The 57039-nt window shown below is 68.4% G+C and carries 54 protein-coding genes and 1 tRNA gene (2 of these 55 only partly in view); 24 read left to right on the top strand and 31 right to left on the bottom strand.

The features are described 5' to 3' along the window. A protein-coding gene (locus ACLJO0_RS18390; RefSeq protein WP_410579695.1) for a non-ribosomal peptide synthase/polyketide synthase crosses the window boundary here: on the bottom strand, positions 1 to 2742 show its 5' end (the start). 19488 nt of this gene lie to the left of the window's left edge; only the first 2742 of its 22230 coding nucleotides appear in the window; it begins with the start codon at positions 2740 to 2742; its stop codon lies off the left edge, out of view. 50 nt (positions 2743 to 2792) lie between these two features. Next, a complete protein-coding gene (locus ACLJO0_RS18395; protein WP_410579696.1) occupies positions 2793 to 4136 on the bottom strand; it encodes a lysine N(6)-hydroxylase/L-ornithine N(5)-oxygenase family protein in 1344 nt (447 codons plus the stop codon). 137 nt (positions 4137 to 4273) lie between these two features. Here ACLJO0_RS18395 and ACLJO0_RS18400 point away from each other — a divergent pair, with 137 nt between their 5' ends. The 5 genes from ACLJO0_RS18400 (at position 4274) to ACLJO0_RS18420 (ending at position 10803) form a co-directional block, all read left to right on the top strand. After that, a complete protein-coding gene (locus ACLJO0_RS18400) occupies positions 4274 to 5221 on the top strand; it encodes a methionyl-tRNA formyltransferase (protein ID WP_410579697.1) in 948 nt (315 codons plus the stop codon). A gap of 369 nt (positions 5222 to 5590) precedes the next feature. After that, complete coding sequence (locus tag ACLJO0_RS18405; protein WP_410579698.1) at positions 5591 to 7696, top strand: alpha-galactosidase; 2106 nt, start codon at positions 5591 to 5593, stop codon at positions 7694 to 7696. A gap of 125 nt (positions 7697 to 7821) precedes the next feature. After that, complete coding sequence (locus ACLJO0_RS18410; RefSeq protein WP_410579699.1) at positions 7822 to 9093, top strand: extracellular solute-binding protein; 1272 nt, start codon at positions 7822 to 7824, stop codon at positions 9091 to 9093. A gap of 7 nt (positions 9094 to 9100) precedes the next feature. Then, entirely contained in the window at positions 9101 to 9988 is an 888-nt protein-coding gene (locus ACLJO0_RS18415; RefSeq protein ID WP_410579700.1) for a carbohydrate ABC transporter permease, read from the top strand. Next, complete coding sequence (locus tag ACLJO0_RS18420; RefSeq protein ID WP_410579701.1) at positions 9985 to 10803, top strand: carbohydrate ABC transporter permease; 819 nt, start codon at positions 9985 to 9987, stop codon at positions 10801 to 10803. Before ACLJO0_RS18415 ends, ACLJO0_RS18420 begins: the two co-directional genes overlap by 4 nt. 28 nt (positions 10804 to 10831) lie before the next feature. On the opposite strand, the gene ACLJO0_RS18425 is transcribed toward ACLJO0_RS18420, so the two are convergent. Next, a complete protein-coding gene (locus ACLJO0_RS18425) occupies positions 10832 to 12469 on the bottom strand; it encodes an ABC-F family ATP-binding cassette domain-containing protein (RefSeq protein ID WP_410579702.1) in 1638 nt (545 codons plus the stop codon). Positions 12470 to 12615: 146 nt separating this feature from the next. Between ACLJO0_RS18425 and ACLJO0_RS18430 the strand changes: the two genes are divergently transcribed. Both ACLJO0_RS18430 and ACLJO0_RS18435 read left to right on the top strand, forming a co-directional pair. Continuing rightward, positions 12616 to 13506, top strand: a complete 891-nt coding sequence (locus ACLJO0_RS18430; protein WP_125794239.1) for a PaaX family transcriptional regulator C-terminal domain-containing protein — start codon at positions 12616 to 12618, stop codon at positions 13504 to 13506. 35 nt (positions 13507 to 13541) lie between these two features. Continuing rightward, positions 13542 to 14321, top strand: a complete 780-nt coding sequence (locus ACLJO0_RS18435) for an enoyl-CoA hydratase/isomerase family protein (protein WP_410579703.1) — start codon at positions 13542 to 13544, stop codon at positions 14319 to 14321. Between the two features lie 4 nt (positions 14322 to 14325). Here ACLJO0_RS18435 and ACLJO0_RS18440 read toward each other — a convergent pair whose 3' ends face one another. Both ACLJO0_RS18440 and ACLJO0_RS18445 read right to left on the bottom strand, forming a co-directional pair. After that, positions 14326 to 15234, bottom strand: coding sequence for a CU044_5270 family protein (locus ACLJO0_RS18440; RefSeq protein ID WP_410579704.1), 909 nt, complete (start codon positions 15232 to 15234; stop codon positions 14326 to 14328). Further along, positions 15227 to 15829: an RNA polymerase sigma factor gene (locus ACLJO0_RS18445; protein WP_410579705.1), complete on the bottom strand. Its 603-nt coding sequence runs from the start codon at positions 15827 to 15829 to the stop codon at positions 15227 to 15229. Before ACLJO0_RS18445 ends, ACLJO0_RS18440 begins: the two co-directional genes overlap by 8 nt. A gap of 221 nt (positions 15830 to 16050) precedes the next feature. Here ACLJO0_RS18445 and ACLJO0_RS18450 point away from each other — a divergent pair, with 221 nt between their 5' ends. The 5 genes from ACLJO0_RS18450 (at position 16051) to ACLJO0_RS18470 (ending at position 21155) form a co-directional block, all read left to right on the top strand. Next, entirely contained in the window at positions 16051 to 18267 is a 2217-nt protein-coding gene (locus ACLJO0_RS18450; RefSeq protein WP_410579887.1) for a glycosyl hydrolase family 18 protein, read from the top strand. Between the two features lie 177 nt (positions 18268 to 18444). Beyond that, a complete protein-coding gene (locus tag ACLJO0_RS18455; protein WP_410579706.1) occupies positions 18445 to 19614 on the top strand; it encodes an alginate lyase family protein in 1170 nt (389 codons plus the stop codon). 139 nt (positions 19615 to 19753) lie between these two features. Beyond that, positions 19754 to 19827: transfer RNA gene (locus tag ACLJO0_RS18460), tRNA-Pro, on the top strand. 235 nt (positions 19828 to 20062) lie between these two features. Beyond that, positions 20063 to 20503: a hypothetical protein gene (locus tag ACLJO0_RS18465; RefSeq protein WP_410579707.1), complete on the top strand. Its 441-nt coding sequence runs from the start codon at positions 20063 to 20065 to the stop codon at positions 20501 to 20503. Between the two features lie 100 nt (positions 20504 to 20603). Then, positions 20604 to 21155 carry a hypothetical protein gene (locus tag ACLJO0_RS18470; protein ID WP_410579708.1) on the top strand — a complete coding sequence of 184 codons (552 nt, stop codon included), beginning with the start codon at positions 20604 to 20606 and terminating at the stop codon, positions 21153 to 21155. A gap of 64 nt (positions 21156 to 21219) precedes the next feature. Here the strand turns inward: ACLJO0_RS18470 and ACLJO0_RS18475 are convergent, their stop codons facing one another. Further along, positions 21220 to 21645: a VOC family protein gene (locus tag ACLJO0_RS18475; RefSeq protein ID WP_410579709.1), complete on the bottom strand. Its 426-nt coding sequence runs from the start codon at positions 21643 to 21645 to the stop codon at positions 21220 to 21222. Positions 21646 to 22492: 847 nt separating this feature from the next. Between ACLJO0_RS18475 and ACLJO0_RS18480 the strand changes: the two genes are divergently transcribed. Then, entirely contained in the window at positions 22493 to 23317 is an 825-nt protein-coding gene (locus ACLJO0_RS18480; RefSeq protein WP_410579710.1) for a L,D-transpeptidase family protein, read from the top strand. A gap of 24 nt (positions 23318 to 23341) precedes the next feature. Continuing rightward, a complete protein-coding gene (locus ACLJO0_RS18485) occupies positions 23342 to 24031 on the top strand; it encodes a choice-of-anchor P family protein (RefSeq protein WP_410579711.1) in 690 nt (229 codons plus the stop codon). Here the strand turns inward: ACLJO0_RS18485 and ACLJO0_RS18490 are convergent. The 3 genes from ACLJO0_RS18490 to ACLJO0_RS18500 form a co-directional block, all read right to left on the bottom strand. Then, complete coding sequence (locus ACLJO0_RS18490; RefSeq protein ID WP_410579712.1) at positions 24021 to 24680, bottom strand: class I SAM-dependent DNA methyltransferase; 660 nt, start codon at positions 24678 to 24680, stop codon at positions 24021 to 24023. The genes ACLJO0_RS18485 and ACLJO0_RS18490 overlap by 11 nt on opposite strands. Before the next feature lie 842 nt (positions 24681 to 25522). Then, positions 25523 to 25951 (bottom strand): VOC family protein, encoded by a 429-nt coding sequence (locus ACLJO0_RS18495; protein WP_410579713.1) that lies wholly within the window; start codon positions 25949 to 25951, stop codon positions 25523 to 25525. A 5-nt stretch (positions 25952 to 25956) separates the two neighbouring features. Beyond that, positions 25957 to 26871 (bottom strand): sigma-70 family RNA polymerase sigma factor, encoded by a 915-nt coding sequence (locus ACLJO0_RS18500; RefSeq protein ID WP_410579714.1) that lies wholly within the window; start codon positions 26869 to 26871, stop codon positions 25957 to 25959. An 82-nt stretch (positions 26872 to 26953) separates the two neighbouring features. Between ACLJO0_RS18500 and ACLJO0_RS18505 the strand changes: the two genes are divergently transcribed. Genes ACLJO0_RS18505 through ACLJO0_RS18515 form a run of 3 tightly spaced genes read left to right on the top strand, consistent with a single transcriptional unit; the run spans position 26954 to position 28281 of the window. Then, on the top strand, positions 26954 to 27367 hold the full coding sequence (locus ACLJO0_RS18505; RefSeq protein ID WP_125794298.1) for a VOC family protein: 414 nt from the start codon (positions 26954 to 26956) through the stop codon (positions 27365 to 27367). 51 nt (positions 27368 to 27418) lie between these two features. Further along, positions 27419 to 27814 carry a VOC family protein gene (locus ACLJO0_RS18510; protein WP_410579715.1) on the top strand — a complete coding sequence of 132 codons (396 nt, stop codon included), beginning with the start codon at positions 27419 to 27421 and terminating at the stop codon, positions 27812 to 27814. A 26-nt stretch (positions 27815 to 27840) separates the two neighbouring features. After that, entirely contained in the window at positions 27841 to 28281 is a 441-nt protein-coding gene (locus tag ACLJO0_RS18515; protein ID WP_410579716.1) for a DoxX family protein, read from the top strand. 1003 nt (positions 28282 to 29284) lie between these two features. Here ACLJO0_RS18515 and ACLJO0_RS18520 read toward each other — a convergent pair. Next, complete coding sequence (locus ACLJO0_RS18520) at positions 29285 to 30109, bottom strand: SAM-dependent methyltransferase (RefSeq protein ID WP_410579888.1); 825 nt, start codon at positions 30107 to 30109, stop codon at positions 29285 to 29287. Between the two features lie 135 nt (positions 30110 to 30244). On the opposite strand from ACLJO0_RS18520, the gene ACLJO0_RS18525 reads away from it, so the two are divergent. Then, entirely contained in the window at positions 30245 to 32326 is a 2082-nt protein-coding gene (locus ACLJO0_RS18525; protein ID WP_410579717.1) for a tetratricopeptide repeat protein, read from the top strand. Positions 32327 to 32333: 7 nt separating this feature from the next. Here the strand turns inward: ACLJO0_RS18525 and ACLJO0_RS18530 are convergent, their stop codons facing one another. The 5 genes from ACLJO0_RS18530 to ACLJO0_RS18550 form a co-directional block, all read right to left on the bottom strand. After that, entirely contained in the window at positions 32334 to 33533 is a 1200-nt protein-coding gene (locus tag ACLJO0_RS18530; RefSeq protein WP_410579718.1) for a hypothetical protein, read from the bottom strand. Positions 33534 to 33552: 19 nt separating this feature from the next. Next, positions 33553 to 34926 (bottom strand): RNA polymerase sigma factor, encoded by a 1374-nt coding sequence (locus ACLJO0_RS18535; RefSeq protein WP_410579719.1) that lies wholly within the window; start codon positions 34924 to 34926, stop codon positions 33553 to 33555. A gap of 181 nt (positions 34927 to 35107) precedes the next feature. Beyond that, positions 35108 to 35884, bottom strand: coding sequence for a hypothetical protein (locus tag ACLJO0_RS18540; protein WP_410579720.1), 777 nt, complete (start codon positions 35882 to 35884; stop codon positions 35108 to 35110). A gap of 18 nt (positions 35885 to 35902) precedes the next feature. Further along, positions 35903 to 36739, bottom strand: coding sequence for a PhzF family phenazine biosynthesis protein (locus ACLJO0_RS18545; protein WP_410579721.1), 837 nt, complete (start codon positions 36737 to 36739; stop codon positions 35903 to 35905). Positions 36740 to 37473: 734 nt separating this feature from the next. After that, positions 37474 to 38286, bottom strand: coding sequence for a S1 family peptidase (locus ACLJO0_RS18550; RefSeq protein ID WP_410579722.1), 813 nt, complete (start codon positions 38284 to 38286; stop codon positions 37474 to 37476). Positions 38287 to 38547: 261 nt separating this feature from the next. Here ACLJO0_RS18550 and ACLJO0_RS18555 point away from each other — a divergent pair, with 261 nt between their 5' ends. Next, positions 38548 to 39363 (top strand): serine hydrolase, encoded by an 816-nt coding sequence (locus ACLJO0_RS18555; protein WP_410579723.1) that lies wholly within the window; start codon positions 38548 to 38550, stop codon positions 39361 to 39363. 206 nt (positions 39364 to 39569) lie between these two features. Beyond that, positions 39570 to 40127, top strand: coding sequence for a M23 family metallopeptidase (locus ACLJO0_RS18560; protein ID WP_410579724.1), 558 nt, complete (start codon positions 39570 to 39572; stop codon positions 40125 to 40127). Positions 40128 to 40149: 22 nt separating this feature from the next. On the opposite strand, the gene ACLJO0_RS18565 is transcribed toward ACLJO0_RS18560, so the two are convergent. The 8 genes from ACLJO0_RS18565 to ACLJO0_RS18600 form a co-directional block, all read right to left on the bottom strand. Beyond that, positions 40150 to 40527: a hypothetical protein gene (locus ACLJO0_RS18565; RefSeq protein WP_410579725.1), complete on the bottom strand. Its 378-nt coding sequence runs from the start codon at positions 40525 to 40527 to the stop codon at positions 40150 to 40152. Positions 40528 to 40569: 42 nt separating this feature from the next. After that, positions 40570 to 42075: an FAD-dependent oxidoreductase gene (locus tag ACLJO0_RS18570; protein WP_410579726.1), complete on the bottom strand. Its 1506-nt coding sequence runs from the start codon at positions 42073 to 42075 to the stop codon at positions 40570 to 40572. A gap of 1 nt (position 42076) precedes the next feature. Further along, positions 42077 to 42994, bottom strand: a complete 918-nt coding sequence (locus ACLJO0_RS18575; RefSeq protein WP_410579727.1) for an AurF N-oxygenase family protein — start codon at positions 42992 to 42994, stop codon at positions 42077 to 42079. Between the two features lie 21 nt (positions 42995 to 43015). After that, positions 43016 to 43189, bottom strand: a complete 174-nt coding sequence (locus ACLJO0_RS18580) for a hypothetical protein (protein WP_410579728.1) — start codon at positions 43187 to 43189, stop codon at positions 43016 to 43018. A 132-nt stretch (positions 43190 to 43321) separates the two neighbouring features. Next, complete coding sequence (locus ACLJO0_RS18585; RefSeq protein ID WP_410579729.1) at positions 43322 to 43819, bottom strand: DUF6292 family protein; 498 nt, start codon at positions 43817 to 43819, stop codon at positions 43322 to 43324. A gap of 112 nt (positions 43820 to 43931) precedes the next feature. After that, a complete protein-coding gene (locus ACLJO0_RS18590; RefSeq protein WP_410579730.1) occupies positions 43932 to 44303 on the bottom strand; it encodes a VOC family protein in 372 nt (123 codons plus the stop codon). Between the two features lie 14 nt (positions 44304 to 44317). Continuing rightward, complete coding sequence (locus tag ACLJO0_RS18595; RefSeq protein WP_410579731.1) at positions 44318 to 45067, bottom strand: hypothetical protein; 750 nt, start codon at positions 45065 to 45067, stop codon at positions 44318 to 44320. Positions 45068 to 45126: 59 nt separating this feature from the next. Continuing rightward, on the bottom strand, positions 45127 to 46305 hold the full coding sequence (locus ACLJO0_RS18600; protein ID WP_410579732.1) for an LLM class flavin-dependent oxidoreductase: 1179 nt from the start codon (positions 46303 to 46305) through the stop codon (positions 45127 to 45129). 429 nt (positions 46306 to 46734) lie between these two features. Here ACLJO0_RS18600 and ACLJO0_RS18605 point away from each other — a divergent pair, with 429 nt between their 5' ends. Further along, complete coding sequence (locus ACLJO0_RS18605) at positions 46735 to 47829, top strand: S1 family peptidase (protein ID WP_410579733.1); 1095 nt, start codon at positions 46735 to 46737, stop codon at positions 47827 to 47829. On the opposite strand, the gene ACLJO0_RS18610 is transcribed toward ACLJO0_RS18605, so the two are convergent. The 5 genes from ACLJO0_RS18610 to ACLJO0_RS18630 all read right to left on the bottom strand — a co-directional run bounded on the left by ACLJO0_RS18610 (position 47830) and on the right by ACLJO0_RS18630 (position 51059). Further along, positions 47830 to 48231, bottom strand: coding sequence for a hypothetical protein (locus tag ACLJO0_RS18610; protein ID WP_410579734.1), 402 nt, complete (start codon positions 48229 to 48231; stop codon positions 47830 to 47832). It lies immediately after the preceding gene. 147 nt (positions 48232 to 48378) lie between these two features. After that, entirely contained in the window at positions 48379 to 49506 is a 1128-nt protein-coding gene (locus ACLJO0_RS18615; protein WP_410579735.1) for a VanZ family protein, read from the bottom strand. Then, positions 49499 to 49792 carry a hypothetical protein gene (locus tag ACLJO0_RS18620; RefSeq protein WP_410579736.1) on the bottom strand — a complete coding sequence of 98 codons (294 nt, stop codon included), beginning with the start codon at positions 49790 to 49792 and terminating at the stop codon, positions 49499 to 49501. The genes ACLJO0_RS18615 and ACLJO0_RS18620 overlap by 8 nt, the downstream gene beginning before the upstream one ends. Before the next feature lie 95 nt (positions 49793 to 49887). Then, complete coding sequence (locus tag ACLJO0_RS18625) at positions 49888 to 50052, bottom strand: hypothetical protein (RefSeq protein ID WP_410579737.1); 165 nt, start codon at positions 50050 to 50052, stop codon at positions 49888 to 49890. A gap of 80 nt (positions 50053 to 50132) precedes the next feature. After that, a complete protein-coding gene (locus ACLJO0_RS18630; protein ID WP_125794319.1) occupies positions 50133 to 51059 on the bottom strand; it encodes a MurR/RpiR family transcriptional regulator in 927 nt (308 codons plus the stop codon). Positions 51060 to 51203: 144 nt separating this feature from the next. Here ACLJO0_RS18630 and ACLJO0_RS18635 point away from each other — a divergent pair, with 144 nt between their 5' ends. Genes ACLJO0_RS18635 through ACLJO0_RS18645 form a run of 3 tightly spaced genes read left to right on the top strand, consistent with a single transcriptional unit; the run spans position 51204 to position 54243 of the window. Beyond that, complete coding sequence (locus ACLJO0_RS18635; RefSeq protein ID WP_125794320.1) at positions 51204 to 52595, top strand: MFS transporter; 1392 nt, start codon at positions 51204 to 51206, stop codon at positions 52593 to 52595. Then, complete coding sequence (locus ACLJO0_RS18640; RefSeq protein ID WP_410579738.1) at positions 52592 to 53032, top strand: GAF domain-containing protein; 441 nt, start codon at positions 52592 to 52594, stop codon at positions 53030 to 53032. Before ACLJO0_RS18635 ends, ACLJO0_RS18640 begins: the two co-directional genes overlap by 4 nt. Beyond that, the gene (locus tag ACLJO0_RS18645; protein ID WP_410579739.1) at positions 53029 to 54243 is read left to right on the top strand and encodes an amidohydrolase family protein; all 1215 of its coding nucleotides are present in this window, start codon (positions 53029 to 53031) and stop codon (positions 54241 to 54243) included. The genes ACLJO0_RS18640 and ACLJO0_RS18645 overlap by 4 nt, the downstream gene beginning before the upstream one ends. A 74-nt stretch (positions 54244 to 54317) precedes the next feature. Here ACLJO0_RS18645 and ACLJO0_RS18650 read toward each other — a convergent pair whose 3' ends face one another. The 3 genes in view from ACLJO0_RS18650 to ACLJO0_RS18660 are tightly spaced (each overlapping or abutting the next) and all read right to left on the bottom strand, a layout consistent with a single transcriptional unit that may run on beyond the window. Continuing rightward, on the bottom strand, positions 54318 to 55319 hold the full coding sequence (locus tag ACLJO0_RS18650) for a proline racemase family protein (RefSeq protein WP_410579740.1): 1002 nt from the start codon (positions 55317 to 55319) through the stop codon (positions 54318 to 54320). Then, positions 55320 to 56231 carry a dihydrodipicolinate synthase family protein gene (locus ACLJO0_RS18655; protein WP_410579741.1) on the bottom strand — a complete coding sequence of 304 codons (912 nt, stop codon included), beginning with the start codon at positions 56229 to 56231 and terminating at the stop codon, positions 55320 to 55322. After that, on the bottom strand, positions 56228 to 57039 hold the 3' portion of the coding sequence (locus ACLJO0_RS18660; RefSeq protein WP_410579742.1) for an NAD(P)/FAD-dependent oxidoreductase. Its footprint extends 550 nt past the window's final position; the window shows 812 of its 1362 coding nt (coding positions 551–1362); the start codon falls outside the window, past its right edge — the gene reads right to left on this strand; it ends in the stop codon at positions 56228 to 56230. Before ACLJO0_RS18660 ends, ACLJO0_RS18655 begins: the two co-directional genes overlap by 4 nt.

Consider the following 57039-nt stretch of genomic DNA (forward strand, 5'->3'; position numbering starts at 1 on the left):
CACGAACGCCGACGGCACCATGTAGTGCGGCAGCGCCGATTCCGCGTGGCTCCGCAACTCCTTGAGCAGCGACGGCGACCCGTCGCCCTCCGGGACGACATACGCCACCAGGCGCCGGTCCCCCGGTTTCACCTCGCGCGGCACGACGGCGATCCGGTCGACCCCGGCGTATCCGGCGAGCGCGGACTCGATCTCCCCCGGTTCGATCCGGAACCCGCGGATCTTGACCTGGTGATCGGTACGGCCCAGGAAGTCCAGGTTCCCGTCCGCGCGCCAGCGAACACGGTCACCTGTGCGGTACATGCGCTCGCCGCCGCCGGCGGCGAAGGGATCCGCGACGAACCGTTCCGCCGTCAGCCCCGGACGTCCGGCGTATCCCCGCGCGAGACCGCGTCCGCCGACGTACAACTCCCCTTCGACGCCGACCGGGACCGGCCGCAGCGCGGTGTCGAGGACGTAGCAACGGGTGTTCGGATCCGGTTCGCCGATCGGGATGGGCCCGGTCCAGCCCGGCTCGGCCGCCCACAACGTCGAGTTCACCGTCGCCTCGGTCAGCCCGTACGCGGCGACGACGTTCAGGTCCTCCGCCCAGCGCGCGATCAGTTCCGGCGGGACGGTCTCGGTTCCGACGATCAGCACCGCGCCCTTCGGCAGTTCGCACTCCGGCGGCAGTGCCGCGACCAGCGACGGCGGCAGGATCATGTGCGTCGCCGCGTTGTCGGCGATGTAGCCGGTCAGTTCGACGCCCGCGACCCGGCGGTGCGACGGCACCACGATCAGCGTTCCGCCGACGCACAGGGACATGACCAGATCCCAGACCGTCACGTCGAATCCGGTCGAGGCGAACTGCACCACCCGGCTGTCCTCGCCGATGCCGATCCGTTCGGTCGCCGTGCTGATCAGGCTGCCGATCCCGTCGTGCGACAGGACCACGCCCTTCGGCTTCCCCGTCGAGCCCGAGGTGTAGATGACGTACGCGGCCTGGTTCAGCGAGATCCCGCTCACGTCCACAGTGGACGCGTCCAGTGCGGCGAGTTCGGCGGTGATCGCCGGATCGTCGAGAAGGACCCGCTCGACGTCCACACCGGACGGTAGCCGAGCGGATTCGTCCTTTGTGGACACGACGGTCTTCGCGCCCGCGTGTGAAAGCATGTACGCGAGGCGATCCTCGGGATGGTCGAGGTCGAGCGGGAGATACGCGGCCCCGGCCTTCATCACGGCGAGAAGCACGACGATGAGATCGGCCGAACGCGGCATCGCCACGGCGACGACGTCCTCGTCACCGACACCGCGTCGCCGCAGCAGCCGGGCGAGACGGTTGGCGGCGGCGTCGACCTCGGCGTAGGTCAGCCGGACGTCCTCGCAGACGACGGCCTCGGCCTCCGGTTTCCGTGCCACGACCCGGTCGAACGCCTCGGGCCAGGACACCTCCGGCGAGTCCGCGAACGCGGTCCCGAGCTCCAGCACCCCGGCCCGTTCCCCCACCGAGAGCAGGTCGATCGCGGCCAGCGGCAGGTCCGGGCCCGCCACCAGGGCGTCCAGCACCGCGGCGAACCGGCGGCGATGCTCGGCGAGTTCGTCGTCGGACGAGACATTCGCGTCCGCGTCGAAGTCGAAGCGCAGCCCTCGTCCCTCACCCGCGTCGTAGACGGCGATGGCGACGTCGCTGATCGGGCCGAGTTCGAGGTTGTGCACGGTGGCGCTCGCGTCGCCGAACGCGAGTTCGCCGTCCACGGCCATGTAGTTCACGCTCAGCCCGACGAGTTCGTGCACCCCGCCGCTCGCGCCGAGTTCGCGGGCGAGGTCCTCGCCGCGGTACCGGCTGTGCTCCAGCAGCGCGGAGACCTTCTCCGCGACCTGGGCGACCAGCCGCGCCGGTGTCGTCTCGGGCCGCACGGTCAATCGCAGCGGCAGGACGTTGGACACCATGCCCGGCTGCTCGCGCAGGGCGCGGGTGGTGCGCGCGGTGACCGGCAGGCCGAGGACGAGGTCTTCGGCACCGGTCACCCGGTGGGCGTAGGCCGCCACCGCGGCGATCGCGACGCGGGACAGCCTCGTTCCGGCGTCGAGCGCGAACTTCCGCAACGTCCCCGACTCCGCCGCGGGCAGCTCCCACGAATGCCGTCGCAGCCGGATCCGCCCGGACGACGCGCGCCCGAGCAGCCGCACCGGGTTCGGCCTGCCCGCGAGTTCGCCGAGCCAGTAGGCGCGGTCGGCCCGCCCGTCATGGTCGGCCTCGACGAATCCCGAGAGCGGCCAGGAAACCTCGTCGGCGGTGCCCGAATAGAGCTCCGCCGCGCGGCGGGTCAGGACGGCCTGCCCGTACGCGTCCATCACCAGATGGTGGTAACGCTGGAACCAGCGGACCCGGTCCGCGGCCAGCACCAGCAGCGTGTGCGCGGTCAGCGGCCCTCGGTCGAGATCGGAGACCACGGCCAGTTCGGCTCGCGCCCACTCGTCGGCCGCCCGCTCCGGATCCGGTTCGCCGGCGAAGTCGAGGACGGCGACCTCGCCGGGAGCGGCCGGACGCTGGACCGGCGTGTCGCCTTCCAGCCCGACCGTGACGTGCAGGCACTCCGCCTCCGCGACCGCCCGCCGAACGGCCTCACCCAGCCGGGCGATGTCGACGTCGCCGCGAAGCTCCGTGACCCAGCCGATCGTGTAGACCGGGTCGGCCGGGTCGAGCTGCTGGGCGAGCCAGATCCCCTGCTGTGCCGGGGTCAGGGGAAAGCCGCGGTTCATCGGGGTTTTGCCTCCACCGTTCAAGAGCGTGACGTCGTCTGTGTCGCGGGTCAGGCGGGCCCGGAACCGCTGACCGCGTACTCGGGCCGGGACACGTCGGCGGCTCGCCTGTCCACAATGGACTGGAGGATCTCCCCGACCCGGACCGCGGTGTTGGACAGCAGCGACGACGTGATGCCGTGCGTGTGCTCCGTGCCGCCCTGCAGGTAGATCCCGCCGTGCAGCGGCGGTTCGGTGACGATCCGGTAGTCGCGTTCGACGCGGAGCCTGCCCTCGTCGTCGCGCGTGCAGGCGGAGGCGAGCTCACCGAGCAACGGCGTCGGGTCCGCCGGGCTGTACCCGGTGGCGTACACGACGAAATCGGCGTCGATCCTGGTCCGCTCCCCGGTCTCCAGCGCCTCGATGGTGACCCGCACTTCGGAGCCGGTGTCGGTGACCTCGGTGGGACGGGAGACGTTGATCAGCTTCAGCCGTTCGATCCCCTGCACCTTCTCGCGGTAGACGCGGCGATACAGCTCGTCGATGAGTTCGATGTCGACCGCCGAATAGTTGGTCGCGCCGTGGTAGCGCATCAGGCGCTCCTTGACCGCTTCCGGCGCCTCGTAGAACCGCCCGACCGCCTCGGGGTCGAAGATGCGGTTGGCGAACGCGCTGTCGTCGGCCGGACTGTAGCCGTACCGTGCGAACACCGCGCACACCTCGGCCCGGGGGAAGCGGTCGTGCAGCAGTGCGCTGACCTCGGCCGCGCTCTGGCCGGCGCCGACGACGACGAACCGGCGCGGCTCTTCGGCGGCCATGCCTTCGAGCCGGTGCAGCAGTTCGCTGTTGTGCCAGATCCGTGTGCCCGGTGTCACACCTTCGGGGAGGTTCGGCCGCAGCCCGGTGCTCATCACCAGATTGCGGGCGCGCAGGTTCACCAGTTCGCCGTCGGTGCGGGCGTGGACGTCGAAGAACACGATCTCGTCGCCGTCGAAGACCGGCGTCACCGAAAGTACTTCGGTGCCGTAGGAAACCAGGTCGTCGACCTTTTCCGCCGCCCATTCGAAGTAGTCGTGGAACTCGATCCGCAACGGGAACAGGTTCTTGTGGTTGATGAAGTCGACCAGCCGGTCCTTGCTGTGCAGATACGACAGGAAGCTGAACGAACTCGTCGGGTTCCGCATCGTCGCCAGGTCCTTGAGGAAGGAGACCTGCATCGTGGCGTTGTCGATCAACATCCCGCGATGCCAGCCGAACCGGGGCTGCCGCTCGAGGAAGTGGGCGGTGACCGTCTCCGTTCCGGACGCGCCGTTGTGCTCGGTGACGGCGATGGCGAGCGCCAGGTTGGAAGGCCCGAACCCGACCCCGACCACGTCGTAGACCGGAACCCGTTCACCGACCACTGCTCGTGCCATCTTGAACCCCTAGCGCGGCTCAGCCGCATCTCGGTACTTCGCAACAAAGACCAGGGAACCCTAACCTAAGTTAGGTGAGGCTCAACTAGTACTTTCAGTGGTGATGTTCATCCCTCGACCAGGAGGAGGCCGGTCCCATGCGGGTCGCCATGTTCGGATACCAGACCTGGGGACACCGCACCCTGCGGGCGTTGATCGACGCGGGGCACGATGTCGCCCTCGTCGTCACCCACCCGAAGAGTGACCACGCCTACGAGAAGATCTGGTCCGACTCGGTCGCGGACCTCGCCGAGGCCAACGGGATCCGCGCGCTGCTGCGCCAGCGTCCCGACGACGCCGAACTGCTGGCGGAGCTGAAGGAAGCCGATCTCGACCTGATCGTCGCCAACAACTGGCGCACCTGGCTGCCGCCCGAGATCTTCGAGATGCCGCGCCACGGCACGCTGAACGTCCACGACTCGCTACTGCCCGCGTACGCCGGCTTCTCGCCGCTGATCTGGGCGCTCATCAACGGTGAGAAGGAAGTGGGCCTGACCGCCCACATGATGGACGCCGACCTCGACGCGGGCGACATCGTGCTGCAGCGGTCCGTCCAGGTCGGCCCGAAGGACACGACGACGGATCTCTTCCACCGGACGGTCGACCTCATCGCCCCGATCACCACCGAGGCGATCGAGCTCATCGCGAGCGGGGACTACACACCGGTCAAACAGGACAGGTCGAAGGCCAGCTTCTTCCACAAGCGCGCCCTGGAAGACAGTCTCATCGACTGGTCCTGGCCCGCCGACGAGATCGAGCGGCTGGTGCGCGCGCAGTCCGACCCGTACCCCAACGCCTTCACCTACCACCGTGGCAAGCAACTGCGCGTCGTCCGCTCCTCGGTGTCGGCGGGTCACTACGGCGGAACCCCCGGGCGGATCTTCATCCGTGAGGGTGAAGGCGTCGTCATCGTCGCCGGACCCGAAGCGCGCCGCGGCCGTTCGCACGGTCTCGTCATCGAGCGGGTCCGGACCGAGGACGGCACCGAACTGGCCGCGAACGACTACTTCCGCACCATGGGCGGGTACCTCACCACCCGCCCCTGAGGGCCTCGGGTCTCGCGAGCGACTTCCGGTCGTCAGAGCCCCGACCTTTCCTTTTGCCGGTGCGCGGCCGGCGATCTCGCGTGACTGGATGGACGACTCGCCCCGGCACCCGGCACCCGGCACCCGGCAGCGCGGGTGTCGTCCATCCAGACACGCGTGTCGTCCGTCTGATCACACGCGCCGTCCACTCAGTCACGCGAACCCGCCGGTCGGGCACCAGGAGACCACCACTTCCCCAGTACATGAAGGACCCCTTCCTTGCGCCTAGGTACAGGAAGGGGTCCTTCATGTACTTCACCGCCCACCACCCGATGTACCGCCGAGCGGGAGCCACTGGCCGCCGCCCCCGTTCGGCGTCAGGATGGCCCGGTGACCGAGATCGTTTTCGACGCGAGCACCCGTTCCTGGCTCATCCGCACGGCGGCCACGAGCTACGCGCTCAGACTGGCCGAGGACGACACTCCCGCCCACGTCTACTGGGGCCCGGCGCTCACGCCGGACCAGGTCGCCGACCTCCTCCCCCGGGCCCTGACCCGCTGGGACTCCTTCAACGATCCCAACGAGGGCCTGGACGAACTCGCCGCCGACGGCGGCACCCGGTACTGGACCCCCGCCCTCCAGGTCCGGTTCGCCGACGGGACCCGGGCCCTCGAATGGCGGTACGTCTCCCACGACATCGACGGCGGACGACTGCTCGTCCATTTCCGCGATCGTCACTACCCGTTGCGCGTCACGCTCGGCTATCGCGTCCCGGACGGCACCGACGTCCTCGAACGCTGGACCGAACTCACCCACGACGGCACCGAAGGCACGATCGAGATCATCCGCGCCGACTCGGCGACGTGGGCCGTGCCGATCCGGCCGGACTACCGGATCAGCCACGTCGTCGGCGGCTGGGCCGCGGAGAGCCGGTTGCTCCGGGAGCCGGTGCCCCACGGCGAAACGACGTTCGGCAGCAGGCGCGGCATCACCAGCCACCACGCCAACCCGTGGGTGATGCTCGACGACGGCGAAGCGACCGAGCGGCACGGCGAGGTCTACAGCGCGGCGCTCGCGTGGAGCGGTTCGTGGCGGATCACCACCACCCGCTCGTCCGCCGGCCGCCTCACCGTGACCGGCGGCTCCGGCCAGGACGGCGTCGTCCCCCGGCTCGCACCCGGCGAAACGCTCACCACGCCGGTCTTCGCCGGGTTGTACACCGAGGGCGGATTCGGCGCCGCGAGCCGGGCCTGGCACGCGTACACGCTCGGCCATGTCCTCCCGTATCCCGGCGAACTCCGGCCGGTGCTCTACAACTCTTGGGAGGCCACGGGTTTCGACGTCACCGAAGACGGACAGCGGAAGCTCGCGGAGAAAGCGGCGGCCCTCGGTGTCGAACTGTTCGTGATGGACGACGGCTGGTTCGGTGCCCGGAACGGCGACCACGCCGGTCTCGGCGACTGGCACGTCAACCGCGACAAGTTCCCGAACGGGCTCGAACCGCTGATCGGCGAAGTGCACCGCCTCGGCATGAAGTTCGGGCTCTGGGTCGAACCCGAAATGGTCAATCCGGACAGCGACCTGTACCGCGCGCATCCGGACTGGGTCCTGCACCATCCACAAAGGACACGCTCGGAGCTGCGAAACCAGCTGGTGCTCAATTTCGCCCGCCCGGACGTCGCCGAGTGGGCGTTCGGCACGCTCGACTCGCTCGTCGGCGAGCACGGGATCGACTTCCTGAAATGGGACATGAATCGCCCGTTCAGCGAGGCGGGCTGGCCCGCCGACGACGACCCGGACCGGCTGTGGGTGGAGCACACTCACGCGGTCTACACGGTCATGGACCGCCTGCGCGCCCGCCACCCCGGCCTGCGGATCGAAGCGTGCAGCGGCGGTGGCGGCCGGATAGATCTCGGGATCATGGCCAGGACGGATCAGGTCTGGACCTCCGACAACACCGACGCGCTCGACAGGCTCGTCATCCAGCACGGCTACGGCCAGGTGTATCCGGCGCGCGCGATGTCGGCGTGGGTCACCGACGACCCCAACTTCGTCACCCACCGGTCCACGCCGCAGCGCTTCCGGTTCCACGTCGCGATGGCCGGAGTGCTCGGCATCGGCGGCGACATCGTCGAGTGGTCCGAGGAGGAACTCGAGTACGCGCGCGGACAGATCGCGCTGTACAAGGAGATCCGGCCGGTCGTCCAGCACGGCGAGCTCTACCGTCTCGTGCCGCCGACCGGTGACGGCGTCTCCGCTCTGCAGTACGTGGCGGCCGACGGTGAGCGCGCGGTCGTGTTCGTGTTCCGGCAAGCGGCACATTTCCACACTCCCGAACGACCGGTCCGGCTCGACGGCCTCGACCCCGCCGCGCGCTACCGCGACGAGGACACCGGGAAGGTGTGGCACGGTGCCCCGCTCCTGGCACACGGCCTGTTCCCAGGTCTGCCGGACGGCGACTTCGCCAGTGTGGTGATCCGGCTGGCCAAGCTCTGAGCGCCCAAGAGATCAGATGTATCGCGCATTTTAGGCACCAAAGCGCAGGGCTAGCCGCTTGACATCCCCCCAGACATCCGATCGAATGCCCGTCGTATGCGAGCCGCGAGAAGGGTGGCTGGGGCATGAGAAGGTCCTTCGCGTTGGGAGCGGCACTGCTCCTCGCAGCGAGCCTCACCGGCTGCACCGTGGGCGGCGGCACGGGCGGTTCCGGCAGCGAGATCTCGTTCCTGACCTTCGAGACGCCGAACCTTCCACCGTCCTATTGGGACTCCGCCATCAAACGCGTCATGGACCGCAACCCCGGCCTCAGCGTGAAGAAACTGGTCGCCCCGTCGACCGACCGCACCGGCTACGCCAAGCAACTGCTGCAGTCCGGCCAGTTCCCCGACGTGGCGATCGCCGTCGACTCGGCCGGTTTCGCCGAATCGGGCAACCTCTACGCGTGGACGCCCGAGGAACTCAAGGACTTCCAGTTCCCCGGCGCCAACCCGATCAAGGGCGGGCACCACCAGCTTCCCGCCAACACCCAGACCATCCCGCCGATCTACTACAACAAGAAGCTCTTCACCGACGCAGGGATCACCTCGCCGCCGAAGACCTGGGCGGAACTGCTTGCCGCGTCGGAGAAACTGAAGGCGAAGGGCGTCACCCCGTTCACCATCGGCGGCGGCAAGGAAGGCTTCCCGTCCGCGATGCTGCTGGACGGCCTGGTCAGCGTCGAGGTCTACGGCAAGACACCGGACTGGCTTTCCCGGCGGCGGGCCGACAAGGTCAAGTTCAGCGACCCGGCCTTCCAGCAGGCGTTCGGCAAGTTCGCGGATCTGGTGGCCAAGGGGTACATCGACAAGACGCAGGTCTCGCGGGACTATTCGGCGACCGAGGCGGCCTTCCTCAACGGCGAAGGCGCGATGTACCCGATGGGCAACTGGTTCGCCGCCAGTGCCGACGCCAAGAAGCCGTCCTTCGAGATCGGTGTCTTCAACTTCCCCTCCGAGGACGGGAAACTCGTCGTGCCCGCCTATACCGGTGGCGGCATCGTCGTCAACGCGAAGTCGCCGAACCTCGACGCGGCAAGGAAGTTCGCGCTCGCGTTCCAGCTCGACAAGGAACAGATCGACGCGTCGGTCAAGGCCGACGGTCTGTTCCCCGCGATCAAGGGCTACACACCGCCGACCGACGTCGGACCGGTCTTCAAGGCGGGCTACGAGCTCTACAAGGAAGCCGTCGCGAAGAACGCCGTCGTCAACGCCTTCAGCTGGGAAACCGCCGACGACGGGCTCCTGCCGGGGATGAAGGACAAGGTCTACCAGGCCGCGCAGGACGTCATCATCGGCCGCAAGACGGTGTCCGACGCGTGCGCGTTCCTGGACACCGAGTGGACGAAGGCGCGCTGACACCACGATGGGGAGGAAACCGACGTGGGCGCGGGTGTGGCATTTCGCCTCGTTCGGCGCACCCGGCGTCGTCATCTATCTCTGTTTCGTCATGGCGCCGATCCTCATCAGCTTCGGCTACAGCCTGACGAATCACAACCCGTTCGATCCGCCCGCGGAATTCGTGGGGCTCGACAACTACCGGCTGCTGTTCCAGGACGAGCAGTTCCTGACCGCGCTGCGGGTCACCACGATCCTGACCGTGATCGTCGTCGTGGTGCCGAACGTGCTCGGGCTCGGCGTCGCCCTGCTGCTCGACCGGAAAGGCTGGCTGTACAACGCTTTACGGAGCGTGTTCTTCACGCCCGTGATCCTCAGCTCGGTCGTGGTCAGCATCATCTGGACGAAGCTGCTCGACGACCGGGGGCCGGTCAACGACGCGCTCCGCGCCCTCGGCGTCGAGCATCCGCCCGGCTGGCTTTCGGATCCGGACCTCGCGCTGTACTCGCTGGCTTCGATCGTGTGCTGGCAGATGCTGGGGTTCTGCGTGGTCGTGTACCTCGCGGGCCTGCAAGGCGTGCCCGCCGAACTGCTGGAGGCGGCGGAGATCGACGGCGCCGGACCGGTCCGGCGGTTCCGCGCGGTGACCTGGCCGCTGCTCGCCCCGTCACTGACGATCAACACCGTCGTGCTGCTGATCTCGGCGTTCAAGACCTACGACCACGTCAAAGTGGTCACCAACGGCGGGCCGGGTTCGGGGACCACCGCCACCATCGCGTTCGACGTCCTCGCCACCGGCCTCGACGCGAACCACGTCGGCTACGCGTCCGCGATGGCCGTGGTGATGCTGGTGATCGTGGCGACGCTGACCACGATCGTGCTGCGGTTCCTGCGGCGGCGGGAGGTCGACCTGTGACCACGAAACTCCGGCCCGCCGCGGCGATCCTGGCAAGCGCGCTCTTCGCCGTGCCGCTGTACTACGTGCTCGTCAACGTGTTCAAACCCGGCGACCAGATCGCCGAAGAGCCGGCGTCGGTCCCGCTGCCACCGACGCTGACCAACATCCACGCCGTCCTCACCCGCCCCGACGGCCTGTTCTGGGTGAGCCTGGCGAACAGCCTGCTCGTCACCCTGCTGTCGATCCTGGTGCTGACCGTGCTTTCGGCGATGCTCGGGCACTACTTGGCGCGCTCGGACCGGCGATGGACCAAGGTGCTCACGCTGATCCTGTTGGCGGGCTTGATGATCCCTCCCCAGGTGATCCTGATCCCGGTCACCGAGGTGCTGCGGCTGACCGGGTTGATGGCGACGCTGCAGGGCTTGGTGCTGTTCAACGTCGGCTACTACGTGCCGTTCGGCGTGTTCGTGTTCACCGGGTTCATCCGCGGGGTACCGGTGGAACTCGAGGAGGCCGCGCGGCTCGACGGGGCGAGCCGGGCGCAGGTGTTCTGGCGGATCGTGTTCCCGCTGCTGCGCCCGGCGACGGCGAGTGTGCTGATCTTCCTCGGGGTGTGGATCTGGAACGACTTCATCGACCCGTTGATCATCCTCGGGCCCAGCCAGGGCACCACGATCACCACCGGGATCTACCGCTCGATCGGCCAGTACCAGACGGATCTCGGCAGCGTGTTCGCGCTGATGTTCCTGGCCACGCTGCCGGTGCTGATCTTCTACCTGGCCTTGCAGAAGCAGTTCGTGAAGGGCCTCACCGGCGGCGCCACCAAGGGCTGACGTCCTCCGCGATCAGTCATCTGATTGCTCAGAGCTCGGTGACCTTCCCGTCGGCCACTTCCAGCCGCCGCGTGGTCGCCACCGCGTCGAGCATCCGCCGGTCGTGTGTCACCAGCAGCAGCGTCCCCGGATACTCCGACAGCGCCGACTCCAGCTGCTCGATCGCGGGCAGGTCGAGGTGGTTCGTCGGCTCGTCGAGCACCAGCAGGTTCACCCCGCGCGCCTGCAGCAGCGCCAGCGCCGACCGGGTCCGCTCCCCCGGCGACAGCGTGGCCGCCGACCGCAGGACGTGCGCGGCCTTGAGCCCGAACTTCGCCAGCAGTGTCCGAACGTCGGCGTCGGCGAGTTCCGGGACCTCACGGGCGAACGCCTCGACGAGCGGAAGGTCACCGAGGAACAGCTTCCGTGCCTGGTCGACCTCGCCGACCACGACACCGGAGCCGAGCGACGCGGCGCCTTCGTCGACCGCGACCCGCCCGAGCAGGGCGGCGAGCAGCGTCGACTTCCCGGCGCCGTTGGCCCCGGTGATGGCGACCTTGTCCGCCCAGTCGATCTGCAGATCCACCGGACCGAGGGTGAATTCACCCCGCCGCACCACCGCGCCACGCAAAGTCGCCACGACCGCGCCCGCCCGGGGCGCCGCGGCGATCTCCATCCGCAGTTCCCATTCCTTGCGCGGTTCCTCGACGACGTCGAGCCGCTCGATCATGCGGTCGGTCTGCCGGGCCTTCGACGCCTGCTTCTCCGTCGCCTCGCTCCGGAACTTGCGGCCCACCTTGTCGTTGTCGGTGGCCTTGCGGCGGGCGTTCTTGACGCCCTTCTCCATCCACGACCGCTGCATCGAGCCCCGCGCTTCGAGCGAGGCCTTGGTGTTCGCGAACTCCTCGTACTCCTCACGCGCGTGCCGCCGCGCGACGGCGCGTTCCTCCAGATAGGACTCGTAACCGCCGCCGTAGGTCCGCACCTGCTGCTGCGCGTAATCGAGTTCGACGACGCGGTCCACGGTGCGGGCGAGGAACTCCCGGTCGTGGCTGACCAGCACGGTCCCGGCGCGCAGCCCGGTCACGAACCGCTCGAGCCGGTCCAAGCCGTCGAGGTCGAGGTCGTTGGTCGGCTCGTCGAGCAGGAAGATGTCGTACCGGCTCAGCAGCAGCGAGGCCATCCCCGCCCTGGCCGCCTGCCCGCCGGACAGCGACAGCATCGGCTGGTCAAGGCTGACGGTGAGCCCGAGATCCGCGACGACCTCGCCCGCACGGTCGTCCAGATCGGCGCCGCCGAGCGCGAGCCAGCGGTCGAGGGCCAGACCGTAGGCGTCGTCCGCGCCGGCTTCGCCCGCGGTGAGCGCTTCGGTGGCGACGTCGAGTTCGGCTTGGGCGGCGGTGACTCCGGTACGCCGCGAGAGAAACGCGCGCACGGACTCACCCGCACGACGTTCCGGCTCCTGCGGGAGGTGACCGACGGTGGCCGTCGGCGGGTTCAGCCGGACGCTGCCCTCTTCCGGCGGTACGAGGCCGCCGAGGGTCTTCAGCAGGGTCGACTTGCCCGCGCCGTTCACGCCGACGAGACCGATCACTTCGCCCGGGGCGACGACCAGGTCGAGACCGGAGAACAGCAGACGGTCGCCGTGGCCGGCGGCGAGATCCTTGGCAACGAGTGTGGCGCTCATGAGATCGGTAAGTCTACGGGGACCGATTGAACAGCTCGTGGTCCCTCGGAAGAGTGGCAAGTATCCAAGCGATCACGGAACGTGGGTAACCTGGTTGTTCTTCTGGACCCGAACGAACCCCTGAGCATTGAGGTCGGTGACAGCAAATGGCGGATTCCGCCACCCAGGTCCCCGTCGTCCACCAGCAGAAAGGCGGTACCCGTAGGCCGACGTTGAGCAGGCGGCGGGAAGTCAGTCACGCCAGCGCGCGATCCCTGTTGATGACGATCCTCGGCGAGTACGTCCTGCCCCGTGACCGGCCCATCTGGACGTCGACGCTGGTCGAGGCGCTGCGCGTGCTCGACATCGAGGAAAAGTCCGCGCGGCAGGCGCTCGCCCGTTCCTCCGCCGAGGGCTGGGTCGTCTCCGAACGCGTCGGACGAAGAGTGCGCTGGTCGCTCACTCCACCAGGTAGGCGCCTCCTGACCGAAGGCGCGGAACGGATCTACGCCTTCGGCAACGAGGAGAAGGCCTGGGACGGCCGCTGGCTGATGTTGATCGTGTCGGTCCCCGAGGCGAAGCGGGACCTCCGGCACCGGCTGCGCACGCGCCTGACGTGGGCCGGATTCGGTTCGCCGGTGGCTGGTGTCTGGGTCAGCCCGGATCTCAGCCGCCAGCGGGAGGCCCAGCAGATCGTGCAGGAACTCGGCCTCGACGCGCAGGCGATGTCGTTCACCGCCGCCTATGGCGACGTCGGCGACCAGGAGACGATGGTCGCGCGGTCCTGGGATCTGAGCGAATTGAAGGACCGCTACGAAGACTTCATCGACCGCTTCACCGGTTTGCGGCCTTCAGGTGAGCGCGGCGTCCTGCGCGCGCAGACCGAACTCGTCCACGAATGGCGCAGCTTCCCGTTCCTCGATCCGCGTCTCCCGCTAAAACTCCTCCCCGACGGTTGGAGTGGCGTGCGCGCGGCGGACCTCTTCCACCGCAAGCACGTCGAATGGCGACCAGAAGCACAGGCGCAATGGGACGAACTCGCGGACTCCTCCGGCTAGGGTCACGGAAAACGATCTAGCGGAGGGACTTCGTCTTGGCCACCTCGATCCGCCTCGACCGCGAGGGCGACATCGCCGTCCTGACCATCGCTTCGCCGCCGCTGAACCTCTACACCGCGGAACTCCAGCAGGAACTGGGCGAGGCGATCGGCGAACTGGAGGCCACGCCGCCGCGTGCGGCGCTGATCCGGGCCGAGGGGAAGATCGTCAGCGGCGGTGTCGACGTCTCCCTGTTCGACGCCCAGGCGAGCGCGGCCGAAGCGAAGGTGCTCTTCGACGAGATGCTGGCGATCCCCGACCGGATCGCCGCCCTCCCGTTCCCCACCGTGTTCGCCGCCCACGGTCTGTGCCTGACCTGGGCCTTCGAGGTGGCTGTCGCCTGCGACATCATTCTCGCCAGCGAGAAGGCCAAGTTCGGCCTGGTCGAACGCGTCGTCGGCCTGACCCCGACCATGGGCGGCACACAGCGGCTCGCCGCCCGTGCCGGCGTCGGCCGCGCCAAGGAGTTCGTGATGACCGGCGCGACCTATGACGCCGCGACACTCGAACGCTGGAACGTGGTGAACCGGGTGTTCCCGATCGACGGCTTCGAGGAGGCCGTGCGCGCTTTCACGACCGACCTCGCGCAGGGGCCGACAAAGGCGCACGCGGCCACCAAGAAGGTCCTCGAGCACTACGAGCACGGCGGCGTCGCCGAGGCGAACGAGCACATCACGACGATCGCCGCCGGGCTCTTCGACACCGAGGACCTGCGCGGCGCGGTGAAGTCGTTCCTCGCCGACGGCCCGGGCAAGGCGACCTTCACCGGCCGCTGATTCGCTAAGGCCGCTGACCGACCGCGTCCACCACGCCGGACGCGGTCACCGCGGTCGAATTCGTGCCCAGGTACAGGAACGTGTCCGCGGCGAAGACGATCACGACCGGTTTCGCCACCTTGGGGTCGTGATGCGGCCCGAGCGGCCAGGTGATGCCGACACCGGGCCTGCCCGCCGCGTCCTCGGCCCGGTCGACGGCGCGCAGGCCCGGCACCCTGGCCGCGGCGCCGAACAGTGCCCCCAGGACGGCGGGCGGAAGGTAGTTTTCGTTCACCAGCGCGAGGATGTCCTTGCCCATCGCGTGGTAGTCGCCCTTTTCACCGCTGTGGCCGGCGTTCTCGGCATTGAGGTGGGCGAACATCGCGTCCGCGTCGGCGGGGAGATCCACCCGGTAGCCGGGCCTTGGCGTACACGGCTCCGTGACGCCCTTCAGCGGCTCCTCGCCCTTGTACACCTGTGCCTGCCCGTTCCGGCAGCCCGGAAGCGGGAAGGAACCGCGGTCCGCCATCTTGATCAACCCGTCGTGGGTACCGTCCGCTGAAATCCACGATTCCCGCTCACCGTCGGGCTGCTTGGTCTTCGTGTAGATGAACTGGTCCGGTTTCGGCGGTGTACCCGGTGTTTTCAGCGCGGCCGCGGCGGCACTGCGCAGCACAGCCACGGGATCCGCCGTGGCCGCGGGCGGTTCCAGGCCTGCCGGGGTGAGCGCCACGACGGCGGTGATGGCCGCGGCCAGACCTGCCGCACCCACTCCGGTCCAGACCCAGCGCCGCCGTTTCTTCAGCGGCACCACGTTTTCCGCCTCGGCGGCGGCGATCTCGGCCATCAATCGCGCGCGGGCCGGGCCGAGTACGCAGGATTCTGCGAGGGGCACCGAATCCGTCCGCTCGGCGATCAGCTTCAGCTCATCCATGGTTGGCGATCTCCTTCGAAGTCGGGGTGTCCGGACGCCCCAGCGCCTCACGGACTTTCCGGCGGGCACGGTTGAGCCGTGAGCGGACGGTGCCGAGCGGGATGTCCAGCGCCGTGGCTACTTCCTCGTAACTCAGGCCTTCCCCCGCGAACAGCGTGAGTGTGTCCCGGTCACCGTCCGCGAGTTCCGCCAGTGCGGAGTCCAGCAGTTTTCCCATCGCCTCGGCCGTCACCTGATCGGCGACACGCTCCGCATGCCCTTCCTCGTCGGGCGGCGGGCCGAGAGCCTCCCGGAGTTTCAGCTCCCTGACCTCGTCACGGCGCCGCTGCGCCACGAGGTTGGTCGCGATCCCGTAGAGCCAAGGCCGGGCCTCGCGGCGCTCGGTGTCGTACCCCTCGCGTTTCCGGAACGCCACCAGGAAAGTCTCCCCCAGCGCGTCTTCCGCGGCGGCCGGGCCGATGCGTCTGACCAGGTAGCGGTGGATGTGCGCGGCATGCCGGTCGAAGATCGCGGAGAACCACTCGGGCCCGGTCACCGACCTCGCGATCAGCTCCGCGTCGTCCAGATCTCCCGGATCCGCCCTCGATGAGCTCATGAACCGCCCTTCATCGTCCGAAAGTGTCACCTGTAGTCCGCATCCGGAGCCGAACGGGTTCACGACCGACGAATCGGTCTAGACCTTTAATGTGAGCCGCGCTACATTCAAGTGTGGTCTAGACCACACGCGCCATTTTTCAGAGCAGGTCAGTCTCGCCGCCTCTTTTGGAGAGAACCGCCATGAGACGCACCGGAAAACGACTACTCAGCGCATTCACCGTGACACTCCTCGCCGCCGGGCTCTTGGTAGCCGCGGGCAATCCGGCGCTGGCGGCGGGCCGCCTCCGCGCCGCCTTCACCCTGGCCGGAACCAATGGTGAGTACACCGTCACCAACCCCAGCAGCGAAACCGTCGCCGACTGGTCCATCACCTTCACCGTCCCCGCCGGCGTGACCGCCACCAGCGGCTCCAACGGCACGGTTTCCCAAACGGGCAACCAGGTCACCCTCACCCCGGCGTACTACATCAAATCGCTCGCGCCGGGCCGTTCGACCTACCCCTACAGCCCGTCCTTCCGGCTCAGTTCGGCCGTCAACCCGACCACGTGCCGGATCGACGACGCGAACTGCGACGGTTCGGGCGACACACCGCCGTCGACCCCGGCCAACCTGCGACTCGTGGCGAAGACGACCACGACCGCCGCGCTGGCCTGGAACGCGTCGGCACCGGGCTCGCTGCCCGTCACCGGCTACGACGTCTACCAGGGCACCACGCTGGCGGCGTCGGTCACCGGTACCGAAGCGAGGATCACCGGGCTGACGCCGAACACGGCCTACAGCTTCACCGTCGTCGCCAAGGACCGGAAGGACGCCAAGTCGCCGCCCACCCCGGCGCTCGCGGTGACCACCAACAACCCGGGCGACGACACCCAGGCGCCGACCGCGCCGTCGAACCTCCGCTCGACCGCGGTCACGTCGGGCTCCGTCGCGCTGGCGTGGAACGCGTCCACGGACAACACCGGCGTCGTCTCCTACGACGTCTACCGCGGTACGACCCTCGCCACGACGGTGACGGGGACGACCGCGACGGTGAGCGGGCTTTCACCGTCCACTTCGTACTCTTTCACGGTCAAAGCCCGCGACGGGTACGACAACGTCTCCGCGGCGAGCGCGGCCGTCAGCGCTCGCACCGGCGACATCGTGAACGGGTACGCCCGGGTCGGCTACTTCGTCCAGTGGGGCATCTACGGCCGCCAGTTCTTCGTGAAGAACATGGTGACCAATGGATCGGCCGCCAAGCTGACCCATCTGCTGTACGCCTTCGGGAACATCGACCCGGTCAACCACACCTGCCTTTCGGGTGTCACCAAGGGAACGACGCCCAATCCGCAGGATCCGAACCAGGGCGACGGCGCGGGCGACGCGGAAGCCGACTACTCGCGGCCGATGTCCGCCGCCCAGTCCGTCGACGGTGTCGGCGACACCGGCTGGGAAACGCTGCGCGGCAACTTCAACCAGTTGAAGAAGCTCAAAGTCAAGTACCCCAACATGAAGATCCTCATCTCGCTGGGCGGCTGGACCTACTCGAAGTACTTCTCCGACGTCGCGGCCACCGCCGCGTCGCGGCAGAAGTTCGTCGCGTCGTGCATCGACACCTACCTGAAGGGCAACATCAAGGCGTACGGCGGTGCGGGCGGCCCGGGTACGGCCGCGGGCATCTTCGACGGCATCGACATCGACTGGGAATGGCCGGGCAGCCCCGACGGGCACCCCGGGAACCACTGGAGCGCCAACGACAAGACGAACCTGACCGCCCTGCTGGCCGAGTTCCGCACGCAGATGGACGCCTACGGCGCGACCACCGGCAAGCGGTACGAACTGCAGGCGTTCACCCCCGCCGACCCGGCGAAGGTCAAGGGCGGCTGGGAGATCCCGAAGATCTTCGACTACCTCGACGTCGCGAACGTGCAGGGCTACGACTTCCACGGCTCGGGCAGCGACAACTCGTGGGAGCCGAACCGCACCGGCCATCAGGGCAACCTCTACGCCGACGCGGACGATCCGTACAACTTCAAGTTCAGTGTCGAATCAGCGATCAACGCCTACACCGAGGCCGGGGCCAATCCACGGAAACTGACCCTCGGGCTCGCGTTCTACGGGAGAGGCTGGCAAGGGGTCGCGGACGGCGGCAAGAAGGGCGAATGGCAGAGCGCGACAGGAGCCGCGCCCGGCCAGTTCGCCGAGGAAGCAGGTACTCGTGGCTACGCGAATCTCTTGGCCAGTGTCCCCAACTGCGCCGTCCAGCACGACACCGCGGCAGTGGCCACGTCGTGCTACACCGGCAACGGCGGGCAATGGTGGACCTTCGACGACGCCTGGTCCATCCAGCAGAAGGTCGCCTGGCTCAAGACCAGAGGACTGCTCGGAGTCATGGCCTGGGAGATGTCGGGTGACACCGGATCCCTCATGACCACAGTGGACAATTCGCTGAAGTGACGGTTCCCGGGGTGCCGATGTTCGTCGTCGGCACCCCGGCACCGTTCGTTCAGCCCGCTGAACAGTGCGGGATTCTTTCTTTTCGAGGCGAACAAAGGTCTTGACGCGACTGGTTCAGACCACGACACTGAATCGCGCGCCGCCGGTGACCTGGCTCACGCCCGCCCGAGGAGAACCATGTCCCTACCGAGGAAACTGCTCGCCCTGACCACCCTCGTCCCCTTGGCGCTAGGCCTTTTCAGCGCCCCCGCCCAGGCCGCGCCCGCCACCTTCACCCATCCCGGCGTGCTGGTCAGCCGCCCGCAACTGGACTTCGTCCGTGCCAAGGTCCAGGCAGGCGCGCAACCGTGGAAACAGGCCTACGACGCGATGATGTCGAATTCGTACGTGTCGCTGTCCCGGTCACCGAAACCACGCGCCATCGTCGAATGCGGTTCGTATTCGAATCCGAACATCGGCTGTACCGATGAGCGGCAAGACGCGATCGCCGCGTATTCCCTTTCGCTGGCCTGGTACATCACGCGCGACGCGAAATACGCGACCAAGGCGATCGAGATCATGGACGCCTGGTCCGCGATACTGAAAGATCACACGAACAGCAACGCTCCCCTGCAGTCCGCGTGGTCGGCCTCCTCGTGGCCGCGCGCCGCGGAGATCATCAAGCACACCTACACGAGCTGGCCGAACTCCGGCCGCTTCGGCACCATGCTCCGGAACGTGTACCTGCCCGAGGTGATCAACGGCAGTCACAGCAACGGAAACTGGGAACTCAGCATGACCGAAGCCGCGATCGGCATCGCCGTGTTCCTCGATGACAAGGCGGCCTACGACAAGGCCGTCGCGAAGTTCCGCACCCGCGTCCCCGCCTACCTCTACCTGGCCGGCGACGGCGCGCTCCCGAAAACGGCGCCCGGCAGCGGCCTCGACACCCGCGACAAGATCGTGAAGTACTGGCAAGGCCAGACGACGTTCGTCAACGGCCTCTCCCAGGAGACCTGCCGCGACTTCACCCACACCGGCTACGGCCTCGCCGCCATCGCGAACTTCGCCGAGACCACCCGCATCCAGGGCCAGGACCTCTATCCCGAGATCGCCGACCGCCTCCGCGAAGGCCTCGGCTTCCACGCGAAGTACCAGCTCGGCGCGGCCGTCCCGTCGTGGCTCTGCGGCGGCAACCTGAAGCTCGGCCTCGGCCCGATCACCGAAGTCGGGTACAACCACCTCCACACCCGCCTCGGGCACACCATGAGCAACACCGAGGCCCTCACCCTGCGCCAGCGCCCGGCCGGCACCAACAACCTCTTCGTCTCCTGGCAGACCCTCACCCACGCCGGCAACCCACAGTGACCCCGTGCGGCCCGCCCGAATGCGGCAGGGCGGCCCTCACGGTCCGTTTCCGCAGCTCAGACACACAGTGACCCCTGGTTGCAAGCGCCTGTTCGGGACCCGCTAAAGTACTCACATCGCACTCCACGGAGCGCGGGTCCGGGCTGTGGCGCAGTTTGGTAGCGCACTTGACTGGGGGTCAAGGGGTCGCAGGTTCGAATCCTGTCAGCCCGACCGGAAGACGAAGCCCCTGGCTTGTACCTCAGGTACAGGTCAGGGGCTCTTTCTTGTTCAGTTCAAGACCAGGCCGATAATCTTGAGGTGAAGTCCCTGTGGACCGGTCCTGGTTCACAGAGGCTCCGCTCCTGCATCGCAGGCCGCTCTCGCGCTTACCTCAGCGCAGCAAAGGCAGCCCCCGCGAGACTCCTGCGAGCTCGACGAGCTCGGGCCCGACGTCAGGGAGGTAGCCATGCGTAACGAGGTCATGCAACAACTGGACGTTCTGGTCGGCTCGTGGCGGACAACGCTATGCAACGCCTGGTTCCTGGACCCCGCCGACCAGGAGGTGCCTGGCTCAGCGACGGTCGAGTGGCTCGGTGACGCGTTCGTGGTCCTCCGCTGGACCATGGGCGACGACGACAAGGCCGCGAGCGAGATGGTCCTGGTTCTCGGCCGCAGCGACACCCGCGACACCTACACAGCCCTCTACCACGACGAACGAGGTGTCTGCCGGGTCTTCGCCATGACTTTCGACGGCACACGCTGGCAACTGAACCGCCAAGACCCCGACATGCACCAACGCTTCATCGCCGACGTCCGACCAGACCGGATCAACGCACGCTGGGAAGCATCCGAAGACCAGGGATCCACTTGGCGCAAGGACTTCGACGTCATCTTCGAACGGATCTAGCAACGCACAGCGCGGAAGCCAAGTCCAGATCGTTTTGCGGGGAGGGATCGCGCCCGGCGACTTGGGTGCCTCCTCTCAGGCGAGGGTGGCGCCGTAGGCGGTGAGCACGGACCGTAGCGGCTGGAAGAAGCTGGCGCACAGCTTCACCATCTGGATCGTATTGGTCGTCGCCGTGACCGCCGGTGCACCTCGGCGGCACGCGGCGGTCCGGGCGGTTGGAACACTGATCGCGGCCGTTCTGGCTTTCTACTGGGGCAAGGCCCTGGTCTATGGCGTCGAATATGCGGGCATGCCATACGAGATCGACGTGTCAACGACAGTGCTGTGGTGCGCCATGGCGATCGCCGGCTGTCTGATCGCCGGGTTTCTGGTGAGCACGATCGGACGATCCGATATCCGCGGCACAGTAGCGACCGCGACGATAGTCGGACTGTTGGTCGCGGACGTTGTTCGACAGTCCAGCCGCTCAGGCCTAGGCGTCCTGCTGCTCGCGACGGTAGTCGCTATCGGCTTCGTGGGGATTCGGGGGATTCGCTCGCTGCGACAAGGCCTCCAGGTCGCAGCCTACGCAATCCCACTGGCAGGCCGCGGTTTCATGATCGTGTCAGCGCCGGACTTCCTCGAAGAAGTCGTGATCAGGTTAAGCCTCTGACACCTGCCGCATCAGCACCCGCCCGCGGAAGCCGACCGGAAACCCGAAACCCGGCAATTCCGGACTACAGGCCGAACTCCCCCGGCGCGAGGCTGCGCGCCAGGCAGAACTCGTTTCCTTCCGGGTCGGCCAGTACCACCCAGGACCGACCGTCTCCCTGTCCCACATCCGTCCTGGACGCGCCGAGCGCGAGCAACCGCTCCAGTTCGGTCTGCTGGTCGCTGTCGATCGGGCATACCTCGAAGTGCAACCGGTTCTTGGCGATGGTCTTGGCCTCGGGAACACGGACGAACACCATATTCGGCACAGCGGGCCCGCCACGCAACGCGGCCAACCGCTGTTCGTCCGGCTCCTCCGGGTCGGGCCCGATCTCGACCGCGGCGCCGTTCTTGTCCTCATAAACGACGTAACCCAGAACGCCGCACCAGAAATCCGCCAGCCGCCGCGGATCCACGCTGTCGATGGTCGCCCATTCGAACCGACTCGTCATGCACAATGCCTTTCCATTTCGGATATCCCGGGTTCATGTTATTCGATGAACCTCGGCCCGGGGCTTCCGAAGGATGCAGGGCTCCGACGCGAACCTGGCCCACCGACTCTCCGATGACCGAGGGAGCGTAGGCGTCCTCGATGTGGGGTTCGTACAGGTCGCACCACCACGCGACGTTCTGGTCAACGCGGTATACGGCGGTCCACATGTCCGCGTCGTCAGGCACGAACGCGCGCATGTTGCGGATGTGGCGGGCTGATTACGGGCTAGGTTCCGGGTCGCGAGGTAGCCGGCGGGGACCTGGGTGGGTTCCCGCGCGGGCGCTGAGCCGGCCACCACGGCCGTGCCCCAGTGCTTCGGCGAGGTCGATCATGTGGTCTCCCAGCGTTCTGAGCTGGCTTTCCAACAGCCTCATCGACGCTTGCTGTAGCGCGGTCAGCTCCACTTCGAGATCGGGCATGGTCGGCTCCCCCTCCGCTGGTCGGTTGCCGTCAGGTCAGGAAGGAGTCTTTACCGGCCGCCGGATCCGGGGCTGACCGGCCGCCATCGGGTGCGGGGAGGACACTACGAGTGGTCATCGCGCCCTCCACCCTTGCGCGAGTCCTCCGAATGGCCGCAGGGAGAAAATACGTAGCGTATTTCCGCCACGGATTAGCGAAAAGGCATTTCCACCTCGATCGAGTGAATTCAACCCGCACGATCGACCTGGTAAAACGCGACAAAACCGCAGGCAGATTCGTTCCGGTCACCTACCGTGCGCATTGATTAACGCACTGGTTTCCTGTTAGAGATGATCGTTCCCGATTCGTCTCCCGTTGCGGATGACTCTGCGCAAGGACAGGCCCCGATGACCGAACTGCAGACCTCTTGCGGTGGCGCACGCCCATATCCGGTTCGCGCGCTTCTCGTACTGGTGCTGGCGATGCTTCCGCTGTCCGGCTGCGGCACCACCGGGGACGTGGGTGGCGGCGCCGCTGCCCCCGTGGCGCCGCCACCCTCGTCGCCCGAGGTGTTCGCCTCGCTGCCTGAGGCGAACACCTTCGGCCAGTTGAAATCCGCGCCCACGGACCCGTCCCCCACACTGCCCGCCGGCGGGGAAGTACTGCATCCCAAGGCGGATGCGATGATCTACCGCGCACCCGGCGCGGAGCCGATCGCCCGGCTGCCCGAAACCCAGATCGGCTCACCGACCTGGGTCCCGGTGATCGCCAGGCAGGGCGACTGGGCACAGGTACTGCTGCCCGCCCGGCCCAACGGCGCGACCGGCTGGCTGCACGCCACCCCGGAAACCATGGAATCGGCGCACAACGACTTTCGGGTCAACGTGGACCTCGCCGCATTCCGCCTGGAAATCCTGGAACTGGGCAAGCCGATCGGCTCGTGGACCATCGGCACCGGAAAGCCCGAGCACCCCACGCCTACCGGCCGCGCGTTCATTCTCGCCTCGATCAAGGAGAGCGTGAACACCTACAGCCCGATCGTGCTGCCGCTGAGCAGCCATTCCGATTCGCACGAGACCTTCGGTGGCGGGCCCGGCACGGTCGGCCTGCACACCTGGCCGGACGACAGCTTCGTCGGCAAGGCCACCAGCGACGGCTGCATCCGGGTCACCCGCGAGGCACTGGACCGCCTGGTGGAGCTGCCGCTCGGCACCGTCGTGAACATCACCTGAAACCCGATCATGGAGGTAATTTCCTTGTCCCCACGCACAACCAGCGTGCTCGCCGTCGCGGCCGCGGCCTGCCTGGCCTTCACCGCCACCCCCGCCGTGGCCGCCGCTGCCGAGTCCGCCTACGCCATCGCCGCGTCCGGTCTGGTCACGATTCCCCGTACGCCTTCGGTTTCCGGCGCGGGCAAGGAGTCGCTCGCCTCAGTGGCGCTGCCGGCCTCCGGCCCGTCGCTGGTCAGCGCGAAGGCACTGAACGCCGACGTGAAACCGGGGCACGCCGAGGCCAGCGTCGCCGGTCTCTCGCTGAACCTCGCCACCCTGCCCGCCGGGGCCACTTTGCCCGGGCTGAGCGCCGACGTGATCAAGGCCGAATGCCAAGACGGCAAGGGTTCGGTGTCGATCGCGAACCTGAAGGTCGGCGGCAAGGCGATCAAGCTCGACCAGGTTCCGCCCAACACCACCGTCCCGCTGGCCCCGTTGCTCGAACTGGTGGTGAACAAGCAGACCAAGAACGCCGGCGGCACGCTCACCGTGACCGCGGTATCGGCCAAGCTGCTGGGCCGGACGCAGACGCTGGACATCGCGTCGGCGACCTGCGCCAAATCTCCCGGCGCCACCCCTGAACCGCCGACCAAACCCAGCGGTGACAAGCCTCAGCCCGGCGGCAAGGCCCCCAAGCCCACCCCGGTCCCCGCGCACCTGGACGTCACCGGCTGACCGCCCCGGGCGGGCCGAATCGGCGAGCGAACAGGATCGCACCCGGCTTCGGCCCGTCCGGACTCAGCAGATGCTGCGCCTCCACGGTGAAACCCGCTTCGCGGAGCCAATCAGCCACGTGGGACGGCCGTCGAAGGTACCCGTCCGCCGCCCGCGTGGACTGGTCGCCGTTCCCGCTCGTCTTGTCCTCCGGCTCGTCCCCGACGTGGAAACCCACGGCCACCATCCCGCCCGGCCGCACGATCCGGTGGAACCGCGCGAGCACGCCCGGCACCACCTCGTCCGGGATATGGATCAGCGACCACCACGCGAGCACGCCGCTGAGAGAGCCTTCGTCGACCTTGAGGTCGGTCATCGAACCGACCTCGAATCGCACATCGGGGTGTTCTCGGCGAGCGATCTCGATCATCGCGGGAGACAGGTCGATACCGAACACATCCACGCCCAGCTCCCGCAGCAGCGCGGCGGTGTGCCCCGGCCCACAGCCCACGTCCGCGACAGGCCCGCCACCGATCGCGCGGACCAGGTCGGCGAACAACACAACCCCCGCGCGAACGTGAAGCTTCCTTTCGAGCAGGTCTCGGGTCTCATCGGCGTAGCCGGCCGCGAGAGTGTCGTACGAGTTCCGGGTCTCGCTCAACCAGGTCATCAACGAACCGTAGCTTCTGCGATCGGTCTGTCGACAGTCGTCCAACCACCCACGTGGTTGAGCCCTTCAGCGACCGAAAGGCCTTATTCAGGGAAGTACGCGCCCTGGACCGCGGCCGGCCGGTGATGGTGAAGCTGACTGGATCGGGGTGACCAGAGGTGCCGACCGACGACCCTCCGCGTGAACCAGCGCCGGCAGGACGATGCCCGGCCGAGAGCTCTCACCAGGACTGGCCCACTCGCCACGGTGGCGGCTACCCGCCGGGCTGGCGAGTCCGCTATCGCCGCCACACCCGCCGAGGCTCTTCCCGTCCGGCCACCTCGGTCGAACAGGCAGGGCGAGTGCGAACCGGGACGGTCGCGGGATGCAGCCTGCGCGACGAGCACACCGGCACCACCTGGGTACCGGTCCGCCCGGATGGCGTCCCCACCGATACCCCCGCTCGCGTCGTCAGGGCGACGGACATCCTCGACGCCGGCCCACCGATACACCGTCCGGGCTGAAAACTCGGTGCCGGTGGTACGGAACTCGTGTGTTCAGGCTCCGCACTCCCGAGTGCGGCATCCAGGCACGCGAGTCACGCCTTACCGAAGTACATGAAGGCCCCCTTCCTTGCGCCTAGCGCAAGGAAGGGGGCCTTCATGTACTTCACGACCGGCCACGGAGGTCACAGCCGCCCCACAGTCACCACGGACCACATCCGACGGTAGCGAAAGCCTCCTTCACTACCCTCAGAGTAGGCAAAGAGGCTTTCACTACCAGGAGGACGCGTACGCAGCAGCGACACCGGCCCCACGCCAAGACACGTTTGACTTACCCCTCAATAGAACCCGAATCGCCACTCACGACCCCCGGCACCGATCCCTGGCGGCGTGTGCCGGTTGCGTGAAGCGCAGCATGTTCCCGGAGGGGTCGAGAAAGGCGCAGTCGCGGGCGCCGTGGGGTTGGTCGATGGGTTCTTGCATCACCTCGGCGCCCATGGCCTCGATGTGTTCGAAAGTGGCGTCGCAGTCGTCGGTCACGAAGACCAGACGACCCAGCAGTCCCTTGGTCATGAGGTCTTGGATCGCCTGCCGGTCGGCCGGTGAGGCTCCCTGGTCCATGTCGGGTGGCGTGAGGACGATCCGCACGTCCGGCTGGGACGGTGGACTGACGATCATCGCGAATTCGACGTCCTCGCGTGCCTTGAAGCCGAGCACGTCGCGGTAGAAGCCGAGGGCCTCGTCCAGGTCATGGACGGCGAGCGTGCAGTACGACAGCTTGAGATCCATGCCGGTCACGCTCCTTTCCCTGGACCATCCGGCTCCTGGTCACCGGTGCCGAGAAACACGATGTCGAGGTCACGGAGCCGGTCCGGATCGGCCTGCAGGGCGATACCGGTGATCTTCCCGTCGGTGATGGTGAAACCGAAGACGACCTGCGGCCGGCCGCGATGCGCCCAGACCGCGGCCGGAACGCCGTCGACCAGGGCGAGCCGGGCGGCCTCGGCTCGGCCGGCGAAGACGGCCGCCACCGCGTCGGCGCCGCGGGCCTCGGCGGTCGCGCCCATCCGCACGGCCGCCGGGTCGGCCACCAGCACGGCATCCGAATCGAGCACCGAGAGCAGACCGGCGAAATCCCCGTCCCGGGAGGCGGCAAGGAACGCGGCGACGACCTCCCGCTTCCGGGATCGCGCGGCATCGGATGCCGAGGCCGCTCCTTGTACCCGCCGCCGGGCCCGGCTGGCGAGCTGCCGGGCCGCCGCCGGAGAGCGGTCGATGATGGCGCCGATCTCGCCGAAGGACACGGCGAACATGTCGTGCAGGACGAAAGCGAGCCGCTCGGCGGGGGTCAGCGTGTCCAGCACCACCATGAGCGCGACACCGACCGAGTCGGCCAGCAGTGCGTCGTCCTCGGGATCGACCGGGCCGCTCGGGTGTGGCGCGGCAGGCTCGGGCGGCAGCGCCCCGGCCGGCTCCTCACGCCGGGCCTGACGTGCCTCGAGCATGTTCAGGCAGACACGGGCGACGACCGTGGTCAGCCACCCGCCCGGGTTCTCCACCTGGTCGGTGTCGGCGCGGCTGACCCGCAGCCACGCCTCCTGCACCGCGTCCTCGGCGTCGCCGGGTGAGCGGAGCATCCGGTAGGCCAGCGCCCGCAAGCGGTCCTGGTGCTCGGTGAACCGCTCGCTCAGCCAGTCGTGTTCGGCCATCGGTCACATTCCTCCGTCTCGGTCTGTCATACCGATTGACCGGCGACACCAAGCCGATGTGACAGTACAAAGGAGACAAGGCATGAAAGCGCACGTCAGCTCGATCCTCCTCGCCGTCCAGGACATGGACCGGGCCAAGCAGTTCTACACCGAGGGGCTCGGCTGGAAGGTCAAGGACGACTACGGCGTCTCGGTGTTCTTCGAATCGGACGGAGCCTCGCCCGTCGGTTTCTACCGGCGTGACGGCCTGGCCGAGCAGGTGGGCACCAGCCCGGAAGGCAGCGGCTTCAGCGGGCTCGTCCTCACCTACGTCGTCCGTAGCGAGGCACGGGTCGACGAGATCATCGCGGAAGCCGAGAAGGCCGGCGCCAAGATCCTCAAGCCCGCGGGTGCCCTGCCGTGGGGCGGGTACGGCGGCTCCTTCGCGGATCCGGACGGCTACATCTGGAGTCTCGGCTACAGCGACCAGGGAACCGACCAGCCCTACGCGGAATAGCCGTCCCTGACGACCGGCGCCGAACCACCCCGAGATCACCAGGAGAGAACCGTGTCACCGCAGATGAGCGCCATCATGCTCGGCGTCAAGGATTTGGCCCGCGCCAGGAAGTTCTATGCCGAAGGCCTCGGCTTCACACTCGACAAGGACACCCGTGGCTTCGTCTCGTTCAGCCTCGGCGAGGGGTCCCCGCAGCTGGCCCTCTACGAATGGGAGGCGGCAGCGCGCGACGCCGGAGTGGCCGCGGACGGATCCGGCTTCCGCGGTGCCTCGTTCCACGTCAACCCCGGCTCCAGGGAACTGGTGGACGAGACCATCGGCAACGCCGTGGCGGCCGGCGGCAGCGTGGTCCGGGAGGCGGCCGCCGCCAGGTGGGGCGGGTACTACGGCTATTTCAGCGACCCGGACGGCTACCTGTGGAAAGTCACCACCACCGACGCCTCCTGACTCTTCAGTCGCGAAAGGACAGACGGATGACCACCCGAACCTGGCCACGGCACGCGATGACCGGCCTGTACTGGTTCCTGGCCCTTCAGTTCGCCTTGGGCGCCATCACCAAGTACTGGCCGGGCGAAACGTTCTTCGGCCCGCCCTATGCGACACAGTTCGCCGAATGGGGCTACCCGTCCTGGATGCGCTTCCCGGTCGGGACGCTGGAAGGTCTCGCCGCGATCCTGCTCGTGATCCCGAGCAGACGAACACGCTTCCTCGGCGCCACCACGCTGATGTTCGTCCTCACCGGCGCGGTCACCACCCACATCATCAACCACGACGGGCCGGTCGAAAGCTGGGCCGCGCCGACACATCTCGTCATCACCGGGATCCTCGCACTGGCCAACTGGCCCCGCGACTGGCGAGACCTCCTGCGGGCTCCCGCCTCGCACACGGCCCGAGCACCACATCCGACGAACTAGCGATACCCGTACGTGCTGTGGCAGGCAAGGGGATCAGAAGCCGGGCGGTGGTGGCGACTGAGTGGTTTTACGCTGCCGCTGACGAGCGAAGTACTCGTTGTTGCGCTTTCGCCAGTACTCCGCCGCCTGGCTCGATTCTTCGCCGCCTGAATCGTCGGCGCACTGGGGATCGGATTGCCCCGTTGCCCTTTTCCAGAGACGAATCCGGGGTTTCCGGCGGGGCTTGCGCAGAGTCATGGTTCAGTACAGCAGACAGTCGCCCAACGCGTCATCGGCCAGACAGGTCTCGCAGAGCATCGTACGGCGCTCTTGCCATCGACTCGGCCGGATACGTGCCCTGGTGGCCGCCCGGCGACGATTTCATGATCGTCGCCGGGCATCCTCACCCCTGCTCAACAGCGGTATTCCACCTGCCACTCCGAGCCGAGCGGCACGTTGCTGACCTTCACCCACTGTGGCCCCTTGTACTCGTACCCCCCTGCTCGGCGATGCAGCCTCGGGCCACCCAGTATCCGTCGGCGTCCCTGACATGGGAGTCACGTGAACTCTTGCCAGGCGCCAACGTCGTCCAGCTACTGGAGTCGTGTCGATCACCCCACGCCTTGGTGATCCGCAATCCACGATCAGAGCTCGACAGATTGCGGATCACACCGCAGAGCAGGGATACGGATAGCATTCCGCCGTAATCCCTACACCCGGCCGACTTGGCGCCGGGTTCGCCGCCACTGCGTTCGCGGACGTCGGCACGGCGAACAACGCGGCGGAAGCCGTCAGCCCGATCGCGAGTTTTCGCATCAACTTCAGCGTGATTCCACCCCTCGATTTCGCTGCCTGCCCGAATGGGCTACCCCAGTTTGCGCATCGACTCTCCGCGAGCGGAAGCGTCTCGGGGAGACTTGGGACGATGGGATAAGAGCCCGCGCTTCACCTGCGGAAACATCTCTCCCATCGGACGCCGTGGGAGTAGCGGATCCGCACGGCCCTGGCAGGCTGCTCGCGAGTTTCAGTGCGTGCGTGCCACCCCAGCCAGCCCGCGGGAACGCGGGGCGTCCTTGTCGGCGCCCGCGACGTCGGGGCGCCATCGAGGCAGCCACACCAGACCGGGTTCGACCAGCTCCAGGTCTCCGAAGAACTCAGCGATCTCCTCACGTGAGCGCATGATCGCGGCGTGGTTGGTCCGGCGCCCGTACTCCTGAGCCACCCGCTTGCCCGCGTTCTGCGTCTCGACGTCCTCGGGCGCGACGTGAATGTGCGACACGGCCAGGAAGCTGCCCGGCGGCAGCATCGCGCGGTGGAAACCGAGTGCGGCGTGCGGATTCTGCTCGTCGGGCATGAAATGCAGCAGTGCGACCAGAAGCAGCCCGATGGGCTCGCTCCGATCGATCAGGCCGGTGTCCATCACCCGGTCCCACAGCAGGCGCCGGTCGAAGAAATCGGCGTCCAGCGCGGCATGCCGGGCCCGATCCGCCGTCTCTTCGAGCAGGATCTGGGCGTGCGCTTGGGCGATCGGCTCGTTGTCGATGTACACCACCCGGCATTCACCCGGCGCCACCTCATCGGCGACCTCGTGCACGTTGCCCTGTGTCGGCAACCCGGACCCGATGTCCACGAACTGCCGGATCCCTTGCCCCACCATGAAACGGACGGCACGACCGAGGAACGCCCGGTTCGCGCGGGCGAAATCCCGGATCTCCGGCAGCACGGCGAGCTGCTTCTCGGCGAAAGCCTGGTCGACGGCGTAGTTGTGCGTCCCGCCGAGCAGGTAGTCGTACACCCGCCCCACCGAAACCTTGTCCACCGACGCGGCCACCCGTGCGGCCTCATCCATGCTCATCCCGATCCCCCAAGACCTTCGCGCAGGCAACGCATCGAAGACCGCACAGTACCGGTCTGCTTCCTCCCTTGCGGTGAACGCACCGAAACGCGGGAAATACGCCGCTAGCCTCGGAAGCGGAGGTGGGCCGTGGACCATACGACCAACGAGGTCGCGCACGCCGTCGGCGGCTCGGTCATCCAGACCGGGGTCGTGCAGGGCGACATCCACGTCCACGACGTCCGCCCCGCGCCGGTGCCCTATCAGCTTCCCCCGTCGCCCGCGCATTTCAGCGGGCGGACCGGCGAGCTGGACAGGTTGACGGACACCCTGCTCGGCGACATCCACCGGGACAGACCCGCGCTCGCGGTGCTGACCGGCCCTGGAGGTGTGGGCAAAACGGCTCTCGCCCTGCATTGGCTGCACCACGCACGCCGGCATTTTCCCGACGGGCAGTTGTACGCGAACCTGTCCGCATATGGTCCGGACGGACCGATCAGCCCGGTCGAGATCCTCGGCGATCTCCTCCATGGACTGGGAGTGCCGCCCTCGGACATCCCGCTCCGGGCAGCGCGGAGGGCCGCGGTGTACCGCTCGCTCACCGTTGGCAGGTCGATCGCCGTGCTGCTCGACGATGCCGCTTCCAGCGAGCAAGTAGCGATGCTGCTGCCCGTTTCGCCGAGGAGCGTGGTCGTGGTGACAAGCCGTCGACGCTTGAGCGGTCTCGTCGCGCACGGCGGCGCCACGGTGGACGTCGGCGCCCTTTCCCCGGACACGTCGGTGGAGTTGCTCGGCCGCGCGGTCGGCCGGGAGCGCGTCGCCGCCGAACCGGAATCGGCCCGGGATCTGGCGGAGCTGTGCGGCGGCATACCGATCGCGGTGCACCTCGCCGCGGCCCGGCTGGCGGTCCGGCCGAACTGGCCGCTGGCGAGGGTGGCCAAGGAGCTCGCCGACGAACGTCGTCGGTTGCGGGCCTTCGTCGGCGAGGACGGGACCTCGTCCGTCGAGATGTGCTTCGACCTCTCCTATCGCGGGCTTCCGCCTGGCGCGGCTCGCCTCTACCGGCTGCTCGGGCTGTACCCCGGCGGCGATTTCGGCAGTGGGGTCGCGGCGGCGCTCGCCGGGACGTCCGAGGCGGAGGCGGAGCATTCGCTCGGTGCGCTGGCCGACGCGAACATGGTCATGGACAAGGCTTTCGATCGCTACGGCTTCCACGACCTGGGGCGTCTGCACGCTCGGCGCCTGGCGGAAGTGCGGGAGCCGGAGGCCGAACGGCAGCGAGCGGTGTGGTCGGCAGTGTCGTATTACCGGGACCGCGCCGCGGCCGCCGACAGTGCGGCGACGCCGCTGCGGCCGCACCACGCTCCCGCGCCGACGGAGTTCGACACGCGCGTATCGGCGCTGGACTGGCTCGAGCGCGAACTGCCGAACCTGATCGCCTGCCTGCGGATCGCGTACTCGCGCGGCTGGTACGAGCTGGTGTGCCGCCTGTACGACGCGCTCTGGGGATTGTTCCTCTATCGCGGGCACTACGACGAGTGGATCAGCACCGGCGCCCTCGCGGTCGAAGCCGCGACCTTGTCCGGGGATTCCGGTGTCGAAGTGCGGATGGTGAATCAGTCCGCTGCCGTCCATCTGCGCGTCGGCGAGCCCGCTGCGGCGCTCGGCCCGTATCGGCGGGCGTTGGCCGTCGCCCGTTCGATTGGCGACTGGGCAGGCGAGGCGACCGCGCTGGAAGGGCTGGGTGCCGCTGAGCATGCGTGCGGCCACCTCCCGGAAGCGATCGGGCACTACCGAAGTGCCCTCGAACTCAACGAAGCGCAGGGACGCACCCGTGGGACGGCGCTTCTCCTCTGCTACCTCGGCCACGCGCTGGCCGATCAAGGCGAGTTCGAGGCCGCCGCCGACCACTTCGCGCGCTCAGCGGGGCTTTCCGAGTCGATCGGCGATCTCCATTGCCAGGCGCAGGCGATCGCCGGGCTGGGCGGGGTCCACGCGGCGCGTGGCGCCCACGTCGAGGCGGTGTCGGCGTTGCGGCGAGGACTGCGGTCGCTCCCGTCTTCGGAGGCCGCCGCGCTGCGCGTCCCCGTGCTGGAGAAACTGGCGGAAGTCCTCACCGCTTCCGGGGATCACGAAGGGGCGCGACGGTACTGGACCGAGGCACTCGACGCCTGCACCGCCATGAACGATCCTCACGCTGAGCGGATCCGGGCCCGGATCCGCTCAGCGTGAGGCCGGTTCACTCGATCGGCTCCGGCAGCAGCGCGGGCGACACCGGCACCCGATGTGCCGGCTGGTCCAGGCCCAGCAACGCATAGCAGGTCTCGCGCAGGATGGTCAGTGCCTGCCCCGGGCGTCCCGTGATGGTCCGCACCACCTCCGCGCGCTCGACGTCGGTGGGCGGCTTCGCCCGGTGCACCTGCGGCGCCAGCGGCCGATCGAGACACAACGGCGCCGCGATCCGCGAAACCAGGTCGGCCGGGCTGCCCGGCCGCACGCCGTCGAGGGAGCCGGTGCTCATCAGGGTCGGCACACCAAGGCCCGCGGCGTACTGGAGCACCGAGCCGAGGTCCCCGACGGCGAGGTCGGCGGCCGCGAGTGCGGCCCGCCAGCCCTCCTCCGGCGGCAGGACGACGAGCCCGCGCTCCCGCGGACCGGACAGCCACGCGAGGACCTGCCGACGGCTGTAGGCATGCCAAACGAACGGATGCAGCACCGCCACCACCAGATGTTCCGGCTGCGGCAGTTCCTCGACCAGCCGGGCGAAAATCGTCGGGTCGGTACCGAACAGCGAGTGTTTCGACCAGGTCGACGAGACGACGACGATCCGCTGTCCCGGGGCCGCGCCGAGCGCGTGCCGGTACGCGTCGCGGTACGGACGGCCTGCCAGCATCCGGTCGAACGACGGGTCGCCTGCGACGATCGCCCCGGGCAGCGCCTCGGGACAGGTTTCGGCCAGCACGAGCTTTTCCTCGTCGGTCGCGAGCGCCAGGGCGGCCGGGATCACGTCGTCACCGCGCATGAGGTGATCGCGGTGCAGACCGTGCCGCCAGACGTCGCCGTCGTACCCGATCCTGGACCCGAGGCTGCCCACCCCGTGTGGCATCAGGACGACCGGCCCGTCGAGTTCGGCCAGGCCCCAGTCGCAGGCCGCCAGCACCAGGTCGAACCGTGTGTTCACGGCCTGCCGCCACGGGATGACCAGGCCGTCGAGCCGACGGACGTACTCGCCGATTCCCGCCCATCGGTATCCGGTCTCCGGAGTCGACAGCATCACCTGGACCCGCATGTCACTTTCCAGTGCGGGCAAGATGTCCAGCAGCCGTTCGCCTGCCTGGACGTGCGGCACCACGACAAGAATCCGCTTCACGCCGGGCAGGCTCATCCAGAAGTCGGCCACGCGGTCGCCTGCCGCGATCACCCTGCCCGTATCCGTCATGCTCGGTGACAGCACTGGTTCAGCACGGGAAGACATCGATTTTCCCCAGGTCCTTCACCATTCGCGCGCCGCCGCTGCCGACGATTTCGACCGCGATGCCGAGACTCGCCCGGGCGTCCTCGTTGTAAATGGGTCCGACTTGCCCGGTCCACCGGGTTCCCTCGGCGGTGCCCTCCATCGGCAACGAGAACGTGCTCCCTGGGACGGTCACGAGGATCAACGCCGACTTGGCGCCGGGCGAGACCGTCACACGAACGGTCGAGGAAGTCGGCTCGCTGCCGCAGGTACCACTGTCGGCGGCGGCGATCCGACGATGCTGAACCCAGGAATCGGTCACGGACAGGCCCGTGTCCTGCACGCCGTTCCCGTCGGCGGCCGGAGGTACGGCGGCCGCCGGCGGGACGTTCGTCCGCGTCGCCGAGGCCGGGTCGCCGGTGACCGCTGACGGCGCGCTCGGCTGGTCGATCGGTCCAGGCCGCGGGGGCGGCGGGGGCAGCGGGACCGGCACCTCGACCGGAGTCGAGGCCGGCCCGCTGATCGGACCTGCGGGCAAAGCTTCCCCCGCATCGGGGTGTGGGAGGAGCGGTATCGAGATCACGACCGCCGCGGCGGTGGCCGCGGCGACCTTGTACTTGACCGTCGGCAGGAACCGATTGAGCAGATCTCCGGCCATGGCCAGCCCGGGAACGGCCAAAATGATTCTCATCAGGGCCGTGCGGTCGTCGCGGCGGCGACCGCACCGCTTGCACGCGCCGATATGAGTCCGGACTTCGCGAAGCAGCTCCGGCGAGTCTTCTTTGCGCTCGGCAAGGCAGCGCGGGATCACACAGCGGTTCGGTCCCTCTCCGGGATCGGTGACGAGCACTGTCACCGTGGCCGCGTCGCGGAGCGCTTTCGCGCCTCGCCGTCGCCGGTTCCTCACCTCGTTCAGCCGCACGCCGAGCTGTTCGGCCAGCTCGGCTTCCGTGGAGAGCTTGAGCGCCACTTCCAGATGCAGGACGACGTCTTCGTGGAGGGTCTTGTCCAGGAATCTCCAGACCCGGTCGAGGAACTTCAGCATGTCCAGCCGCAACCGGGTGGTCCGGAGGAAGTCTGCGCGCGGATCCGCGCTGTCCTCGATTTCCCTCCACATGTCGCCACCGGACGCCTGCCGCTTTCGCAGGAGGTCCCGTGCCGAATTGATCGCGACCATGCACAGCCAGGCACGCACGTCTTTGACGTCCTTGCCGGGTGCTTTCTTCAGGACCTTCTCGACAGCCGATTGGGTCGCGTCCCAGGCATCATGGACGTTCTTCACTATCATGAAACAAGCGGCGTACATGTCGGGGAGGTACTGCCCGATGGCGCACACGATACGTTTCCACTTGAGCAGTGGGTCTTCCGGTGGGGTCATGTCGTATAGACGAGCCGCGCGAGCCATCGACGCGAGCTTTCGGACGACTGTGCCCCTTCGGGTGAAAGGCACCTGCCGGTCCGGTGGATGTGGTCACGACGTTCTCCACATCCAGTGAGCGAGCGTCTCCTATTGAGGAGCCTTTCCTGCCACCCGAACGTGCTGACCGTGACCGCGGTCCTCAGCGATCCGGCTCGTGCCGAAGATTTCCGTGCAAATGCCCCACCTGGATCGCCGTGCCGAAGTCGCCGCCGGTGATGATGTTCGTCGTGCCCGCCGGTCGCGGAGCGTCCGGAGTGACCGGCGCGGGTTCCGCCTCGGCACCGAACCCGTGTGTCAGCAAGTCACCGCTCGGCCTGGGCACGTAGAGGTGGACCATGCCCGAGTACTCCTTGACCTGGACCCGCCGGGCCACCAGCAAAGACGAAGGGAGCCTCGCGTATTCCGTCTCCAGCACGTCCTCGAAGACCCGCTGCGACAACGCCACCGCCAAGAACGTCTGCCCGGGATCGGATCGCGCCAGCAGGTCGCGCACCTCGGGCGCGTCGAGCAGCCGATGCGTCGTGATCACCGTGCTCCCGACCACGGCCGCGGAGCCGGGATCCCCGACCGGGCCGACGTTCAGGCTCGCCCGCATCCGCAGCCGGACTCGCCGGTCGCCGGCGGGCCACCGGGCATCCCGTTCCGCCAGCGCCTCCTGGAGCGCGTCGAAGAACCGCATCACCACGGCGGGCAGGTGACGCGTCGCGAAACCGATCCCGAAACCGTCGCCGGTGTCATGCGGGAACAACGCCTCACGCCAGACGTGGCCGAGCCCCGCGCGTTCGAAGGCGAGCGCCAGCACGTCGGGAATGGCGTCCGCGAGCACCGCCTGCCCTCGATCGGAATGACCGCCGAATTCCTTGGTGTCCACGACCAGCACCGCACGGTACGGCGGCAATTCGTCGATGTCCGTCATCGCTCTCCTTTTCTGAATTCAGAGTGCGACGTGGCCGGTGATACCCACGACCGTGTCGCCACCGACCCAGATCTCGCCGTCGGATCGCTCGATGTGCACCCGCCCGCGGCGGTGCAGCTTCGTGCCCTGAGCGGCGACATAGGCGGCCGGGGCCACGGCGGCCGGAATGAGCCACTGCGCGATCGCGGCGTTCAGGCTGCCGGTCACCGGGTCCTCCACGAACGTGCCGTCTTCATCGACGAACGCCCGCACCTCGAAGTCGGCCTCGCCGCCCGGCGGATGCGGGCCGAACACGCCGACGTCCGGGTATTCACCGAACGCGGCCGGGTCGGGCTCGAGTGCCAGTACCGCCTCGGCGGAGGCGAGTCGCACCGCGACCCACGCCGGCCCGTTCTCCGCCCACCGCGCGGCCAGGATGTCGCCCGGTTCGACCCGCAACGCCGCGGCCAGAACGTCCACCGTCGACGGCGGTACGGGACCACTTCGGCGCAACGGCGGAGCGGCGAAGGCGAGCCGGTCCCCGTCGCGCCGCACCGCGACCAGACCGGCGCCGCACTCCTGCACCAGGCGACCTGCCGTCTTCGGCGTGCCGCCGCACTCCAGCCACGCACGAGCGGACCCGAGCGTCGGGTGGCCCGCGAAGGGCAACTCGCGGCTCGTGGTGAAGATCCGCAGCCGGTAGTCGGCGGCCGGATCGGTCGGCGACAGCAGGAACGTGGTCTCACTCAGGTTCGTCCAGCGAGCGAACGCCGCCATCTGCCCGGTGGTGAGGTCGTCGGCGTCGTGAACCACCGCGACCGGATTTCCGGACAGGAACTCGTCGGTGAACACATCGACCTGACTGAACGCTCGCATGCCCTCAAAGCTACCGACCGGGCGCGGGGTGTGGTTCGTTCGTCCGGCGACGACCGCCCGGCGCGTTCTGGCCACCGCGGGTCTGGCCATCTCGGTCTTCGGCGCGGGTCCGGACTGGCTGACGGAGCCCAGCCACTCTTTTACCATCCACAAAGAACGCCCCTGATAGCAAAATGTCTGATTAGCGGCTATAGGTACCTACTACGTGACCTGCGGCGCTTCTTGCGTGATGCCAGGTTGAGGTACATGAAGGACCCCTTCCTGTACCTAGGCGCAAGGAAGGGGTCCTTCATGTACTGAGGAAGGCGTGAAGGTCGCTTCAGGCAGGGCTGAGCTCAGCCCTGCATGTAGTGAGGGGCCCCTTCCCTACCCTCAGGGCAGGCAAGGAGTCCCTCACCGACCCGCCGCCCGCCGTAGGTACCCAAGACACGATTCGGGTTCTAACCCGAATCGCCACTCACGACCCCTCTCGAAAACACGCAAGGCGTGTCGAGGGCTCACTCACGAGTCGCTGCCGCCGTCGAACCCGACAGGCTAACCAGGTCCGAAGCCCCGCCCGGGAACACGACACGTTTGCCTTCCGACCCAATACATCTCCAACAACTGCGGCAAAACGGCCTCCACCACGATTTACCTCGGCGAAAAGGCGCGCTCGGTCATCGTCAGGGCCTGCTGACACCGCGGCTTCGGCCGGCCCCGAAAGAGCCAGTCACGCCGACCGTGTCGAGGCGGTATCAGCGGATGGTGCGGTGGATCCAGTCGGCGTAGGCGGGCACGCTGGTGTACAGGCCGGGCCCGTTGGCACAGGGCACGTCGTTGTCACCGGGGCCGGAGGTGACGCCGATCAGCTCCCACCGGCCGCCTTTCCCGCGCTGGATCTGCGGCCCGCCGGAGTCGCCCATGCACGCCATCGCGCCGCGCTTGCGGCTGATCGTGCAGAGCCGGGTCGCATCCGCGTAGCCGGGCGAGCATTCCGACACCGCTCCGCGGCGGGTGTCGAGCTGCTGGAGCCGTTCGGGGAACACCGCCTTGGTGATGTCGCCGGTGTCGACCGTGGTGCCGAAGCCCATCAAGCGGGTCGGCGTGCCGGGCCGGCCGGGGCGGTCGGCGATGCGGATGGGCTGTTCGGAGACCGGGCGGTCCAGGCGCACCAGCGCGATGTCGTTCTTGTTCGGCTCACCCGGCTGGTACCCGGGGTGGCGCACCATGCGGTCGATCGTGCGCACGGTGCCGCCGGAGGTCCGCTGCCCGCTGCCGATGCGCACCGTCCCCTCCGGCCGGGCCGGGTTGTTCTCCGGGTCGACACAATGCGCCGCGGTCACCACCCATCGCGGGTGGACCAGCACGGCTCCGCACACGCCTTTGGCGTTGTTCAGCTCGGGCACGATCTCCGGGATCGAGGCCATGAACTCGTAACGCTCGGTGGAGTTCTTCCCGTTCACCACGGCATCGGCACTGCCGGGCAGGGCGATCGCGCAGAAAGCTCCTGCCAACACGACGCTGGCGGCACGAATCAGATGGCGGCGCACGGAATCCACTCTCGACATACTTTTCCTTCGTTCGACGAATTCGGGTCGATCGGGTCCAGCCTCGCGGTCCGTCGCGTCCTGGACAATCGGGTCAGCCCGCTGATCCGCCGTGGTGGCTGCCGGACGCCGCGTGGTGGTGCCCGCCCTACCTACCGTCCATAATGGACGACCTCTCATTCAGGAGTGACCGGCGTCACTATTCGGCGGGTTGCGGCAACCTCCGGTACCGGCGAACGCCTTCAAGCTCAGGAAGAACCGATATCGGAACCTGGGGAGCACATGAAGAGACTTTTCGTCATGCTGACCGCGATACTGGCGGTACTCGCGTTGGCACCCGCCTCACCCGCCGGCGCGACGACCCGCTTCGACAGGGAGCTCCAGTCGCGCATCGCACGAGCCCAGGCGTACGCCGACAGCAGGCCCGGTGACACCGGGATCGTCCTCCGGGACCGGTGGACCGGCGCGGTCTACCGGAGCCGGGCCGCCGGGACCCTCATCTGGGCCTGCTCCACCCCGAAGCTGGCGATGGTCGTTGATCTGTTGCTGCGCAACGATTCCGGGGCCGTCCGGCTGACCGCCGAAGACCGGGACCTGATCCACCGGATGCTCAACTCCAGCGACGACGCCGCCGCTCACACGCTGTGGACCCGGTACGGCGGTGAGGCCGAGTTCGCCAAGCGCTTCCCGTCGTACGGGATGACCGACATGCGGTTCACCGACCAGCACCCGCACCACTGGGGCTGGATCTTGACCACCGCCAACGACCTGGACCGACTGGTCGACCACGTCCTGACCAAACTGCCCCGACAGCACCGGGACTACATCGTCCGCGAAATGCGCACTGTCGACGTCAACCAGCAGTGGGGTGTCTGGGGCGCCGGCCCCGCCGCGCGCCCCGGCAACAAGAACGGCTGGTCCGACGACAACGACGACGGCTCCTGGATCATGAACTCGGTCGGCTTCGTCGGCCCGCACGAGCGATACACCCTCTCGCTCATGAACAACACCAAGGTCATCCAGAACGGCTACGAAACCGGCCAGGAAACCACCACCAAGATCAGTGAGATCCTGTTCAAGGGATACTTCAAGGGCTGACCTGGCAACGCCGGACCCGGCGGACCTCGCCGGGTCCGGCGCCTGACCGAGACGCTCCACAATGGACTGTCGAGCCTTTCGGATACGGCCTTCGACGACCTCGCGCAAGCCCCGAACGAACCCTTGTTCCCGTGACGAACCGCCTGTTTTAGTCGGGACGTCCCCGCACATGGCAGGGACTGGTTCACCCGGAAAGCGAGGGCACGATGAGCGCACCCGAAAAGGCGTTACCCCGCAGGATCGGCGCGATGGTGAGTGCCGTGCTGGTGGCGGCCGGCATCTCGGTCACCGGCGCGGGCACGGCGTCGGCCGCGGACTACTACTACGAACTGCCGTACCCGGCCGGCGAGGCCTATCAGGTCACGCAGGGACCGGAGGGCACGTACTCCCACGTCGGTCCTTACAACGAATACGCCTGGGACTTCGGTCTCCCGGCCGACTACGAGGTGTCCGCCGCGCAGGGCGGCGAGATCATCTTCTCGAATTGGTCGCCGTACTGGCAGAACGGCATCGAGGTGCTCATCCGGCACTCCAACGGCACCTGCACGCACTACGCGCATCTGAACCGGGCCCTCTACAACGCGGGCACCTGGGTGCCGCAGGGCCGGGTCGTCGGCTGGTCGGGCAGCACCGGGGCGTCCACCGCACCGCATCTGCACTTCCAGGTGATCGACTGCGGCAGCCGTGTGGGCATCCCCGCCACCATCCAGGGCTGGACCCCGTCGACCGGCACCCGGCCGGTCAGCGTCAACAACTACGCTTGAGTTCGCGCTGCTCTTTCGTCTCCTACCAGAGGGTGGACGGCCCCGAGACCACCCAGCCGGTGTCGACGGGTTTGACCCAAAAGCCCAACGCCACGTCGATCACCTGCTCGCGATAAGTGATTTCGACAGAGAGATGGCTACCGGTCTCGCCCCAGGCGAAACTCCCGAGACCGAGTTCGTCGAGCCACGACATGTCGCGCGCCCACTCATCGGGCACGGGGTCGCCATCGGTACTCACTCCGGCGGAACCGGACCAGAGCGCCTTGAGTACGTGCCGGGCCGAAGTATGGTCGACGAGCTTCTCGGCCACAGGCATCTTTCCCGCCCGCACGAGGCCGAAATAGTGGCGTACGACCGCCTCGACGTCGGTCTCGGCGGGCCGCTCCGTCCAGATCTTCACCGTCGAGACGATAGGGGGACGGACCGGCGCCACCAAGCGATTTCACCGGCCGCGGAAGCGGGCGGCCAGTGCGGCGATCGGTGACCGTCGGGCCCGCACCGGGAGCCGTCCGGACGTGATGTCCTCCAGCAGGGTCGCGACGGTTTCCCTGGCGCAAGTGCGGTTCGCGCCGATCCCGCCCGAGGGGCCGCGTTTGATCCAGCCGACCACGTAGGCACCGCTACGGCTGTCGACGCGGCCCGCGGTGTTCGGAATCGTGCCGCGGGCCTCGTCGAACGGCAGGCCTGGCACCGGTGTCCCGCGGTAGCCGACCGCGCGGACGACCTGTCCCGCGGCGATCTCGACCGGGCCGTCCGGACCGGTGACCCGGAGACCGCGCACCTGCGTATCGCCGACGATCCCGGTGGGAGCGGAGTGGAAGCGCAGGACGATCCGGCGTGAGTCCGCGACCGGCGGCGCGGTCCAGTCGACGGTCTCGTGGCCGAGTTCGCGCAGCAGCGACGCTTTGCCGGTGCCCGCGTCGATCGCGGCCGTGGTGCGCGGGTCCGCGTCGTCGACGACGAGCGGCACGCCGGTCCGCTGTGCCAGCGCGAGCAGCTCCGGGGAGGTATAGGCGGCCTCCTCCGGCCCGCGCCGCGCGAGCAGGACGACCTCACGGACCTTGCTCGTACGCAACCGTTCCAGCGCGTGCGGGGCGATCGTGGTGCCGGTCAGCCCGGCGGGATCGGCGGTGAGGATCCTGGCGACGTCCAAGGCGACGTTGCCGGTGCCGACCAGCACGACCCGTTCCGCGGAGAGGTCCACGGCGTTCGCGGGTATGTCCGGGTGGCCGTTGTACCAGCCGACGACGGTGGTCGCGGCGATGCTGCCCGGCAGATCCTCACCGTCGAGGCCGAGACGACGTGCGGACGAGGCGCCGACGGCGTAGACCACCGCGTCGTGGCGCTCGGCCAGCTCGTCGACGGTGACGTCGCGGCCGACCTCGGTGCCAAGGCGCATCCGCAACCGCGGGTGCTCGTGGAACCGCGAGAAGGTTTCGCCGATCCGTTTCGTGGCGGGATGGTCCGGGGCGACGCCGAAGCGGACGAGCCCGCCCGCGACCGGCAAGCGGTCGATCAGGGTGACCCGCGCGTTCGTGTGCAGGAGCAGATCTTCGACGGCGTACATGCCGGCCGGGCCGGTGCCGACGACCGCGACGTCCGGCGGCGCGAAGTCGCTCGGGATGGCCCGGTCGAACGTCGGAGGACTCCAGTGGTGGAAGTTCGGCGCGGGGTCGGCCGCGGGCACGGTCTCGCGGCCGGCGTAGTAGTCCGCGTTGAGCCCCGCGTAGACCTGCAGCGAACCGGTCAGCAGATCGGCGGGGAAGATCGCGTCCACCGGGCAGGCGTCCGCGCAGGCTCCGCAGTCGATACACGAGGCCGGATCGACGTAGAGCATCTCCGTGGTGCCGAAGTCGGGCTCGTCCGGGGTCGGGTGGATGCAGTTGACCGGGCAGACCGACACGCAAGTGGCGTCGTTGCAACAGGTCTGGGTGATCGCGAAGGCCATGTCAGATCAGGTTCGCCCGCTTGTAGAACACCAGTGCGGGCCGGGTGAGCAGGCCGCACGAGCCGAGGAACTCCATCAGCCCGGCACAGCTGGACCGCATCATCGACTTGTGGTGCTCATTGGACTTCGCCTCGCGCAGCGCGCGTTCGGCGTCGAGTCCCGCGTTCTTGTAGACGTCGCGGTTGATCATGCTGCTGACGATGAAGTACGACGCGATCGCGATGACCAGCGCGTTGATCCGGCGGCGCAGGAACCCCGCGCCCTCCAGCTGTTCCCGCGTCTCCTCACGGGCGAACTTCATATGCCGCGACTCTTCGACGACGTGGATGTTGTTGATGGTCCGCACGAACGGGACCACCCGCTCGTCGCGCATCCAGTCGCGCTGCATCACGTCGAGGACTTCTTCGGCGACGAGGATCGCCGCGTACGCCGCTTCGCCGCGGGCCGTCGCCTTGAAGACGCGGCCGAGTTCGACGGCGAGCCTGCGCGGACGGTACGGGGGCGCGCCGAGCTTCTCCGCCCCGCGGGCGAACATGATCGAATGCCGGCATTCGTCCGCGATCTCGGTCAGCGCCCACTGGAACGCCGGATCGGTCGGGTCCTTGGCGTAGAAATCGCGCAGCACCATCTGCTGCAGGATCATCTCGAACCAGATACCGGTGCTCGCGACCGAGGCGGCCTCCTGCCGCGTGAGCTCCTTCTGCTGTTCCGGGGTCATCTCCGCCCAGTAAGCCGTGCCGTAGAGGGTGCTCCACTCCGGGCTGGCACCGTGGAAATCCTTGTCCAGCGGCGTTTCCCAGTCCACCTCGGTAGCCGGGTCGTAGGACAGCATCGCGGAGGAATCGAGGAGCCGCCGCGCGGTCTCGTGGCGGCCGGCACCGGCCGCTTCCGCGGTGCGGGGCACATCGGTGCTCGTCATACGGACCTCCCTGACTAGACGTTACCGAGGTTCACTGTTACCCAAGGTAACACCTAAATGGCGGCGCCGCGAGAGGGGGATCTCAGGAGCGTGCGCGGCCCGCCGTCCCGCCAGGGTCAGCGCGATTCCGGCGGCCACCACCACGGCGCCCGCGATCACATTGCTCAGCCAGGTCGCCGTGGTCAGCTCGGGCATGCCCGGATACTCGCGCGGTACCAGACCACGGCCGGCATCCCGTCGATCACGAAACACACGCTGTGCCATGGCCTTCGGATAGCCCGGCCCGAACCCGCCGGATTCAGCCGGTGTCGTGCCTGGTCGGCCCGGTCATCGTGCGTGCGGTGAGAGGCCCGCGTACGCGGCCAGACGGAGGGCGAGCCCGTCCTCCGCCTCGGCCGCCCCGAGCGGCGGTGGCTCGAGCAGCGCCGTGGCCTCATCCGAGTACACGCTCTCCGCGAACGTGGCGACCACCCTTGGTGGCGGCAGCAGTTCGAGACCCTCATAGCCGACGACGATCAGGTCTTCGCCGCTGCTGGTCTCCACGGCCAAGGCCCATCCGTGTCGTTCGTCCCAGAGCAACGCGACGTCGCGGTCCGGTCTGCTCGGCAGTCTTCGCTCGAGTGCGATGTACGCGCTCGCGATCGGTTCGAGCTGCACGCAACAGGCGTCCCCGTGTAACCCCAGCGCCTCGATCACCAGGCTCACATACCGGTGCAGCCCCTTCAGGATCACGTCGTCGAATTGCGGTTCCATGCCGATCGCCACCTCGTGCTCGTCCTCGTCGGCACTGCGGCGCCGGCTGCTCGACGCGGCAATGAGGTTCACTCCGCCACGCGGAGGGTTCCACCCGTGCCCGGGGCGAAACGCGGATCGCGAGAAGGCCGGCTCATCCGGCTGGTGGGGGCCGGCAGGAGACGATTACCCGGTGCTCCGGAGATCAATCATCCGCCGTCGACGGCCGGTAGTTCGGGTTCTCCCAGACGAACGTGACCTTGTTCCCCGCCGGATCGGCGACCTCCGTCAGCTTGATGAAGTCGTAGTCCTGGATCGCGCCGCACTCCACGCCCCGGGCGCCGAGGGAGCCAACGGTGTCGTCGATGTCCTCGACGACGATGACCACGGCGCTCTTACCCGCGGCCTCCGGCGAGTGGGCGACCTGGATCCCCGCGTTTCCGGCGATCAGCCATTCCGCGACGCCTTCCATGGGCTCGGTGTCGGGCCGCCGCCCGATCCACCGCTCGTACCACGCGACCGCGGCGGAATGCTCCGAGACCGGCAAGACAGCGTAAACATCCTTGAACTTCGGCACGGGCAGTTGTCCTTTCACCGCGAAATGGTCTCGATTCGCTTTCCCCGGCCAACGGCAACCGCGCCCACGACGACCATGACCGTCATTCCCGCCAGTTGGAGCACGTCGAGGGCGAACGCCGAGCCGTCGGCCGGTGCGCTCAGCCTGCCACCGAGTCCGGCGTAACTGAAGGAGGCCTCCAGGAAAACCGTGGACATCACCGCACTGAGCAGGATCATCGAACGGCCGGGCACGACCGCGACCAGTATCGGCAGCGCCAGGAACAACGAAGGACCCGGGCGGCTCAGATCGAAGTCCTGTGTGGCGCCGAGCCCGATCTCCACGGCCGCCAGTGCGGCCACGGCGGTGATCACGAGCGGACGGTGCGGATTCCGGGGACTCAGCGGCGGAATCTGCCGTTCGGTCGCCGTCACCCGGTTGATCACCAACGTGATCACGCCCGCCAGCGCCGAAATCGCCAGTCCGGCGACCATCACCCAGTTTCCCGCCGCCAGCAGTGTGTTCGGCGAGGAGAGCAGACGGCCGAGCATTTCGCCGGTGCCCAGGAATATCCACACTGTCAATGCGATCGCGGCCAGTGGCGACCAGAACGCCCGGCGGTCCAGCCACAGGATGACCAGCGCCCCGGCGATGTAGCCGAGTCCCGCCGGGACGACCTTCACGAATTCGGGGGCCGCGATCCATTGCAGGATCGTGCCCAGTGCGGCGACGGCCTGGCCGCCGATAGTGGCCCACATCGCGGGCCGCACCACTTTTTCGGTCATATCCGCGAGTCTGATGACCGGGGATCAGCCGCGCGTCGGGCCCGGAGCGGCTTCCCCGCCTACCGCATTCGACGTAGCTCCGGGATCAGCTCACCGATCAGGCGGATGCTCTTCAGCACCTTTTCGTGCGGGATACCGCCGATCTGCTGCAGGCACATCATCCGGTCGATGCCCAGTTCCGCGTAGGCCCGCAGTTTCTTGCGGCAGGTCTCGGGGCTGCCCACGATCAGCGAGTCCTGCGCGCTCAGCACGGTGAAGATCTCGTCGTCCGGCACGTTTTCGCCTTGCAGGATCCGGGCGATCAGGAGATTCGCCTCGGTCGGGGCGTTCTTCGCCTCGCCGCGCAGGAAGTCGCCGGTGAGCCCGCCGCCGTCGGGCGCGGCGACGATCTCCTCCTGCCGGGCGTTCAGGCGCACGAATTCGCTCGCCGCCTCGAAGAAGTTCAGCGCCGTCACCGTGTACCAGGCCGCGGCCGCGGCGGCGCCGTTGCGCATCGCCTCCTCGTCGGTGTCGGCGCAGTGGACGAAGGTGAAGAACCCGACCTGGTCGTTGACGAAAGCCCCGACCGGGTCGGTGCAGCGCTCGGCCGCGTCGCGGTAGAGCTTGATCAGCCGTCCCGCGCGCTCCAGCGACTCCCACATCGTCGTGCCGAGGACACCGACGCCACGGCGGCCCGCCTCTTCGAAGGACGCCGGACTCGCCGCCGCCTGCCAGAGCGGCGGATGCGGTTTCTGGAGCGGTTTCGGCGAAATCGACACGTCGTCGACGCGATAAGCGTCGTTTTCGCAGGAAAAGCGTTCGGAAGTCCACATGCGCGGGATCATTTCGAAAGCCTGCCGCGTCTGGGCGCGGGCCTCGTCCGGTTCGATGCCGAACAATCGCCATTCGGGAATCGTCGACCTGGTCAGCCCGAGTTCGACCCGGCCCCCGCTGAGATGGTCGAGTGTCGCGGCGCGTTCGGCGACGCGGATCGGATGGTTGAACCGGCCGGGCGCGAGTACCGCGGAATGGCCGAGCCGGATCCGGGTGGTGCGCTGCGAAAGCGCAGCCAGCATCAGCTCGGGCGCGGACGAAAGGCTGAACTCCCCCGCCCCGTGGTGTTCGACCTGCCACCAGCAGTCGTAGCCCAGTTCGTCGGCGAGGACGGCCTGCTCGATCGCCTGGGAGAACCTGAGCCCTTCGTGTCCCTCCGGCCACGGCCGCGGGTTCTGGATCTCGTTGAACAGATCGATCTTCATCCATGGCCTCCGTCTGCCTCAGCTCACCGAGAGATCAGTCAGCGGGTGCGCGCGCCGCGTTACAGAAGTCGCACGTTCGGCGCAACGCGGCCGGAACGGCGCGGAGCCGGCCGAGATCCGTTCGTCACCGATACGGGCAAACGGGTTCGGCCGCGCACAATCAGGTGACGAACGCCGAAGACACGCTTTCCCGAATGCCGCGTCCCGTCGCGGATTGTCGCGATTCGGCCAGCACATCGGGGACGGTAAATCGCGCATGATCCACTCACAAGAGTGAGCGCTACCCGGCAATGGCGCGTTCCTTTGCGCCGGAAAGGGGAATTGTGAGCGTTACTCAAATGGCGGCATTCGACGACTCGGCCTTGTCGTAATGTTCGATTCCCATCCACACCACCACGCACCGAATTCCGCGATCCCATGGAGGTTTTCGTGATCCGACGTCCTCTGCGCACCATGACCGTCCTGATCGGCGCCGCGGCAGCCGTCACCGCGTTCGCGTCCCCGGCTTCGGCGGCGACCTCGGTGCTGAGCGAAGCGGCGGGCCCGGCCGCATTGGCCGCCGCGCAACAGAAACTCGGCACCTCGCTCGGTGCCGTCTTCGCCGGCTCCTGGCTGGACACCACGACCGGCGAGCTGGTCGTCGGTACCACCGACGCGAGCCGGTCGGCGCGGATCCGCGCCGCGGGCGCGATCCCGAAGGTACTCCGGCACAGCGCCGCCGAACTGAAGAAGATCCAGTCCACATTGGACGGCAGAACCCATGGCGTGCCCGATTCGGTCGCCGGCTGGTACGTCGACGCGCCCACGAACGAGGTCGTGGTCAGCGTGGTGGGCGGCGATCCCGCCGGCCGGGCATGGGCCGCGTCCGCCGGCGTCCCGGTGCGGGTGGACCAGGTGAAGAGCGCGCCCCGGCCGTTGTGGAGCGTGATCGGCGGGCAGGGTCTCTACTTCAGCGGCGGTGCCTGCTCGGTCGGGTTCAACGCCTACGACGACGATGATCATTACGTGATCACAGCGGGCCACTGCACCGAACTCGGTGGCACCGTACGCGGCGTCGGCGGCACGATCGGCAGGGTCGAGCGGTCGTCCTTCCCCGGCAACGACTACGGGACGGTCAAGGTGACCCACTCCGACGTCTCGACGCCGCCCCGGGTCGACCGCTACGAAGACGGATCCGACGTGCGGATCGAGGGTGCCGACGTGGTCGGCGTCGGCGGCCGGGTCTGCCGGTCCGGGATCACCACCCACTGGCACTGCGGACGGGTCGAAGCGCTGGACCAGACGGTGAACTACGGCAACGGGAACATCGTGCGAGGTCTCACCCAGACCAACGCCTGCGCCGAACCCGGCGACTCCGGCGGCTCGTTCGTCAGCCGTCCCTCCTCGGGTTCCGGCACGAAACTGGTGCAGGCGCAGGGCATGACCTCGGGCGGTTCCGGGAACTGCGACGTGGGCGGCACCACGTTCTTCCAGCCCGTCAAGGAGGTGCTCAACCGCTACGACCTGACGCTCGAAAAGGACTGATCAGCCGAGGGAAGGGGCGGCCGGCTCACCGGCCGCCCCTTTGACCTGTTCGGCGAGTTCAACCGCCTCTAGGACGAGCGCCTCGATCTCGGCCCAGCGGCGGCGGACCCGCTCGTGATCGGCGACCAGCGTGCCGGAAACCATGCCCAGGAACAGATTCGCGTCCGTCCCGACTTCCGCGAGCCGCAGGAAAGGCCGCCGGTCGTCCTCGGTTCCCGCCCCGTGCGCCGCCGCCCATTCACGGGCACGCATCCCGGCTTCGTGGCAGGCGTCGACGAGAAGGGTCCGGATCTCCTCCGGCCGGTTCCCCGGCCTCGCGGGAGGTTTCCCCATCAGCGGGAAGATGTTCCAAGCCACCGAGAGCAGGCAGTCGGCCACCTCGTCCATCGACTCCACGTCCACCGGGCGAGTGTTCCGGCCCGCGCGTCCTGCCAGGCGCAATGACTCGCGGGAACGGCAGGGTCGACCCGATCGGGTGGGCCCCGTCGGGGAACCATCGGCGGGTAGTGAGGGCCTCCTTCCCTACATTCAGGGTAGTGAAGGAGGCCCTCACGGAGCCGACCCCACGACACCTTCGCCATGTTCTTCACGAGAACCACTTGCGACTCCTTGAGCGCGCACGTCGGCCATCCGCAGGCCGGCGATCAGTCCCGATAGTCCTTGGTGCCCTTGAGGCCGGATCGCGAGAATGCCGCTGACGAAGAACAGCAAGTTCGCGAGCGGCTCGAATCCGTTGTTGACCGCCGAAGCCAGGGTGAGCAGCGTGAAGTAGCCGCCGGAACCGGCGAGGAATCGCACCGCCATCCGCCACCGGGCGGGCTTCCCGCCGTCCGGCCCGGCGGGGCGCAGCAACACGACCCGCTGGCCGAAGCTGGCGCCGTTGCCCGCGACGGGGATGACGAACAGCAGGAGCACCGCGGGCAGCAGGGTGCCGATCAGTGCCGTGACCACCGTGTCCGGCTCGCCCACCAGCAGGGTCGTCACGATCCCGACGGTGGTGCCGAGCAGGATGACCGACACGACGTCGACCGCCATCCCGAGCAGACGGCGGCGCGCGGTGACCGGCCGCGGCGTGCCAGGGGGCGCGGACGGCTCGTTCCCCGGCAACAGCCGCAGCAACGGGGCCAGCCCGAAGCCGACGGCGGCGCCGAGGGTGTTGGTCAGCAGATCGTCGACGTCGGCGAGCCGGTACGGGCATTCGAACAGGTACCAGACCCCGGTGAGCTGGGTGCATTCGATGAACAGCGAGACCGCGAACCCGATGGCGACGGTGGCCGGGAAACCGCGTCGGAACAGGTGTCGCACGAACATCCCCAGCGGCACGAACAAGGCGACGTTGAACACCGCCTGCTGCACGGCGGGATTGCGCAGGAACGCCCGGATGCCCGTCCCGGTCTGTTCGCGGCGGATGTCGGCGACGAACTGGAACGGGCGCAGTTGCAGATGACCGGCCGCGTGTTCGGCGCACCACGCCGTCGTCGTTTCCGGGATGGGGAGCAAGGTGTACGTCCACAGGGACATGGCGTAGACCAGGAACCCGAACACCAGCAGGACCCGCCAGAGCCCGAGTTCGCCGCGGCGCCGATAGCTCGCGGCGATGTACGGGACGGCCAGGAGGCCCGCGAGCACGAAACCCGCGAACACCGCGATGACCGCGGAGATGGTCGGATCAGTCACTCGCGGAAGCTAACAACGCACGCTCCGGCGCACCCGTCACGCCACCTGGGCGGGTGACGGCGAGGGCTCGCTGATGCGCGAGCGCGGCGATGGCGAACGTCAGGTGGACGACGACCCAGTTGCGGTCTTCGCGGTGCACCCGCTGCAACAGGTCGAGAGTGGCGTCGCCCGGTGTGCGCCCCTGGCGGCAGGCGTCGGTGAACGCCTGGGTCAGTTCGTCGACGTTCCTCCGGAACTCCCCGAAGGCATCGGCGGGTTGGGCGTTGGTGCGGAAATCCACGGTCACGTCACTCAGCGTTCCATAGCGCGACGCAAAGTCACGAATTGGCCGAGTGCGAATCACTCACGTGAGGTAGTCGACGGGCGAATCTGTGCTCTGCGTCACGCCGAAGCGAGTCCGGCGGGCACGCGGCGTTCCCGTTCGGCCGCCTTCGCCCGGCGGGTGACCGGGAAGCGCTGGTCGAGTTCGACCAGCAGCGGGGCCGCCGCCATCAGTGCCAGAAGAGCGAGCCCGGCGTAAGCGCCCATGGTCGCGATGATCGTCATTTCGGCCTCCTCGATCCCCGTACCGCCTGTTCCGGCGGCCTGGAACCAGGATCGCCTGCCGGCAGGGGCCGGCGGATCGGTCATCCGGCGGGTGCGCCTCGACCGGTCGGCCTTTTCGGCACTGTCCGATCGGCCGATCCGGGACGGCGGTGCAGCAGGTCGAACCGCGACCACATGGCCTCGGCCGCCTCGATGGATTCCCCGGTGCGGACGGGATCGACGGCGGCCAGCTGCGCGACGATGGCCTGCACCAGGCTCATCCCGGCGGTCAGCGACGGGAAGAAGGTCACGCCCTCGGCAGGCACCATCAGAACCTGTTCGACGGCACCCGCCAGCGCGGGGCTGGCCGCGTCGGTGATCGCGAAGGCGCGCGCTCCCCTGGCCTTGGCCTCGTTCGCGGCGAGCACGGTGCTCTCGTAGAGCCGCCAGAAGCTGATCGCGATGAGGACGTCTTCGGAGGAGAGTTTCGCCGTGGCGTTGGCGAGTTCGGCGTCGCCCGCGGTGATGGCGTGGACGTCGTAGCCGGCGAGGCGGGCGTTGTGCGCGAAGGCGATCCCGACCGCGGCGTAACTGCCGTCGGCGATGACGACCGTGCGGCGTGCGGCGGCGACGGCCTGCGCGACGTTGCGGATCTCGTCCTCGGCGAACCGCCGGTTGAGCAGGGCGAGGCTGTCGAGGTCGCGGCGCAGCGACGCCGATCCCGGCGAGTCGACGTCCCGGTGTTCCTCGGCGACCTGTGGCGCGCTCAGCGACGACATGTACCGCGCCCGCAATTCCTGTTGCAGCGCCGGCCAGCCGGCGAAACCCAGCGCCTGCGCCGTGCGGGTGACGGTGGCGACGTTGACCCCGGCGAGCTGGGCGAGCTCGGCCGTCGACCCGAACGACGCCCGGCGCGGTTGCGAGACCAGCACTTCCAGCACGGCGGCCGCCTTCGGCCGCAGGCCGCGTTCCGGCGTCCGATCCCGAAGCCACGCCTCGAAACCGTCGTCGGTTCCCGTCTCTGTCACGCACGCCCTCCCTCGACCGCGTCACGGTAACGCATCGTGCCCGTCGAACCACTTGCAACAACCATTGCAGTTTTGTCGAAACGCAGTATACGTTGTCCGCACTCTCGTCTCCCCTAGTCGCCCGAACCACGGAAGGCGTTCCCCATGACGCTTCTGGCACGACTCGACCGGCTCCCGTTGAGCCGTCCCCACTACCTACTCCTGCTCATCGGCGGGCTCGGTTACACCTTCGACGGCATGGACTCCGCCGTGGTCGCCTTCCTTCTGCCGAGCGCGAAAGCCGAGTGGGGCCTCGACAACGGACAGCTCGGGCTGATCGGTTCGGCGACACCATTCGGCTTCCTCTTCGGCGCGATCGCCGCCGGGCTGCTGGGCGACCGCATCGGCCGCAAGAAGGTCATGATGTACGCGCTGGCCTTCTACGCGGTGTTCTCGGTGTTCGCCGCCTTCTCCCCCAACTACGAGGTCTTCCTGGGCGCCCGGGTGCTGGCCGGGGCGGGCGCGGGCGCCGAAAGCGCGATCATCGCGCCGTTCCTGTCGGAATTCGTCCCCGCCAAGCGGCGCGGCTGGTTCGTCGGCGCGCTCGCCGGGTTCTTCTCGTTCGGGTTCGTCATGGCCGCGCTGATCGGCCGGTTCGTCGTCCCGACGGTGCCGGAGGGCTGGCGGGTCGCGCAGCTGATCACCGCGCTGCCGATCGTCATGCTGCTGTGGTGGCGCCGGTCCCTGCCGGAATCACCGAGGTTCCTCCTCGCGAACGGGCGGCACGCCGAGGCGGAGAAGATCGTCGCGAAACTGGAGCGGGACGTCGAAAAGGCGACGGGACAAGAACTTCCGGCCGTCCCGGAGACCGAAGCCCAGCCCGCGACGGAAACCCCCAAGGTCAATCTCCTCAGCGCGCTGAAGTTCCTGTGGAGCCCGGCGATGGCCCGCCGCACCGCGGTGATCTGGACCGTGTGGTTCGTGATCACGTTCTCCTACTACGGCTTCTTCTCCTGGATCCCCACGCTGCTCGTCGAGCGGGGCATCACGGTGACCAAGAGCTTCGAGTTCTCCATCATCATCTACCTGGCGCAGATCCCCGGGTACTTCTCCGCCGCGTGGCTGTCGGAACGGCTCGACCGCAAGCACACCATCGCGTTGTACCTCGCGGGTTCGGCGGTGAGCGCCTTCTGGCTGAGCCAGATGGACGCGCCTTGGTCGATCACCCTGGCCGGGGCGGTGCTGTCGTTCTTCCTCAACGGCACCTACGCCGGCGTGTACTCCTACACCCCCGAGGTGTTCCCGACCTGGATCCGCGCCAGCGGCACCGGGCTGTCCAGCGCGTTCGGCCGGGTCGGCAGCATCCTGGCCCCGACGATCATCGGCCTGTCCGCGGCGAGCCTCGGCTTCGCGGGCGTCTTCGGCCTCACCACCGCCGTCCTGGTGGCCGGGGTGGTGGTCGTGGTCGTGTTCGGCCTGTCCACCGCCGGCCGTTCCCTGGAAGAACTGACCGAACACGGCGCGCCCGTGAAAACCGCGAAGGAGATGACGAAGTGACGGTGTCACTGTCCACTGTGGAGGACAAGACCCGGGCCTCGATCGGCGTACGGCTGTTCACCGTGCTGGCCTGGGTGCCCGAACGGCGGGCGCTGCGGCGTGTGCACAGCAGTCATCCGGACGAGTACCCGGTGGGTGGCGAGAAGACCGTCGAGGTGGCCGCGGGCTGGCTGGAGCGATGCATCACCGGTCAGGAGCCCTACTTCGGTCCGGACAGCGCGGCGGTGCGGGAGATCTTCGCCGACCACGAACTCATCGACCGGCTCGGCTGCGGCGCGGTGATCAACGTGCCGGTGGTGGCCGACGGCCGCACCCTCGGCGTCCTCAACATCCTCGACGCCGAAGGCAGCTACGACGAGGATTCCGTCACGATGGCCCGCGCGCTGGCCCCGCTGGCGGCCCCGGCCCTGCGCGAACTCCTGGAGGAGACCCGATGACCGGCTCGCTGCTGCTGCGCAACGCCCGCCTGCTCGACCCGGTCAAGGGCGAGTACACCGAGGGCGACCTCCGGTGCGCCGACGGCCGGATCGCCGAGATCGGCACGGGTCTCACCGCCGGTGACGCGCGGACCGAGGACCTGCGCGGCGCGTTCGTGTTGCCCGGTCTCGTCGACGCCCACGTGCACGTCACCGCCTCGACCGCGGACCTGGGGTCGCTGCCCGCCTCGTCGCCGTCCTATGTGGCCGCGCACAGCGCCCGCACGATGAGCCGGATGCTGGACCGGGGCTTCACCACCGTCCGTGACGCCTCCGGCGCCGACTACGGCCTCGCCGACGCGCAGGCCGAGGGCCTGTTCCGCGGTCCGCGCCTGCTGTTCTGCGGACGCGCGCTGAGCCAGACCGGCGGGCACGGCGACAGCCGGACCCGAGGCGCCAACGCCAGCGACGACCACCCGTGCTGCGCCGGCCTCGGCCGGGTCGCCGACGGGGTCGACGCGGTCCGCGCGGCCGCGCGCGACGAACTGCGCAAGGGGGCCCACCACATCAAGGTGATGGCCTCCGGCGGCGTCGCCTCCCCCACCGACCGGATCGACTCGACGCAGTACTCCGCCGAGGAACTGCGCGCGATCGTCGAGGAGGCGGAGGCGGCCAACCGGTACGTCGCCGCGCACGCCTACACCGCCCGCGCGGTGAATCGCGCGCTGGAACTGGGTGTGCGGTCGATCGAGCACGGCAACCTGATCGACGACCTCAGCGTCGAACTGTTCCTCCGGCACGACGCGTACCTCGTGCCGACTCTGGTCACGTACTGGGCGTTGAAGGAGGAAGGACGCGAGCACGGGCTGCCGGAATCCAGCTGGCGCAAGGTCGACGAGGTCCTCGGCGCGGGTATGGCCGCACTCGAGCGGGCGGCCAGGGGCGGGGTGAAACTGGTGTACGGCAGCGATCTGCTCGGCGGGATGCACCGGCACCAGAATCACGAGTTCCGGCTGCGCGCCGAAGTCCAGTCCACGCTGGAGGTGATCCGCTCCGCGACGTCGACCGCGGCGGATCTGCTGAACCTGACCGGCGAGATCGGCACGCTTGCCCCCGGCGCGCACGCGGATCTGCTGGTCGTGGACCGGGATCCGCTGGAGGACATCGGCGTCCTCGCCGAGCCGGAGAAGTTCCGGCACATCGTGCAGGGCGGGACCGTGGTCTCCCCCTGACGCAATTCGTCACCTGCTTGCGATGCCCTCCCGTCGCAAGTAGGTGACGAATTGCGGGTCGGCGTGACCTCGCGTCAGAGCACGAAGCCGGCGGGGAACGGGTCGTCCGGGTCGAGCAGGTAGGTGGCGTTGCCGGTGATCCACGCGCGCCCGGAGAACTCCGGCACCACGGCGGGGACGCCGCCGACGGTGGTCTCGGCGACCAGTTCGCCGGTGAACGTGGTGCCGATGAACGAGCTGTTCTCGAACGGCGTGTGCAGCGGCAGTTCGCCGCGGGCGTGGAGCTGCGCCATCCGGGCCGAAGTGCCGGTGCCGCAGGGCGACCGGTCGAACCAGCCCGGATGGATCGCCATCGCGTTCTGCGAGGCCCGGGCGTCCGACCCCGGAGCGAGGAACTGGACGTGTTTGCAGCCGCCGATCAGCGGGTCGGCGGGATGTTTCGGCGGACGCTGCTCGTTGATCGCCGCCATGATGTCCAACCCCGCCGCCAGGATCCGGTCCTTCTCCGCCCTGTCGAACGGGATGTCCACTTGGGACAGTTCGAGGATGGCGTAGAAGTTGCCGCCGTAGGCCAGGTCGTAACGTACCTCGCCGAGCCCGGGCACCTCGACGACCGCGTCACGTTCGGCGAGGAACGACGCGACGTTGCGGAGCTTGACGCGTACGGCGCGGCCGTCCCGGACCTCGACCTCGGCGTGCACGAGCCCGGCCGGGGTGTCCAGGCGTACCACGGTCTTCGGCTCGGTCACCTCGACCATGCCGGTCTCCACCAGCACGGTCGCCACGCCGATCGTGCCGTGCCCGCACATCGGCAGGCAGCCGGACACCTCGATGTACACCACGCCCCAGTCGGCGTCCGGCCTCGACGGCGGCTGCAGGATCGCGCCGCTCATCGCCGAATGGCCGCGGGGCTCGTTCATCAGGAACTGCCGCACGTGGTCCAGATTCGCCATGAAGTACCGGCGGCGTTCGGCCATGGTGTCGCCGGGGATGACACCGATCCCGCCGGTCACCACCCTGGTCGGCATGCCCTCGGTATGCGAGTCGACGGCGGTGATCGACCGGATCGACCGCACCTACGCCACCCCCAGCGAGGCGAGCGCGCGACGCATGTCGGCGGTGACCTGCTCGCGGTGCTCGTCGGTCAGCGGGCCCCGGGGCGGACGGCACGGACCGCCGTAGCGGCCGACGAGGTCCATCCCGAGTTTGATCGCCTGGACGAACTCCGTGCGCGAGTCCCACCGGAACGCGGCCACCAGCGGTTCGTAGAGCGCCCTGGCCTCCTCGAGTTTGCCGGACCGCGCCAGGTCGAACAGCCGCACCGACTCGGCGGGGAACACGTTGGGAAACCCGGCGAACCAGCCTGTCGCGCCCATCAGCAGGCTTTCCAGCACGACGTCGTCGGCGCCGCTGATCACGTCAAGGCCCGGTGCCTGCTCGCGGATCTCCAGCACCCGCCGGACGTCACCGGAGAACTCCTTGACCGCGACCACGTTGTCGATCTGCGCGATCTCGGCCAGCAGGGCGGGGGTGAGGTCGACCTTGGTGTCGATGGGGTTGTTGTAGACCATCACCGGCAGCCCGACCGACGCCACCGCCTCGAAATGCGCGAGCACCTCGCCGCGGTTCGCTCGGTACATCGTGGGCGGCAGGCACAGCAGGCCGTCGGCGCCGTCTTCGGCCGCCACCTCGGCCCAGTGCTTGGCCTGGTGCGAACCGGGGCCGTGCACGCCGACGACGACGATCCCGTCGTCGCCGACGGTTTCGATCGCGGTGCGGGCGACGCGACGGCGCTCCTCGTCGGTCAGCGAGGAGTACTCGCCGAGGGAGCCGTTCGGGCCCACGCCCCGGCAGCCGTTGTCGACCAGCCATCGGCAGTGCGCGGCGTAGGCGTCGTAGTCCACGGCCAGCCCGGCCGGCGCCGACTCGTCCGCCCGGTACGGGAGAGCGGTCGCGACGACGACGCCACCGAGGTCGGGGGTGCTCATTCAGGTTCTCCTTCGGTTCGGGCGGCCAGCTCGCCCAGCCGGATCGGCTGGGCGATCGGGCGGTGGTGCCGTTCGGTGCCACCGCAGAGTTCGGACACGGTCGGACCGCACATGCGGCCCTGGCACGGGCCGAGACCGGCCCGGGTGCCGAGTTTCAGTGCGTGCGGTCCGGGACAGGCCGCGTCCCCCGCCGCACGCGTCAGTTCGCCGTACGTGGTTTCCTCGCAGCGGCAGACGATCGTGTCTTCACGCAGCCAGCTTCGCCAGGCCGTACCGATCGGATGGGCCGTGGCGAGGCGTTCGGCGAAGGTTCGGGCCCTGTCGCGGGCGCGGATCAGCCCCGGCGACGGCTCACCTCCGGCGGCGGCGCACCCCGCCACCGCACCCTCGGCGGCCGCGGTGACCGCGCCGCCGATGCCGGTGATCTCGCCTGCGGCGAAGACACCGTCCACAGTGGTCCGTTGCGCGCCGTCGACCCGGACGAAACCGCCGTCCAGGACGCAGCCCGCGGCGACGGCCAGTTCCGGTTGCGGTGTGAAGCCGTGCCCGACGCAGACCGCGTCGACCTCGTACGTCCGCTCGGTGCCGGGGACGATCGACCAGTCCGCGCGGACCTTCGCGGTCACGACCTCGCGGACGCGATCGGCCCCGCGTGCCTCGATCACGGCCCGGCCCGGCCGGTACGGGACCCGATGACGCGCCAGCGTCGCGGCGTACCGCGCCAGTTCGCCCGCTTTCCCGGCGTGGGCGGCCAGGCGCCACGGGCGCGACGACCATCCTTTTCGGACGGTCGTGAACGGGTTCGCTT

This window comes from Amycolatopsis sp. lyj-108 (genome assembly GCF_046549005.1).
Taxonomy (GTDB): Bacteria; Actinomycetota; Actinomycetes; order Mycobacteriales; family Pseudonocardiaceae; genus Amycolatopsis.

Coding starts and splice junctions, on each gene's coding strand:
- ACLJO0_RS18395 (WP_410579696.1), bottom strand. CDS start 4,136: ATGGCACGAGCAGTGGTCGGTGAACGGGTTCCGGTCTACGACGTGGTC.
- ACLJO0_RS18400 (WP_410579697.1), top strand. CDS start 4,274: ATGCGGGTCGCCATGTTCGGATACCAGACCTGGGGACACCGCACCCTG.
- ACLJO0_RS18410 (WP_410579699.1), top strand. CDS start 7,822: ATGAGAAGGTCCTTCGCGTTGGGAGCGGCACTGCTCCTCGCAGCGAGC.
- ACLJO0_RS18415 (WP_410579700.1), top strand. CDS start 9,101: ATGGGGAGGAAACCGACGTGGGCGCGGGTGTGGCATTTCGCCTCGTTC.
- ACLJO0_RS18425 (WP_410579702.1), bottom strand. CDS start 12,469: ATGAGCGCCACACTCGTTGCCAAGGATCTCGCCGCCGGCCACGGCGAC.
- ACLJO0_RS18430 (WP_125794239.1), top strand. CDS start 12,616: ATGGCGGATTCCGCCACCCAGGTCCCCGTCGTCCACCAGCAGAAAGGC.
- ACLJO0_RS18440 (WP_410579704.1), bottom strand. CDS start 15,234: ATGGATGAGCTGAAGCTGATCGCCGAGCGGACGGATTCGGTGCCCCTC.
- ACLJO0_RS18445 (WP_410579705.1), bottom strand. CDS start 15,829: ATGAGCTCATCGAGGGCGGATCCGGGAGATCTGGACGACGCGGAGCTG.
- ACLJO0_RS18455 (WP_410579706.1), top strand. CDS start 18,445: ATGTCCCTACCGAGGAAACTGCTCGCCCTGACCACCCTCGTCCCCTTG.
- ACLJO0_RS18465 (WP_410579707.1), top strand. CDS start 20,063: ATGCGTAACGAGGTCATGCAACAACTGGACGTTCTGGTCGGCTCGTGG.
- ACLJO0_RS18475 (WP_410579709.1), bottom strand. CDS start 21,645: ATGACGAGTCGGTTCGAATGGGCGACCATCGACAGCGTGGATCCGCGG.
- ACLJO0_RS18480 (WP_410579710.1), top strand. CDS start 22,493: ATGACCGAACTGCAGACCTCTTGCGGTGGCGCACGCCCATATCCGGTT.
- ACLJO0_RS18490 (WP_410579712.1), bottom strand. CDS start 24,680: ATGACCTGGTTGAGCGAGACCCGGAACTCGTACGACACTCTCGCGGCC.
- ACLJO0_RS18495 (WP_410579713.1), bottom strand. CDS start 25,951: ATGGATCTCAAGCTGTCGTACTGCACGCTCGCCGTCCATGACCTGGAC.
- ACLJO0_RS18500 (WP_410579714.1), bottom strand. CDS start 26,871: ATGGCCGAACACGACTGGCTGAGCGAGCGGTTCACCGAGCACCAGGAC.
- ACLJO0_RS18505 (WP_125794298.1), top strand. CDS start 26,954: ATGAAAGCGCACGTCAGCTCGATCCTCCTCGCCGTCCAGGACATGGAC.
- ACLJO0_RS18515 (WP_410579716.1), top strand. CDS start 27,841: ATGACCACCCGAACCTGGCCACGGCACGCGATGACCGGCCTGTACTGG.
- ACLJO0_RS18520 (WP_410579888.1), bottom strand. CDS start 30,109: ATGGATGAGGCCGCACGGGTGGCCGCGTCGGTGGACAAGGTTTCGGTG.
- ACLJO0_RS18530 (WP_410579718.1), bottom strand. CDS start 33,533: ATGACGGATACGGGCAGGGTGATCGCGGCAGGCGACCGCGTGGCCGAC.
- ACLJO0_RS18535 (WP_410579719.1), bottom strand. CDS start 34,926: ATGACCCCACCGGAAGACCCACTGCTCAAGTGGAAACGTATCGTGTGC.
- ACLJO0_RS18540 (WP_410579720.1), bottom strand. CDS start 35,884: ATGACGGACATCGACGAATTGCCGCCGTACCGTGCGGTGCTGGTCGTG.
- ACLJO0_RS18545 (WP_410579721.1), bottom strand. CDS start 36,739: ATGCGAGCGTTCAGTCAGGTCGATGTGTTCACCGACGAGTTCCTGTCC.
- ACLJO0_RS18550 (WP_410579722.1), bottom strand. CDS start 38,286: ATGTCGAGAGTGGATTCCGTGCGCCGCCATCTGATTCGTGCCGCCAGC.
- ACLJO0_RS18555 (WP_410579723.1), top strand. CDS start 38,548: ATGAAGAGACTTTTCGTCATGCTGACCGCGATACTGGCGGTACTCGCG.
- ACLJO0_RS18560 (WP_410579724.1), top strand. CDS start 39,570: ATGAGCGCACCCGAAAAGGCGTTACCCCGCAGGATCGGCGCGATGGTG.
- ACLJO0_RS18570 (WP_410579726.1), bottom strand. CDS start 42,075: ATGGCCTTCGCGATCACCCAGACCTGTTGCAACGACGCCACTTGCGTG.
- ACLJO0_RS18575 (WP_410579727.1), bottom strand. CDS start 42,994: ATGACGAGCACCGATGTGCCCCGCACCGCGGAAGCGGCCGGTGCCGGC.
- ACLJO0_RS18580 (WP_410579728.1), bottom strand. CDS start 43,189: ATGCCCGAGCTGACCACGGCGACCTGGCTGAGCAATGTGATCGCGGGC.
- ACLJO0_RS18595 (WP_410579731.1), bottom strand. CDS start 45,067: ATGACCGAAAAAGTGGTGCGGCCCGCGATGTGGGCCACTATCGGCGGC.
- ACLJO0_RS18600 (WP_410579732.1), bottom strand. CDS start 46,305: ATGAAGATCGATCTGTTCAACGAGATCCAGAACCCGCGGCCGTGGCCG.
- ACLJO0_RS18625 (WP_410579737.1), bottom strand. CDS start 50,052: ATGACGATCATCGCGACCATGGGCGCTTACGCCGGGCTCGCTCTTCTG.
- ACLJO0_RS18635 (WP_125794320.1), top strand. CDS start 51,204: ATGACGCTTCTGGCACGACTCGACCGGCTCCCGTTGAGCCGTCCCCAC.
- ACLJO0_RS18645 (WP_410579739.1), top strand. CDS start 53,029: ATGACCGGCTCGCTGCTGCTGCGCAACGCCCGCCTGCTCGACCCGGTC.
- ACLJO0_RS18655 (WP_410579741.1), bottom strand. CDS start 56,231: ATGAGCACCCCCGACCTCGGTGGCGTCGTCGTCGCGACCGCTCTCCCG.